This window comes from Citrobacter sp. Igbk 17 (genome assembly GCF_028069775.1).
Lineage (GTDB): Bacteria > Pseudomonadota > Gammaproteobacteria > Enterobacterales > Enterobacteriaceae > Citrobacter.
In genome coordinates, this window is record NZ_JANEWI010000020.1 from 1 (window position 1) to 57,671 (window position 57,671).

The following is a 57,671-nucleotide window of genomic DNA, read 5'->3' on the forward strand; positions in this document are numbered from 1 at the left end:
TTTGCCTGGCGGCTGTAGCGCGGTGGTCCCACCTGACCCCATGCCGAACTCAGAAGTGAAACGCCGTAGCGCCGATGGTAGTGTGGGGTCTCCCCATGCGAGAGTAGGGAACTGCCAGGCATCAAATTGCAGTAAACCGGGATGAATAATCCGGGTGGTGACAAAGAAATTCGGTGGAGCGGTAGTTCAGTTGGTTAGAATACCTGCCTGTCACGCAGGGGGTCGCGGGTTCGAGTCCCGTCCGTTCCGCCACTTATTAGAAAATTAAGCCTGCTACTAAGCAGGCTTAATGATAAGAAAATTTAGGGGCGTAGCTCAGTTGGTAGAGCACCGGTCTCCAAAACCGGGTGTCGCGAGTTCGAGTCTCTCCGCCCCTGCCAGAAACAATCCTTAGCATTTTTGCTAAGGATTTTTTTTACCTGAACATTTTGTTCGAGATCTTCCTGTTCATTGTTTCCCGGCATCCTTGCCAGCGTTTTCATTAATCTTCCAAAATATTTGTTTTCAGCAAATCACGAATTAGCGCATGTTTGTCGCTATTTTGCAGCCAAACCGCATATAGCGGACGTGAAAGCGTCGTACTGTCAGTAACCGTGTGAAGATCGCTTTTGGTTCTGGCCCAGTTGACGGGAAGCCAACTAAACCCCTTAATTACAGAAAGTTGCTGTCTTGCCAGTTCTGCAGAACTGGTGGTAAGTACCGGTACTTCATCTCCTGCAATCAATCCCGCTTCGTGCTGCTGAAAATCCGGTCCCCATTCCAGACGCAGATAATTCAGTTCATCTTTGGTTTGCGAAGGGGCACTACAATAAAGCGCCAGCGTGAAATATCCCAACAGTTGGCTGCTAAATTCGTCCATTTTTGGGGTTTCTGTCGTAATTAACAGATCCAGTTGTCTTTCATGGAGCTGCTTTACTAACGACTGGCGCTGAGCGATTCGCGCTTCAAACTGCAGGCTGGATTGTGGCTCCTGAGATTGGTACAAACGCCGCAACCAGTCATTGAGCATGCATTCCCAAAGGGATGCACTGGCACCGATCGAAAACTCGTTGTGCCGTGAGGTATTCGCGACCTCCTTACGTGCTGCTTGCCACGTATTCATCAGAGTTTCTGCGTAAGGCAATAATTTTTCACCTGCAGCGGTCAAACGAATATTGTTTCTGTGTCGGGTGAACAGGTTCACACCCAGTTGATTTTCCAGTTGTCTGATCCGAAAACTCACTGCCGACTGGGTCAGGTAGAGCGCTTCAGCTGCCCGACCAAAGTGGCGTGTCCGGCTAACTTCCAGGAAAGTTTTTAACAATTCCGTATCCACAACGCGCTCCATAAAATTATTTGTCGTGATGATTTAAATCTTTTGTTTGACGCTCTGTCAAGCGTAACTAATACTCCGCGCCATAAATAGCTCGGCCAAAGAATTAGGAGCGTGCAGGATGGCGGAAAGCTTTACGACGACTAATCGATATTTCGACAATAAATATTACCCCCGCGGATTCTCCCGTCATGGTGATTTCACCATTAAAGAGGCACAGCTGCTCGAGCGTCATGGCTATGCCTTCAACGAGCTGGATCTGGGCAAACGTGAGCCAGTAACTGAAGAAGAAAAATTGTTTGTTGCGGTATGCCGCGGTGAACGTGAACCGGTTACTGAAGCTGAACGTGTGTGGTCCAAGTACATGACGCGTATTAAGCGTCCGAAACGCTTCCACACTCTGTCTGGCGGGAAACCTCAGGTAGAAGGTGCAGAAGATTACACCGAATCTGATGATTGATAAAAAAGGGCGTAAGCCCTTTTTTTATGCCTGTAATTTCTGCAGGTGAATTAATAACCGATCTATCGCCCGATAAGCAACGGCCTCCTGTAAGTGCAGGCGGGTGATATGGTCGCACTGTTCAATATCCGCAATTGTACGTGCGACTTTTATCAGACGTAACCAGGCGCGGATGGACAATCCAAGACGAGCTAACGTGTCCTCAAGCCAGTGCGCATCATCTCTACGAAGCATGCAAAATTTATGTATATCCTGACTGTCCAGATACGCATTTAACTTATTTTGCCGCTGGTACTGACGTTCCCGTGCAGCCAGAACGCGTTGTTTTACCGTAGCGCTGTCTTCTCCTTTCACCGCGCACTGGCTGAGTATGCCTGGGGGTGGCAAGGGGATTTCGAGGGAGAGATCAAAGCGGTCAAGAAAAGGCCCTGATAGTCGATTGAGATAACGCAGCGTCTGTTCTGAACTGCTGCGGTTATGGTTCCCCTGATAATGGCCCGTTGGGCTGGGATTCATAGCAGCAATCAGTTGAAAACGCGCTGGGTAGGTTATTTTAGCCCGCGTGCGGGACAAATGGATCTGTCCAGACTCAATAGGCTCGCGTAGTGCATCCAGCGTGCGTCGCTCAAACTCAGGTAATTCATCCAGAAATAATATACCGTTATGCGCCAGGGAGATCTCTCCCGGGGCGGGAATAGAACCACCCCCCACCATTGCGGTTAATGAAGCACTGTGATGGGGAGAACGAAAAGGGCGTTGCTTCCACTGTTTTTGTATTGTATCGGAATTGACCAGACTGAGGATCGCTGCACTTTCCAGCGCCTCATCGTTGCTAAGTGGAGGAAGCAATCCTCTGAGGCGGCTGGCCAGCATGGTCTTGCCCGTACCCGGAGGGCCGATAAGCAGGAGGTTGTGACCACCAGCGGCGGTGATCTCCAGCCCCCGTTTGCCCTGTTCCTGACCGATGACATCACTGAGATCCTCTGGCGAAGGTTCGGCGGTAAAGTCTGCAGATTGCGGTTTATCTAAATCATGCTTTCCTTCCAGAAATGCGCATACCGCCTGAAGGTGATCGGCAATCAAGCACCCTTCACCGTGTATTAGGCCAACTTCTGCGGCATTCTCTTTAGCGACAATGATTCGCCGGCCTGCACGAATCGCTTCGGTTGCACTTGATATAGCGCCTGGAACGCCGCGTAAAGCGCCTGTAAGCGCTAATTCGCCTACCAGCTCATAGGTATCGAGATTATGGGTTGTAAGCTGCTCAGAGGCGACCAGAAGCGCAACGGCGATAGGTAAATCATATCGCCCCCCTTCTTTGGGGAGGTCAGCCGGAGCCAGGTTGATGGTTATCTTCCTGGCGGGGAATTCATACCCGCTATTAATAATTGCACTGCGTACCCGATCGCGAGCCTCTTTCACTGTCGTTTCAGGTAACCCCACCATGGTTAAACCAGGCAGGCCATTACTAATATGTACTTCGATGGTAATGGCTGGTGCATTCACGCCGAGGGCGGCGCGTGTGTGAACAATCGATAGTGACATAACCCCTCCTGATAGGAATATTATGTCTCAATAGATATTGGCAAGATTCTGCATAATTGGTGTTTTTAGATGCTTATTCCTGTGTTTTTGTGCACTCAGGTATTGTTTGCACTATGTCTGGAATCTCGCTCGCAAATGCGTATGAGTGTGCTGAGAGAAGGGATCGCAGGTTGTGCTGATGCGCTGAAACGTGAAATATTTTCATTTTATATTTTTTGTATAAAAAACAACGGTATTTATCTAAACCGTTAACGGCGTCAGAAAAATGAAAACAAAAATATCTTGTGCTATTCGCAAATTCTATGGTAACTCTTTAGGTATTCCTTCGAACAAGATGCAAGAACATACAAAAATGACAGCCCTTCTACGAGTGATTAGCCTGGTCGTGATTAGCGTGGTGGTGATTATTATCCCACCGTGCGGGGCTGCACTTGGACGAGGAAAGGCTTAGAAAACAAGCCTTAACGAACTAAGACCCCCGCACCGAAAGGTTCGGGGGTTTTTTTTGACCTTAAAAACAGACATGAGGAGCAGAAAGTGAACGGTAGCATAAAATTCTGTTTCTCAAGATTTACGGCGGGGATGTAACTATGAATGGGGCTCAGTGGGTGGTACATGCGTTGCGTGCACAAGGGGTTAAAACCGTTTTCGGTTATCCCGGTGGCGCAATTATGCCGGTTTACGATGCGTTGTATGACGGCGGCGTAGAACACCTGTTGTGCCGTCATGAGCAGGGGGCGGCGATGGCGGCTATTGGCTATGCCCGTTCTACAGGTAAAACCGGTGTATGTATTGCCACTTCCGGTCCGGGTGCGACCAACCTGATTACGGGTCTTGCTGATGCGCTGTTAGATTCCGTTCCTGTTGTGGCCATCACCGGCCAGGTTGCTGCACCATTCATCGGAACCGATGCGTTTCAGGAAGTAGACGTGCTGGGTATGTCACTGTCCTGCACCAAACATAGCTTCCTGGTCCAGTCACTGGATGAGTTGCCGCGCATTATGGCGGAAGCTTTCAACGTGGCTAACTCCGGCCGTCCGGGGCCTGTTCTGGTTGATATCCCGAAAGATATCCAGTTAGCCAGCGGTATGCTGGAACCGTATTTCACGACCGTAGAAGATTCGGCCGCATTCCCTCATGCTGACGTTGAGCTGGCGCGTAACATGCTGGCGCAGGCGCAAAAACCAATCCTGTACGTAGGGGGGGGCGTTGGTATGGCGCAGGCGGTTCCTGCCCTGCGTGAATTTATCGCGCTGACCCAATTACCGGTCGCTTGTACGCTGAAAGGTCTGGGCGCCGTTGACGCTGATTATCCGTATTACCTGGGAATGCTGGGGATGCACGGAACCAAGGCCGCGAATTTTGCGGTGCAGGAATGCGACTTACTGATCGCTGTCGGGGCTCGTTTTGATGACCGGGTGACTGGCAAGCTGAACACCTTCGCTCCGAACGCCAGCGTGATCCACATGGATATCGATCCGGCTGAGATGAACAAACTGCGTCAGGCGCACGTAGCGTTACAGGGCGATTTAAATACGCTGTTACCGGCATTACAACAACCTCTGAACGTTGACGCCTGGCGTCAGCACAGTGCAGAACTGCGCGCAGAGCATACCTGGCGCTACGACCATCCGGGTGAGGCCATCTATGCGCCGTTGTTGTTAAAACAACTGTCGGACCGTAAACCTGCGGATAGCGTTGTTACAACGGATGTTGGCCAGCATCAGATGTGGTCGGCACAGCATATGACCTATACCCGCCCGGAAAATTTCATTACTTCCAGCGGGCTGGGAACGATGGGCTTTGGTTTACCTGCTGCGGTTGGCGCGCAGGTAGCTCGCCCGAACGATACGGTAATCTGTATCTCCGGTGACGGTTCCTTCATGATGAATGTACAGGAGCTGGGCACCGTAAAACGTAAGCAATTGCCGTTGAAGATCGTCTTACTCGACAACCAACGGTTAGGCATGGTTCGACAATGGCAGCAGCTGTTTTTCCAGGAACGTTATAGCGAAACCACCCTTACCGATAACCCCGATTTCCTCATGTTGGCCAGTGCCTTCGGCATCCCAGGTCAACACATCACCCGTAAAGACCAGGTTGAAGCGGCTCTCGACACTATGCTGAACAGTGAGGGGCCATACCTGCTTCATGTCTCAATCGACGAACTTGAGAATGTCTGGCCTCTGGTACCACCAGGTGCCAGCAACTCAGAAATGCTGGAGAAATTATCATGATGCAACATCAGGTCGCCGTTGAGGCTCGTTTCAATCCGGAAACGTTAGAACGTGTTTTACGCGTGGTACGCCATCGTGGTTTTCAGGTGTGCTCCATGAATATGGAAGCCGCCAGCGATGCGCAGAATATAAATATCGAATTGACCGTTGCCAGCCCCCGGTCGGTCGACTTACTGTTTAGTCAGTTAAGTAAACTGGTAGATGTTGCGCACGTTGCTATCTGCCAGAGCACAACCACATCACAACAAATCCGCGCCTGAGCGCAAAAGGAAGAAAAATGACGACGAAAAAAGCTGATTACATTTGGTCTAATGGCGAGATGATTCGTTGGGAAGACGCGAAGGTTCACGTGATGTCCCACGCGTTGCATTACGGTACTTCGGTATTTGAAGGCATCCGTTGCTACGACTCTCACAAAGGGCCGGTGGTGTTCCGTCATCGCGAGCACATGCAGCGTCTGCGTGATTCAGCCAAGATCTATCGTTTTCCGGTCTCTCAGAGCGTTGATGAACTGATGGAAGCATGCCGCGCGGTGATCCGCAAAAACAATCTGACCAGCGCCTATATCCGTCCGCTGGTTTTTGTTGGCGATGTAGGTATGGGCGTTAACCCGCCTGCGGGATACACCACCGATGTAATTATTGCTGCGTTCCCATGGGGGGCTTACCTTGGTGCAGATGCTCTGGATCAGGGGATTGATGCCATGGTTTCTTCCTGGAACCGTGTTGCACCAAACACTATCCCTACTGCGGCTAAAGCGGGTGGTAACTATTTGTCTTCGTTGCTGGTGGGTAGCGAAGCGCGTCGTCATGGTTATCAGGAAGGTATTGCGCTGGACGTGAATGGCTACATCTCCGAAGGTGCCGGTGAAAACCTGTTTGAAGTTAAAGACGGCATTCTGTTCACCCCGCCATTTACCTCTTCTGCGCTGCCAGGCATCACGCGTGACGCGATCATTAAGCTGGCGAAAGATCTCGATATCGAAGTGCGTGAGCAGGTACTTTCCCGTGAATCGCTGTATCTGGCCGACGAAGTGTTCATGTCCGGCACCGCAGCGGAAATCACACCAGTACGCAGCGTTGATGGTATTCAGGTCGGTGAAGGCCGCTGCGGTCCAGTCACCAAACGCATCCAGCAAGCCTTCTTTGGCCTCTTCACCGGTGAAACGGAAGATAAATACGGCTGGTTGGATCAGGTTAATCAATAAACATAAATTTGGGACGGCACGCACCGTCCCAATTATTAGACAGACGGGAGTTAATCAAGCATGCCTAAGTATCGTTCTGCCACCACCACCCATGGCCGTAATATGGCGGGTGCCCGCGCATTGTGGCGCGCCACCGGGATGACCGATGACGACTTCGGGAAACCGATTATCGCTGTGGTGAACTCCTTTACCCAGTTCGTGCCAGGGCACGTGCATCTGCGCGATCTCGGTAAGCTGGTTGCCGAACAAATTGAAGCTTCAGGCGGCGTAGCAAAAGAGTTCAACACCATTGCTGTGGATGACGGAATTGCCATGGGCCACGGGGGCATGCTGTATTCACTGCCGTCGCGCGAGCTGATTGCCGATTCGGTCGAGTACATGGTTAACGCCCACTGTGCCGATGCGATGGTCTGCATCTCCAACTGCGACAAAATCACCCCCGGGATGTTAATGGCCTCTTTGCGCCTGAATATTCCGGTGATCTTTGTTTCCGGTGGCCCAATGGAAGCCGGGAAAACCAAGCTTTCTGACCAAATCATCAAGCTCGACCTGGTTGATGCGATGATTCAGGGCGCGGACCCGAAAGTCTCTGACTCACAAAGCGAACAGGTTGAGCGTTCCGCCTGTCCGACTTGCGGCTCCTGCTCGGGGATGTTCACCGCCAACTCGATGAACTGTCTGACCGAAGCGCTGGGTCTGTCGCAGCCAGGTAATGGTTCGTTGCTGGCGACCCACGCTGACCGTAAGCAACTGTTCCTCAATGCCGGTTCGCGTATCGTCGAGCTGACCAAACGCTATTATGAGCAGGATGACGCTTCCGCTCTGCCGCGCAACATTGCCAGCAAGGCGGCGTTTGAAAATGCCATGACACTGGATATCGCGATGGGCGGCTCCACCAACACCGTTCTGCACCTGCTGGCGGCAGCGCAGGAAGCGGAAATCGACTTCACTATGAGTGACATCGACAAGCTGTCTCGTAAAGTGCCGCAGCTGTGTAAAGTGGCGCCAAGTACGCAGAAATACCATATGGAAGACGTGCACCGCGCGGGCGGCGTACTGGGCATTTTAGGTGAACTGGACAGAGCAGGCCTGCTGAACCGTGACGTGAAAAACGTGCTGGGTCTGACGCTGCCGCAAACGCTCGATCGGTATGACGTGATGCTGACCAAAGATGACGCGGTGAAAAAGATGTTCCGCGCAGGCCCGGCCGGCATCCGTACCACCCAGGCGTTCTCGCAGGACTGCCGTTGGGATACGCTGGATGACGATCGCGCCGAAGGTTGTATCCGCTCGCTGGAACACGCCTACAGCAAAGACGGCGGCCTGGCTGTGTTGTACGGTAACTTCGCGGAAAACGGCTGCATCGTGAAAACCGCAGGCGTGGATGACAGCATCCTGAAATTCACCGGCCCGGCAAAAGTGTATGAAAGCCAGGACGATGCGGTTGAGGCTATTCTTGGCGGCAAAGTGGTTGCCGGCGACGTGGTAGTTATTCGCTATGAAGGGCCGAAAGGCGGACCAGGGATGCAGGAAATGCTTTACCCAACCACCTTCCTGAAATCGATGGGTCTGGGCAAGGCCTGTGCCCTGATAACAGATGGCCGTTTCTCTGGCGGTACTTCGGGCCTCTCTATCGGTCACGTTTCACCGGAAGCGGCCAGCGGCGGTAATATCGCGATTATCGAAGATGGCGACATGATTGCTATCGATATCCCGAATCGTGGCATTCAACTGCAACTGAGTGATGCGGAAATCGCTGCGCGCCGTGAAGCGCAGGAAGCACGCGGTGACAAAGCCTGGACACCAAAAGATCGTCAGCGTCAGGTCTCTTTTGCCCTGCGCGCCTATGCCAGCCTGGCAACCAGCGCCGACAAAGGTGCGGTGCGCGATAAATCGAAACTGGGGGGTTAAGACGATGGCGGATTCACAACCCCTGTCCGGCACACCGGAAGGTGCTGAATATCTCAGAGCGGTACTGCGTGCGCCGGTGTACGAAGCGGCGCAGGTCACACCGTTACAAAAAATGGACAAGCTCTCTTCGCGCCTCGATAACGTCATTCTGGTGAAACGCGAAGACCGACAGCCCGTGCACAGTTTCAAGCTGCGCGGAGCCTATGCCATGATGGCGGGACTGACTGAAGCGCAGAAAGCGCATGGCGTGATCACTGCATCAGCAGGAAACCATGCCCAGGGCGTGGCGTTCTCCTCTGCGCGTTTAGGTGTGAAAGCGCTGATTGTCATGCCGACGGCTACCGCTGATATCAAAGTCGATGCCGTGCGCGGTTTCGGTGGCGAAGTATTGCTGCACGGCGCGAACTTTGATGAAGCCAAAGCCAAAGCAATTGAGCTGTCGCAACAGCAAGGCTTTACCTGGGTCCCGCCGTTCGATCACCCGATGGTGATTGCCGGGCAAGGTACGCTGGCGCTGGAATTACTGCAGCAGGATGCCCATCTTGATCGCGTTTTTGTACCGGTCGGTGGCGGTGGTCTGGCCGCCGGTGTCGCCGTACTGATTAAACAGTTGATGCCACAAATTAAAGTGATTGCCGTGGAAGCTGAAGATTCTGCCTGCCTGAAAGCGGCGCTGGAGGCCGGTCATCCGGTGGATCTCCCACGCGTCGGTCTTTTTGCTGAAGGCGTAGCGGTCAAACGCATTGGTGATGAAACCTTCCGTCTGTGCCAGGAGTATCTCGATGACATTATCACCGTCGATAGCGATGCTATTTGCGCGGCGATGAAAGACCTGTTTGAAGATGTGCGAGCCGTGGCTGAGCCATCGGGCGCGCTGGCGCTGGCGGGAATGAAAAAATACATCGCCCAGCACAATATTCGCGGCGAGCGTCTGGCGCATGTGCTTTCCGGCGCTAACGTTAATTTCCACGGCCTGCGCTACGTTTCTGAACGCTGCGAGTTGGGGGAACAACGTGAAGCATTGCTGGCAGTGACCATCCCGGAAGAGAAGGGCAGCTTCCTGAAATTCTGCCAATTGCTGGGTGGGCGCTCGGTTACCGAGTTTAACTATCGTTTTGCCGATGCCAAAGACGCTTGTATTTTTGTCGGGGTACGTCTGAGTCGCGGTCTGGAAGAGCGTAAGGAAATCCTCCAGTTGCTCAACGAGGGGGGCTACAGTGTGGTGGACCTTTCCGACGATGAAATGGCAAAACTGCACGTGCGCTATATGGTCGGTGGACGTCCGTCAAAACCCTTGCAGGAGCGGCTGTTCAGCTTCGAATTCCCGGAATCGCCGGGGGCGCTGCTGAAGTTTCTGCATACGCTGGGGACGCACTGGAATATTTCATTGTTCCACTACCGCAGTCATGGAACTGACTACGGCCGTGTTCTGGCGGCGTTTGAACTGGGCGATCATGAGCCGGATTTTGAAACGCGACTAAATGAGCTGGGCTACGACTGCCATGATGAGAGTCATAACCCTGCGTTCAGGTTCTTTCTGGCAGGGTAGGCCGGATAAGGCGCTTCCGGCATTAGTGCCCAGGTAGCAAGCTCCAGAACGCATCAATCAGCGGCTCATGCAGCCGCTTTTTTTGTGCGCAAACGCCCAGCTCAAACGGCGTTTTCTCGTCGCTACGTTCTAAAATCATCACGCGGTTGCGCACCGGTTCAGGGCTATTTTCCAGCACCACTTCCGGCAGCAGCGCCACACCGCAGCCCAGTGCCACCATGGAGACCATCGCTTCATGACCGCCGACCGTGGCGTAAATTGAGGGATTGCTGATTTTATGACGGCGGAACCACAGCTCAATGCGGCGGCGAACCGGCCCCTGGTCAGCCATGATAAAGGGTACCGTGGACCAATCAGGTTCCTCTACGGAAATCTGATTGCGTACCGGGCAAGGCAGTGCCGGGGCAATCAGCACCACCGCCAGGTTCTCCAACATGGAAAAGGCCACCGCGCCAGGCAGCGTTTCTGGCTTCCCGGCAATCGCCAGGTCAGCCTCGCCAGTGACCACTTTATCCATCGCATCGGCGGCATCACCGGTAGTGAGTTTGATTTCCACCGACGGGTGTTCGGCACGGAAGCGATCAAGGATCGGTGGTAAATGGCTGTAGGCGGCGGTCACCGAACAAAAGATATGCAGCTCACCTGACAGCGACGGTCCTTGCTGATCAATGGTATGGCGTAATTGCTGATACTGCAGCAGCGTCTGCTGGGCAAAAACGCGCAGCTCTTCGCCCGCTTCGGTGAGTGTGACCGTGCGGTTATCACGGACAAATAGCGCCTGACCAAGATCCTCTTCCAGGCGTTGAATCTGCCGGGAAAGCGTAGAAGGACTGACGTGCATGGCCCGTGCACTTCGGCCAAAGTGGCGACTTTCCGCCAGGTGCAGGAAGGTTTTTAGATCGCGTAAATCCACAGACGAGCCCCCGGGTTTCTACGTTGCATAAATTGCAATGTGATGTTGTGAATATATCAATTTCCGCAATAAATTTCCTGTTGTAATGTGGGTTCATTCTCGCTGAAACGCGAACCGAACAATAAGACACACAACATCACGGAGTACACCATCATGGCTAACTACTTTAATACACTGAATCTGCGTCAGCAGCTGGCTCAGCTGGGCAAATGTCGCTTCATGGGCCGCGAAGAATTCGCCGACGGCGCAAGCTACCTTCAGGGTAAAAAAGTGGTCATCGTCGGCTGTGGCGCGCAGGGTCTGAACCAGGGCCTGAACATGCGTGACTCCGGTCTGGATATCTCCTACGCCCTGCGTAAAGAAGCGATCGCTGAGAAACGTGCTTCCTGGCGTAAAGCGACTGAAAACGGCTTCAAAGTGGGTACCTACGAAGAGCTGATCCCGCAGGCGGATCTGGTGGTTAACCTGACGCCAGACAAACAGCACTCCGACGTTGTGCGTTCCGTACAGCCGCTGATGAAAGACGGCGCGGCGCTGGGTTACTCCCATGGCTTCAACATCGTTGAAGTGGGCGAGCAGATCCGTAAAGACATCACCGTAGTGATGGTGGCACCGAAGTGTCCGGGTACCGAAGTGCGTGAAGAGTACAAACGTGGTTTCGGTGTACCAACGCTGATCGCGGTTCACCCGGAAAACGATCCGAAAGGCGAGGGCATGGCCATCGCTAAAGCCTGGGCTGCGGCAACAGGTGGTCACCGTGCGGGCGTGCTGGAATCCTCCTTTGTGGCAGAAGTGAAATCTGATCTGATGGGCGAGCAGACTATCCTGTGCGGTATGCTGCAGGCGGGCTCTCTGCTGTGCTTCGACAAGCTGGTGGAAGAAGGTACCGACCCGGCTTACGCAGAAAAACTGATTCAGTTCGGTTGGGAAACCATCACCGAAGCGCTGAAGCAGGGCGGCATCACTTTGATGATGGACCGTCTGTCTAACCCGGCAAAACTGCGTGCTTATGCGCTGTCAGAACAACTGAAAGCGATCATGGTGCCGCTGTTCCAGAAACACATGGACGACATCATCTCCGGTGAATTCTCTGCCGGCATGATGGCTGACTGGGCTAACGACGATAAGAAACTGCTGACCTGGCGTGAAGAGACCGGTAAAACCGCGTTTGAAACCGCACCGCAGTTTGAAGGTAAAATCGGCGAGCAGGAATACTTCGATAAAGGCGTTCTGATGATTGCGATGGTGAAAGCGGGCGTTGAGCTGGCGTTCGAAACCATGGTGGATTCCGGCATCATCGAAGAGTCTGCTTACTACGAATCACTGCACGAACTGCCGCTGATCGCGAACACCATCGCCCGTAAGCGTCTGTACGAAATGAACGTGGTTATCTCCGATACCGCAGAATACGGTAACTACCTGTTCTCTTACGCTTGCGTACCGCTGCTGAAAGAGTTTATGACTACCCTGCAGACCGGCGACCTGGGCAAAGCGATTGCTGAAGGCGCGGTAGACAACGCCCAGCTGCGCGACGTGAACGAAGCGGTTCGCGGCCACGCTATCGAGCAGGTTGGTAAGAAACTGCGCGGCTACATGACCGATATGAAGCGTATCGCAGTAGCAGGCTAATAAAAGCTCGTTATCATCCGGCCCGGTCAGCGCCTCGCTACCGGGCCGTTTTTTTATCTGCGTTTGACGGGATCGCTCGCTCCGCTCTTATCATCTAAATTCATCTTTTTATCATGTAGATAGCTTTTATTTGTACAGATGATCATTTCTGGGATTGCTCATATCTATCTTATGTAATATTGTAAGTTACATGAAAACAAACAACTCATTCTCAGCAACGCTGCACATCCTGCTTCACCTGGAGCAGATGGACAAACCTCTGACATCCGAACAGATGGCTGCCTTTATCGACGGCAATCCGGCATTCATCCGCAAGCTGCTTGCCGGGCTCAGGGAAAACAACATTGTCTGTGCCACTAAGGGGCACCACGGCGGCTGGCGGCTGTGTCGGCCGGTTAGCGACATCACGCTTTACGATATCTACATGGCGCTCGGCGAACCGGCGCTGTTTGCGTTGGGCAACCGCAGCGAAAACCCGCAGTGCCTGGTAGAACAGGGGGTAAACCGGGTGATGTCAGAGACGCTCGCCGATGCGCAGACGCTGATCCTCGATCGTTTTAAACGCCTGACGCTACAGGATATCGGCTGCGAATTTATTAGCTACTTCAACGACAAAGGTCACGACCATGATTGAAAATTTAACCACCTGCCTGATGATTGCGATGGCGGCGAGCAGTATTTCGATGACGGTGACGCAGACGGAGCTGTTTGCCGCGTTTCGCGAATGGACGACGGAAAAGAACGCGCTGATGGGGCACTTATTCCACTGCTTCTATTGCTTAAGCCACTGGGTGGTATTTGGCGGGATGGCGGTATATCGCCCGGCGCTGTTGAACAGCGGGTTTGCGCTGATTGACTGGGTGATGACGGCGTTTATCGTGATTACTATCACTACGCTGATTAACGGCCTGATGTTTAAGGTGTTCCAGGCGGCGGTTAGCACCCACGTGATGAAGCATAACGCCCAGCAGACGCTGCAATCGCAGAAATAAAAATCCGGCGTTGCCTCGTCCGGGCTACGAACGACCGGTAGCCCGGACGAGGCAACGCCGATGCCGGGGATACACCTTAGTTACGGTACAACACCTTAATGATGTGGTAACCGAACTGAGTGTGCAGCGGGCCGGTTGGCTCCAGCACTGGGCAGGAGAAGACCACTTTATCGAACGCCGGAACCATCTGGCCCTGGCGGAATTCACCTAAGTCACCGCCGCGTTTGCCCGATGGGCAGATGGAGTGCTTCTTCGCCAGCTTGCCGAAATCTGCGCCGTTTTTAATCTGTTCCAGAAGATCCAGTGCCAGTTTCTCTTCTTTCACCAGGATATGCACTGCTGCTGCTGTTTTTGCCATGATCGAGCCTTTCTATAAGCGAGTCTGTAAGGCTGGCGATTTTAGCATGGCTTATCGCCGATACAGCACCTTGATGATGTGATAGCCAAATTTGGTTTTGACCGGCCCGAAAGGCTTAAGTAGCGGGCAGCTAAAAACGGCGGCGTCGAATGGCCCCACCATCATTCCCTGCTTGAACTCGCCAAGATCGCCGCCGTTGCGCCCGGAAGGGCAGCGGGAATAGCGTTTTGCCAGATGATCGAAGCTGATTCCTCGCTCCAGTTTGCTGAGGATCTCCAGCGCCAGTTTTTCTTCTTTTACCAGGATGTGCAGGGCTGCCGCGCTCTTTGCCATAAGGTCACTCTTATCGTTGATTTGCTACCCAACACTTTACCATTCGGCGGGTAAATCTCAGCCTGACTTTCTGCTACAATCCACACCCCCGTGTTTACAGATTGAGCAATGCCCCTATGCGTTTAAACCCCGGACAACAACAAGCCGTCGAATTCGTCACTGGCCCTTGCCTGGTGCTGGCGGGAGCGGGTTCCGGTAAGACGCGCGTTATCACCAATAAAATTGCGCACCTGATTCGCGTTTGTGGCTATCAGGCGCGGCATATCGCGGCGGTGACGTTTACCAATAAGGCCGCCCGTGAAATGAAAGAGCGTGTAGCGCAGACGCTCGGTCGTAAAGAGGCACGTGGATTGATGATCTCCACCTTCCACACTCTGGGGCTGGATATCATCAAGCGTGAATTTGCGGCGTTGGGGATGAAGTCGAACTTCTCGCTGTTTGACGATACCGATCAGGTCGCCCTGCTTAAGGAACTGACCGAAGGGTTAATTGAGGACGATAAACTGATCCTCCAACAGCTGATCTCCACGATCTCCAACTGGAAAAACGATCTGATGACCCCGGCGCAGGCAGCGGCCAGCGCTAAAGGCGAACGCGATCGTATTTTTGCGCACTGCTATGGTCTGTACGACGCGCATATGAAGGCGTGTAACGTTCTTGACTTTGACGATCTGATCTTACTCCCGACGCTTCTGCTTCAACGTAATGAAGAGGTTCGTGAGCGCTGGCAAAACAAGATTCGCTACCTGCTGGTGGATGAATATCAGGATACCAACACCAGCCAGTACGAGTTGGTGAAGTTATTGGTGGGCAGCCGTGCACGCTTCACCGTCGTGGGTGATGACGATCAGTCGATTTACTCGTGGCGTGGTGCGCGTCCACAAAACCTGGTGCTGCTGAGCAAAGATTTTCCGGCGCTGCAGGTGGTTAAGCTGGAGCAGAACTATCGTTCTTCCGGGCGTATCCTGAAGGCCGCGAACATCCTCATTGCCAATAACCCGCATGTATTTGAAAAGCGGTTGTTCTCTGAGCTGGGCTACGGACCTGAGCTGAAAGTACTGAGTGCCAACAACGAAGAGCATGAAGCGGAACGTGTGACCGGGGAGTTGATTGCTCATCACTTCGTGAATAAGACGCAGTATAAGGACTATGCGATCCTGTATCGTGGCAACCACCAGTCACGAGTGTTCGAAAAATTCCTGATGCAGAACCGCATCCCGTACAAAATTTCCGGGGGGACATCGTTTTTCTCGCGTCCGGAAATCAAAGATCTGCTCGCCTATCTGCGCGTGCTGAGCAACCCGGATGACGACAGCGCGTTTCTGCGTATTGTTAATACACCGAAGCGTGAGATCGGCCCAGCGACACTGCAAAAGTTGGGTGAGTGGGCCATGACGCGTAATAAAAGCCTGTTTACCGCCAGTTTTGATATGGGGCTTAGCCAGACGCTGACCGGCCGCGGTTATGATTCTCTGACCCGCTTTACGCACTGGCTAGGGGAAATCCAGCGCCTCGCGGAGCGTGAACCGATTGCCGCCGTGCGTGACCTGATCCATGGCATTGATTACGAATCCTGGCTGTATGAGACTTCGCCGAGCCCAAAAGCGGCGGAAATGCGTATGAAGAACGTCAACACGCTGTTCAGTTGGATGACGGAGATGCTGGAAGGCAGCGATCTGGAAGAGCCGATGACCCTGACTCAGGTTGTTACCCGTTTTACCCTGCGCGATATGATGGAGCGTGGAGAAAGCGAAGAAGAGTTGGATCAGGTGCAGCTGATGACGCTACATGCTTCAAAAGGGCTGGAGTTCCCCTATGTGTTTATGGTGGGAATGGAAGAGGGCTTTTTACCTCATCAGAGCAGCATTGATGAAGACAACATTGATGAAGAGCGTCGTCTGGCCTACGTCGGCATTACCCGTGCACAGAAAGAGCTTATCTTCACGTTGTGCAAAGAACGCCGTCAATACGGGGAGCTGGTGCGTCCGGAGCCGAGCCGCTTCCTGCTGGAACTGCCACAGGATGACGTAATCTGGGAACAGGAGCGTAAAGTGGTGAGCGCTGAGGAGCGGATGCAAAAGGGGCAAGCCAGTATCGCGAATATTCGGGCTATGATGGCCAAAGCAAAAGAGAAGTAGGTTTTTGTAGGCCGGATAAGCGTAGCGCCATCCGGCAATACTTGAAGTTTAGTGCACTTCTAAAGGCCAGTGAACATAGCTTTGCCACTGGCTTTCTTGATCGATGAGCTCTTTACCCAGTGGGTGATGCGCCAGCCATCCAGCAGGTAGCGTTACCGTAAGGTGTTCATCTCTTGCATCTAAATGAACTTCGGGCACTAAATCGTCACGGCGACGACTTGCGAAGATGATCGCAAGCCGTAACAAGCGACAAAGATGCTCAGCGATACGCGGAGGCACGGCGTTTTGCTGGTGGAGCGAAGAGAGATCGACTGGGTTGGTCTGATTTAATAACAGCGTGGCTAACAGTTTTTTTTGCGCGGGGGTAAATCCCGGGAGATCGAGGTTGCGTACCAGATACGCCGCATGCTGTGGTGCCTGCTTAAAATCGACGCTCAGCCCAATTTCATGTAACTGGCAGGCGCTAATCAGTAGTTCACGACTTATCGCTTCAAGATGCCACTTTTTTTCTACCTGATCGAGGAATTTAGTCGCCAGATTGGCAACCCGATGCGCTTGCTCAGTATCGACCATAAATCGACGCTGAATATTACGCAACGTACGGCTGCGAATATCCTGATCCACTGCCAGATGTAACATGCCGTAGACCAGACCTTCGCGTAATGCGCCACCTGCGAGGGTCATGCACTGAATGTTCAGTTCCGTGAAAATAGCGATCAGAATGGCCAGTCCGCTGGGGAACACCAATGCGCGTTCCAGCGTTAGGCCCTCTATTTCCAGCTCTTCCAGGCGTCCACAATGAATGGCGCGCTGTTTTAACTGCTGGAGTTTCGCCAGCGTAATACGCTCATCCATTCCCTGCGCCATCATGATTTCCTGTAGTGCCTGCACGGTACCAGAGGCACCAACACAGACTTTCCAGCCATGAAAGCGCAGTTTATCTGCTACCGGGCGTAGAACCTCACGCGCCGCCTTCTCTGCTTCGTCAAAATTTTCCTGCGCCAGATTACGATCGGTGAAGTACCGTTCGAGCCAGGTAACGCAGCCCATTGACAGACTAAACAAGGAGGTGGTTTGTGCGCCGGAACCGGTGACCAGTTCAGTACTGGCACCACCAATATCAACGACCAGGCGCTGATCGGCTCCGCCGGTAGTATGGGCGACACCCTGATAAATCAGTCGGGCTTCTTCTTCGCCGCTAATCACCTGGACAGGACAGCCGAGGATCTCTTGTGCTTTAGCGATAAACGCGTTGGCGTTTACGGCAATACGTAGTGTCGCGGTGGCGACGACGCGGATTTGCGGGTGTGGGATATCCTGCAGACGTTCTGCAAACAGGCGCAGACATTGCCAGCCGCGTTCCATGGCTTCAGCGGAGAGAACGTTGTCGTTGTTCAGGCCGGCAGCCAGACGCACCTTGCGTTTGATACGCGTGAGCGTCTGGATGCTTCCCGCCACCTCGCGTACAACCAGCATATGAAAACTATTAGAGCCGAGATCTATTGCCGCATACAGCGAAGTAGAATTCATACACTTCATCCTTCAACCTGTATCTGTGTTGGCTGCGTTCTCTCACCCGAATCACTGACTAAAGTAAGCTCATCGGGATTCGTTTTCTTGCCGCCTTGATACAGGCTGAATGATTTTGTGTATGGCATAACTTTTCTTAACCTGAACGACGACGATTACGTGGGGCACCGCCGGTACGACGCGGGCCATTGCCTGGGCGTGGGCGCGTCAGGCGCAGCGGCTTCGGCAGGTCGGTCATCAGCGCGTCCGGGTTGTACTTACTGACCGGAATCGAGTGGCCAATGTAGGTCTCGATTGCAGGTAAATTCAGCGCGTACTCTTCACAAGCCAGGCTAATAGAATGACCACTTGCGCCTGCACGACCTGTACGACCAATGCGGTGGACGTAATCTTCACAATCATCCGGCAGGTCATAGTTAAACACGTGCGTTACGGCTGGAATGTGCAGGCCACGTGCCGCGACATCGGTCGCGACGAGAATATCGAGATCGCCACGGGTGAACTCATCAAGGATACGCAGGCGTTTTTTCTGCGCCACATCACCGGTAAGCAGGCCTACGCGATGTCCGTCAGCAGCAAGACTGCCCCAGATCTCTTCACAGCGATGTTTGGTGTTCGCAAAAACAATGGCGCGATCTGGCCACTCTTCTTCAATCAGCGTTTGCAGCAAACGCATTTTCTCTTCGTTTGAAGGATAGAAGAGTTCTTCTTTAATACGGTGGCCCGTCTTCTGTTCCGGTTCAACTTCAACGTACTCGGCGTTGTTCATCTGTTCAAACGCCAGTTCACGGACGCGGTAAGAGAGGGTTGCGGAAAACAGCATGTTCAGGCGTTGAGTGGTTGGCGGCATACGGCGGAACAGCCAACGAATATCTTTAATAAAGCCAAGATCGTACATACGATCGGCTTCATCCAGTACCACGACCTGAATCGCGCCCAGGTTGATATGGTTCTGCTTTGCGTAGTCAATGAGACGACCGGTAGTGCCGATAAGAATATCGACGCCGCTTTCCAGCACTTTCAGCTGTTTGTCATAGCCATCACCGCCATAAGCCAGGCCTAATTTCAGACCAGTGGTCTGTGCCAGCGGCTCAGCGTCGGCGTGGATCTGCACGGCTAACTCACGCGTTGGCGCCATAATTAACGCACGCGGTTGGTTCACCTTGCGATCGGCAATCGCGGGATGAGAGAGAAGATAATGAAACGTTGACGTCAGGAACGCCATCGTTTTTCCGGTACCGGTTTGCGCCTGCCCTGCAACATCACGGCCTGCCAGCGTTAGCGGCAGCGCGAGGGCCTGAATGGGCGTGCAGTTATGAAACCCTTTATTTTCAAGGGCTTCTATCACCTTTGGGTGCAGGGCGAAGTCGGAAAACTTCTGTTCTGTTAAATGTGTTTTGCTCATAGTGTGGTAGAATATCAGCTTACTATTGCTTTACGAAAGCGTATCCGGTGAAATAAAGTCAACCTTTAGTTGGTTAATACTGTACACAATTCATTCATGATGCGTCGAGATGGCAAGTGAATGGGTCCACAGAAGCGTACTGAGTACGTAACTGGGACACAGCGCACAGCCAACAAAAAGGCGGCTTGAAGGATGATGTGTAAACACCAACACACCAGGCTTATTCCTGTGGAGTTATTATGAGCGATAAAATTATTCACCTGACTGACGACAGTTTTGACACGGATGTACTCAAAGCGGACGGAGCGATCCTCGTTGATTTCTGGGCAGAGTGGTGCGGTCCGTGCAAAATGATCGCTCCGATTCTGGATGAAATCGCTGACGAATATCAGGGCAAATTGACGGTTGCTAAACTGAACATTGACCAAAACCCAGGCACCGCGCCGAAGTATGGTATTCGTGGCATCCCGACCCTTCTGCTGTTTAAAAACGGTGAAGTTGCGGCGACTAAAGTTGGCGCACTGTCCAAAGGTCAGTTGAAAGAGTTCCTCGACGCTAACTTAGCGTAAGGAAGTATCATGATCGGGCGGCCATACTTCGAAATGATTCGGATGACTGGACGCCCGACTTGAGTCGTGCTAAGTTAGTGTTGACTTCGTATTAAACATACCTTATTAAGTTTGAATCTAGCTTTATCCAATACTTCCCGTTGTTTCTCGTGCGAGAAGTTGACAGATTCAGGGCCTTGTCACTCAATCCGTCTTGTCGTTTCAGTTCTGCGTACTTTCCTGTGACCAGACAGCGAACAGACATGAGTCGATGGCCGTAAACAGGCATGGATGACCCTGCCATACCATTCACAACATTAAGTTCGAGATTTACCCCAAGTTTAAGAACTCACACCATTATGAATCTTACCGAATTAAAGAATACGCCGGTTTCTGAGCTGATCACTCTCGGCGAAAATATGGGCCTTGAAAACCTGGCTCGTATGCGCAAGCAGGACATTATTTTTGCCATCCTGAAGCAGCACGCAAAGAGTGGCGAAGATATCTTTGGTGACGGTGTGCTGGAGATATTGCAGGATGGATTTGGTTTCCTCCGCTCTGCAGACAGCTCCTACCTCGCCGGTCCTGATGACATCTACGTTTCCCCAAGCCAAATCCGCCGTTTCAACCTCCGCACTGGTGATACCATTTCTGGTAAGATTCGCCCGCCGAAAGAAGGTGAACGCTATTTTGCGCTGTTGAAAGTTAACGAAGTTAACTACGACAAACCGGAAAACGCCCGTAACAAAATCCTCTTCGAAAACTTAACGCCGCTGCACGCAAACTCCCGTCTGCGTATGGAGCGTGGTAATGGTTCTACCGAGGACTTAACGGCGCGCGTACTGGATCTGGCATCGCCGATCGGTCGTGGTCAACGTGGTCTGATTGTAGCACCGCCGAAAGCGGGTAAAACAATGCTGCTGCAGAACATTGCGCAGAGCATTGCCTACAACCACCCGGACTGCGTGCTGATGGTTCTGCTGATTGACGAACGTCCGGAAGAAGTGACCGAGATGCAGCGTCTGGTTAAAGGTGAAGTTGTGGCTTCTACCTTTGACGAACCCGCATCTCGCCACGTTCAGGTTGCGGAAATGGTAATCGAGAAGGCGAAACGTCTGGTTGAACACAAGAAAGACGTTATCATCCTGCTCGACTCCATCACGCGTCTGGCGCGTGCTTACAACACCGTGGTCCCGGCTTCCGGGAAAGTACTGACTGGTGGTGTGGATGCTAACGCCCTGCATCGTCCGAAGCGTTTCTTCGGTGCGGCGCGTAACGTGGAAGAGGGCGGCAGTCTGACCATCATCGCGACTGCGCTTATCGATACCGGCTCTAAAATGGATGAAGTTATCTACGAAGAGTTTAAAGGTACCGGCAACATGGAACTGCATCTCTCTCGTAAGATTGCTGAAAAACGCGTCTTCCCGGCTATCGACTACAATCGTTCCGGTACCCGTAAAGAAGAGCTGCTTACCACCCAGGAAGAGCTGCAGAAAATGTGGATCCTGCGCAAAATCATCCATCCGATGGGTGAAATTGATGCGATGGAGTTCCTCATTAATAAGCTGGCGATGACGAAGACCAATGATGACTTCTTCGATATGATGAAGCGCTCATAATTCAGACATCATCCGAAAACGCCACGTTTTTACGTGGCGTTTTGCTTTTATAGCTGTAATCTTAACGACACAATAACAATAATACGGTATGACATACCGCCAGGTTGAAAAAGATTCGTAATTTGTATCTTGTGGTTGATAATTATACAGAACCATCGGATATGGAGGCGGGTTTCCCTTCTGAATAAAGGTCTTCGTGGTTATACTTCTGCTATTAATTTTCTCTGAGAGCATGCATTGTGAATTTACTGACAGTAAGCACTGATCTCATCAGTATTTTTTTATTCACAACACTGTTTCTTTTCTTTGCGCGTAAGGTCGCAAAAAAGATTGGTTTAGTGGATAAACCCAACTTTCGCAAACGGCATCAAGGATTGATCCCGTTGGTTGGGGGGATTTCGGCTTACGCAGGTATTTGCTTTACGTTTGTGATTGCTGATTATTACATCCCGCATGCATCTCTCTATCTGGCCTGTGCCGGCGTGCTGGTTTTGGTTGGCGCGCTGGACGATCGTTTTGATATCAGTGTAAAAATTCGCGCAACTATCCAGGCCGCGATCGGCATCATCATGATGTCGGTTGGCAAACTCTATCTTCTTAGCCTTGGGTATATTTTTGGCCCCTGGGAGATGATTCTTGGTCCGTTTGGCTATTTACTGACGCTGTTTGCCGTCTGGGCGGCAATTAATGCTTTCAATATGGTGGACGGCATTGACGGCCTGCTAGGTGGGCTGTCCAGCGTTTCATTCGCGGCGATGGGGTTTATCCTGTGGTTCGATGGGCAGACGAGTCTGGCCGTATGGTGTTTTGCGATGATCGCCGCCATTCTGCCTTATATTCTGCTGAACCTGGGCGTTCTTGGGCGCCGTTATAAAGTCTTCATGGGTGATGCCGGCAGTACGCTGATTGGTTTTACCATCATCTGGATCCTGCTGGAAACCACGCAGGGCAAAACGCATCCTATAAGCCCAGTTACCGCACTGTGGATTATCGCCATCCCATTGATGGATATGGTGGCAATCATGTACCGGCGTTTGCGTAAGGGCATGAGCCCGTTCTCAGCCGATCGCCAGCACATTCATCATTTGGTGATGCGGGCTGGGTTTACTTCCCGCCAGGCATTTGTTCTGATTACGCTGGCTGCGGCCGTGTTGGCATCGATCGGTGTGCTGGCTGAATATTTCCGTTTGGTTCCGGAATGGGCCATGCTGGTGCTGTTTTTAATGGCATTTGGCCTCTACGGATACTGTATCAAGCGTGCCTGGAAAGTGGCGAGATTTATCAAGCGAGTGAAGCGCAGACTGCGAAGAATTCGTGAAGGCAAACCAAACTTAACCAAGTGAATTGAGGATGCGATGACACAACCATTACCGGGGGAAGACGCCGTGAGCGCTGAAAATGAACTGGATATCCGTGGGTTGTTTCGTACCTTATGGGCAGGGAAGGTGTGGATTGTCGGTATGGCGCTCGCATTTGCACTTGTTGCTCTCGCCTATACTTTTTTCGCCCGTCAGGAGTGGAGCGCAACGGCTATTTCAGACAAGCCTACGGTCAATATGTTGGGGGGGTATTATTCTCAACAACAGTTCCTGCGCAACCTGGATATTAAGGCCAGCCTCGCGTCAACGGACCAGCCGTCGGTGATGGATGAAGCCTATAAAGAATTTATCATGCAGCTTGCCTCCTGGGATACGCGTCGTGAATTCTGGCAGCAGACTGATTACTATAAGCAGCGTATGGTTGGAAACAGTAAAGCCGATGCCGCGCTGCTGGATGAACTGATCAATAACATTCAGTTTATGCCTGGTGATGCGTTGCGGAACACCAATGACAGCGTGAAGCTGATTGCGGAAACGGCACCTGATGCCAACAATCTGCTGCGCCAGTACGTGGCCTTTGCCAGTCAGCGTGCAGCACGTCATCTGAACGATGAGCTGAAAGGCGCATGGGCTGCGCGGACGGTGCAAATGAAAGCGCAGGTCAAACGGCAGGAAGAGGTAGCAAAATCGATTTTCTCTCGCCGTGTTCATAACATTGAACAAGCGCTCAAAATTGCTGAGCAGCATAATATTTCGCGTACTTCTACTGATGTCCCTGCTGAAGAGTTACCTGATTCTGAGTTGTTTTTACTCGGACGTCCTATGCTACAGGCGCGACTCGAAAACCTGCAGTCTGTTGGCCCAGATTTTGATATGGACTATTTTCAAAACAGGGCCATGCTGAACACGCTGAACGTAGGCCCGACCCTGGATCCGCGTTTTCAGACCTATCGTTATTTGCGGACGCCGGAAGAACCGGTAAAACGTGATAGCCCACGTCGTGCCTTCCTGATGATTATGTGGGGCATCGTTGGGGCCCTGATCGGTGCTGGTGTCGCGTTAACCCGTCGCCGTTCGATTTAGCAATATCGTTGCAGTGAGGGGCTGGGCTCTCACTGCCAATCCGAAGAGAATCGATGTGAAAGTACTGACTGTATTTGGTACGCGACCGGAGGCCATTAAGATGGCTCCTCTGGTTCATGCGCTGGCTAAAGATCCTGATTTCGACGCGAAAGTTTGCGTCACCGCACAGCATCGGGAGATGCTCGATCAGGTATTGCACCTCTTTTCCATCGTACCTGACTACGATCTCAATATTATGCAGCCAGGTCAGGGACTGACAGAAATTACCTGTCGAATTCTGGAAGGATTAAAGCCAATCCTCGCTGAGTTCAAACCTGATGTGGTGCTAGTCCACGGTGATACAACAACAACGCTTGCTACCAGTCTGGCCGCGTTTTATCAGCGTATTCCGGTGGGACATGTTGAGGCTGGGTTGCGAACGGGCGATCTCTATTCTCCCTGGCCGGAAGAGGCAAACCGTACACTGACCGGGCGCCTGGCAATGTATCACTTTTCCCCAACTGAAAATTCACGCCAAAACCTGCTGCGTGAAACCATTCCGGATGATCGTATTTTTGTCACGGGGAATACGGTTATTGATGCGTTGATCTGGGTTCGCGATCGTGTACTGGGAAATGAAGCGCTGCGTGCTGAACTGGCTGAGCGCTATCCTTTCCTGGATGCTGATAAAAAGATGATCCTGGTGACCGGTCATCGTCGGGAAAGCTTTGGTCGCGGTTTTGAGCAAATCTGCCATGCTCTGGCGGAAATTGCCGCGGCTAATCAGGATGTACAGATTGTCTATCCGGTACACCTGAACCCCAACGTTAGCGAGCCGGTGAATCGTATTTTGGGTCACGTTGATAACGTGATGCTAATTGAACCGCAGGACTATCTGCCATTCGTCTGGCTGATGAATCATGCCTGGCTTATCCTTACCGATTCTGGCGGGATTCAGGAGGAAGCCCCTTCTCTGGGCAAACCTGTGTTGGTGATGCGCGAAACAACGGAACGGCCAGAAGCTATTACCGCAGGCACAGTACGTCTGGTTGGGACTGACCCTCAGCGGATTGTGGCAGAAGTCACGCGCTTGCTGCATGACGAAAATGAATATCAGACCATGAGCCGCGCCCATAATCCGTATGGTGATGGGCAGGCGTGTGGCCGAATTTTACACGCGTTAAAAAATAATCGGATATCGCTATGAGTTTTACGACCATTTCTGTCATTGGGCTGGGTTATATCGGACTGCCAACGGCGGCCGCTTTTGCTTCCCGTCAAAAACATGTTATTGGCGTAGATGTAAATCAACATGCGGTGGATACCATTAACCGCGGTGAAATCCACATCGTCGAACCCGATTTGGGTGCTGTGGTGAAAACGGCTGTCGAAAATGGCTTTCTGCGTGCGGTTACGGCACCCGTCGAAGCAGACGCTTATCTGATTGCTGTGCCGACCCCCTTCAAGGGGGAGCATGAACCCGATATGGTCTATGTTGAAGCCGCAGCGAAGTCGCTTGCACCGGTGTTGAAAAAAGGGGCGTTGGTGATCCTTGAATCGACGTCACCCGTCGGGGCAACGGAACAGATGGCAGCATGGCTTGCAGAAATGCGCCCTGACCTGACTTTCCCGCAGCAGGCGGGGGAACAGGCTGACGTGAACATTGCTTATTGTCCGGAGCGCGTGCTGCCAGGCCAGGTGATGGTTGAACTGATTAAAAATGACCGTGTGATTGGCGGAATGACCCCCGTCTGTTCTACGCGTGCCAGCGAACTGTACAACATCTTCCTCGAAGGTGAATGCGTGGTGACTAACGCCCGCACCGCAGAAATGTGTAAGTTGACCGAAAACAGCTTCCGTGACGTCAATATCGCCTTTGCTAATGAACTGTCGCTGATTTGCGCCGATCAGGGGATTAACGTTTGGGAACTGATCCGTCTGGCAAACCGCCACCCGCGGGTTAATATTTTGCAGCCTGGACCTGGCGTTGGCGGACACTGTATCGCGGTCGACCCGTGGTTTATTGTGGCGCAGAACCCGCAGCAGGCGAGATTGATCCGCACCGCGCGCGAGGTAAATGATAGTAAGCCTCATTGGGTTGTCGATCGGGTAAAAGCCGCTGTAGCAGATTGTCTGGCGGAGACCAATAAACGTGCCAGCGAAGTAAAAATTGCCTGTTTTGGTCTGGCGTTCAAACCGAATATTGATGATTTACGTGAAAGCCCGGCAATGGGGGTGGCGCAAAGTATCGCACGCTGGCACAGCGGCGAGACGTGGGTGGTTGAACCGAATATCCATCAGTTACCGAAAAAACTTGATGGCCTGTGTCAACTGGCGAAACTGGATGCTGCGTTGGCAAGTGCCGATGTGCTGGTGATGCTGGTTGACCATAATGAATTTAAAGCGATTAAAGGCGATGCGGTTCACCAGCAATATGTGGTTGATACCAAAGGAGTCTGGCGCTAATGAAACGAATTCTGGTTACCGGTGGTGCAGGATTTATTGGCTCAGCGGTTGTGCGTCACATCATTAATGAGACTCGGGATGCCGTGGTAGTGGTTGATAAGTTAACCTATGCCGGAAACCTGATGTCGCTGACGCCGGTTGCACAGAATGCCCGTTTTGCCTTTGAACACGTGGATATCTGCGATCGCGTAGCGCTCGACAACGTGTTTCAACAGTATCAGCCGGATTGCGTGATGCATCTGGCGGCAGAAAGTCATGTTGATCGTTCTATCGATGGCCCCGCCGCATTTATTGAAACCAATATTGTCGGGACCTACACGTTGCTGGAAGCCGCTCGCGCATACTGGAATGTGTTAACCGATGATAAAAAGCAGGCGTTTCGTTTCCACCATATATCAACCGACGAGGTGTATGGCGACCTGCATTCTACGGATGATTTCTTTACCGAAACGACGCCGTATGCACCGAGTAGTCCTTATTCCGCGTCAAAGGCCAGTAGCGATCATCTGGTGCGTGCCTGGTTGCGCACCTACGGGCTGCCAACGTTAATAACTAACTGCTCCAACAATTATGGCCCCTACCATTTCCCGGAAAAACTGATCCCGCTGATGATACTCAATGCACTGGCGGGAAAACCTCTACCGGTGTACGGCAACGGACAGCAGATTCGTGACTGGCTGTATGTGGAAGATCATGCCCGGGCGCTCTATTGCGTCGCGACAACAGGTGCAGTTGGCGAGACCTATAATATTGGTGGTCATAATGAGCGTAAAAACCTGGACGTGGTCGAAACGATTTGCAGCTTGTTGGAAGAACTGGCGCCGCAAAAACCACGAGGTGTCATGCGGTATCGTGAATTGATCACTTATGTTGACGATCGCCCCGGTCATGATTTGCGCTATGCCATTGATGCGTCAAAAATTGCGCGTGAACTTGGCTGGGTGCCGCAGGAAACGTTTGAAAGTGGGATGCGCAAAACCGTGCAATGGTATCTGGCAAATGAGGCCTGGTGGAAACCCGTGCAGGATGGCAGTTACCAGGGTGAGCGTTTGGGTCTGAAGGGCTAACAGCCTGGTTTTGGCGCCCGGAGGAGGGATCATATGAAAGGTATCATTCTGGCTGGTGGCTCAGGTACTCGCCTGTACCCCATTACGCGCGGCGTATCGAAGCAGTTATTGCCTATTTACGATAAGCCTATGATCTATTACCCGCTATCGGTACTGATGCTGGCGGGAATTCGCGAGATCCTAATTATTACCACACCGGAAGATAAAGGGTATTTCCAGCGTTTGCTGGGGGATGGCTCTGAGTTCGGTATTGAATTGCACTATGCGGAGCAGCCCAGTCCGGATGGTTTAGCACAGGCGTTCATTATTGGTGAAACGTTCCTTAACGGCGAACCGTCATGTCTGGTGCTTGGGGACAATATCTTCTTTGGCCAGGGATTTAGTCCAAAATTACGCCACGTTGCCGCCCGCACGGCAGGTGCGACAGTATTTGGCTATCAGGTGATGGATCCTGAGCGTTTCGGTGTGGTGGAGTTCGATGACAATTTTCGGGCAGTCTCGCTGGAAGAGAAGCCGAAAGAACCAAAATCAAACTGGGCGGTGACAGGACTCTATTTCTACGACAGCAAGGTAGTGGAATACGCAAAGCGTGTGAAACCTTCTGAGCGTGGGGAACTGGAAATTACCTCCATTAACCAGATGTACCTTGACGATGGCAATCTGACCGTTGAATTGCTTGGCCGTGGCTTTGCCTGGCTGGATACCGGTACGCACGACAGTCTGATTGAAGCGAGCACTTTTGTGCAGACGGTAGAGAAACGTCAGGGCTTTAAAATCGCCTGTCTGGAAGAGATCGCATGGCGTAATGGCTGGCTGGATGATGAAGGCGTAAGACGTGCCGCCAGCTCGCTGGCTAAAACAGGCTACGGCCAATATTTGCTGGAGCTTCTCCGTGCCCGTCCGCGCCAGTATTGAGTCTCTGGATTGGGAAAATACGTTCTTTGGTGTGAATAGCGCCATCGTACGGTTTGACCCGCATGCACCGATCCTGACCGCAGAAGTCTTACAGCGCTGGGACCGGGTGCAGGCAAAAATTCATGCTGCAAATACGAATGAAATAGATGCTTTACAGCAGCTGGGTTTTTCACTGGTAGAAGGTGAAATGGACTTTGTTCTGCCGGTTACGTGTGCCCGTGAAAATCCCGGTGCTCAGGTGGCACAAGCTGCGGATATTCCGCTGCTGCGTCAACTGGCGGGAGAGGCGTTCGCCCAAAGTCGTTTCCGCGCACCGTGGTATCCCGTGGAGGCCAGTGCGCGTTTTTATGCACAGTGGATAGAAAACGCTGTGCTGGGCACATTCGATCATCAGTGCCTCATTTTTCGCACACAGACTGGTGGGATTCGCGGTTATGTCTCACTACGTGAAGTCAATGATACTGATGCACGTATTGGCCTGCTGGCTGGTCGTGGTGCGGGTGCAGAACTCATGCAGGCTGCGCTTTGCTGGGCGCAGGCTCGCGGTAAAACAACATTGCGGGTGGCGACCCAGATGGGCAACACCGCCGCGCTTAAACGTTATATACAGAGTGGTGCAAATGTGGAAAGCACCGCGTACTGGTTATACAGGTGACAAAATGATTCCATTTAACGCGCCGCCGGTGGTGGGAACCGAGCTTGAATACATGCAGTCAGCGATGAGCAGCGGTAAGCTGTGTGGCGATGGTGGTTTTACCCGTCGTTGCCAGCAATGGCTGGAGCAGCATTTTGGCAGTGAGAAAGTGCTGCTGACGCCTTCCTGTACCGCATCACTGGAGATGGCGGCATTATTGCTGGACATCCAGCCCGGCGATGAAGTCATCATGCCCAGTTATACATTCGTTTCTACCGCGAACGCATTCGTGCTGCGTGGCGCAAAAATCGTCTTTGTCGATATCCACCCGGATACCATGAACATTGATGAAACGCTGATTGAAGCGGCGATTACCGAGAAAACCCGCGCTATTGTGCCGGTGCACTACGCCGGGGTTGCCTGTGAAATGGATACCATTATGGCGTTGGCGTCACAGTACAACCTGTTCGTGGTGGAAGATGCTGCTCAGGGCGTAATGTCGACCTACAAAGGCCGTGCGCTGGGGACCATTGGGCATATTGGCTGCTTTAGCTTCCATGAGACCAAAAACTATACCGCAGGCGGTGAAGGCGGGGCGACGCTGATCAACGACCGTAAATTAGTTGAACGTGCAGAAATCATCCGTGAAAAGGGGACGAATCGCAGTCAATTTTTCCGCGGTCAGGTTGATAAATATACCTGGCGTGATATTGGCTCCAGTTATTTGATGTCCGATCTCCAGGCTGCCTATCTGTGGGCGCAACTGGAAGCGGCAGAGCGTATTAATCATCAGCGACTGGTACTGTGGCAGAATTATTATGATGCCCTCGAACCGCTGGCGCGCGCCGGGCGCATTGATTTACCCGTCATCCCGGAAGGTTGTGCGCAGAATGCCCATATGTTTTATATCAAGCTGCGTGATATTGATGATCGCACGGCGTTGATTAACTTCCTGAAAGAAGCCGAAATTATGGCGGTATTCCATTATATTCCGCTGCATGATTGTCCGGCTGGCGATAAATTTGGTGTGTTTTCCGGAGTCGATCGTTATACCACCAAAGAAAGTGAACGTCTGTTGCGTCTGCCGCTGTTTTACAACCTGTCGCCGGTTAACCAGCGCACAGTGATTACGACCTTACTCAACTACTTTTCCTGATATGTCGCTGGCTAAAGCGTCCTTGTGGACGGCTACCAGTACGCTGGTAAAAATTGGTGCGGGTTTGTTGGTGGTAAAACTGCTGGCGGTCTCTTTCGGCCCTGCGGGTGTGGGCCAGGCGGGAAACTTCCGCCAGATGGTCACCGTGCTTGGCGTGTTGGCGGGCGCTGGGATTTTCAACGGCGTCACGAAATACGTTGCGCAGCACCATGATGATCCGGCGCGGTTGCGTAAGGTGGTGGGGACATCATCCGCAATGGTGCTGGGATTCTCTACGCTGATGGCGGCGATTTTTCTGCTGGCGGCCGCGCCTATCAGTCAGGGATTGTTTGGTCATACCCATTTTCAGGGGTTGGTACGGCTGGTTGCGCTGGTACAGATGGGGATTGCCTGGGCAAACCTGTTGCTGGCGTTGATGAAGGGCTTTCGCGATGCGGCGGGAAACGCGCTGTCGCTGATTGTGGGTAGCCTGGTCGGCGTCGTGGCCTACTACGGCTGCTATCGGTTGGGCGGATACGAAGGTGCCTTGCTGGGCCTGGCGCTGGTACCTGCGTTGGTCGTTATCCCTGCCGCTATTATGCTGATTAAGCGCGGGGTGATCCCCCTGCATTACCTGAAGCCCTCGTGGGACAACGGCCTGGCAGGGCAACTCAGCAAGTTTACGTTGATGGCGCTCATTACCTCTGTGACGCTACCAGTGGCGTATGTGATGATGCGAAACCTATTGGCGGCGCAATACAGCTGGGATGACGTGGGGATCTGGCAGGGGGTGAGCAGTATCTCTGATGCGTACCTGCAATTTATTACTGCTTCATTCAGTGTGTATCTACTGCCAACACTGTCTCGCCTGACTGAAAAGCGCGACATCGCGCGTGAAGTTATCAAGTCGCTGAAATTTGTATTGCCGGCGGTTGCCGCCGCGAGTTTTACCGTCTGGCTGTTACGTGATTTTGCTATCTGGCTGCTTTTCTCCGCTAAATTCACCGCTATGCGTGATTTATTTGCCTGGCAATTGGTGGGGGATGTTCTGAAAGTGGGTGCCTACGTATTTGGCTATCTGGTGATCGCGAAGGCCTCGCTGCGTTTTTATATTCTGGCCGAAATTAGCCAGTTCATTTTGTTGACGGCATTTGCCCACTGGTTGATCCCCGCGCACGGTGCTCTCGGCGCGGCACAGGCCTATATGGCAACGTACATCGTCTATTTTTCTCTTTGTTGTTGCGTGTTTTTACTCTGGCGTAGGCGGGTATGACTGTACTGATTCACGTTCTGGGATCGGATATCCCTCACCATAACCAAACCGTGCTGCGGTTCTTCAACGACGCGTTGGCTGTAACAAGTGAGCACGCGCGCGTGTTTATGGTTGCTGGTCAGGATACGGGATTAAGCGAGAGCTACCCGGCGTTATCACTGAGTTTCTACGGCGGAAAAAAGGCGCTGGCAGAGGCCGTTATCGCCAAAGCTAAGATGGATCGCCAGCAGCGTTTCTTCTTTCATGGGCAGTTCAATACTAGCCTGTGGCTGGCATTGCTGAGCGGGGGCATTAAACCTGAGCAGTTTTACTGGCATATTTGGGGTGCCGATCTGTATGAAGTCTCCAGTGGGCTGAAATTCCGTCTGTTTTACCCAATTCGTCGAATAGCGCAAAACCGCGTGGGATGTGTCTTTGCCACGCGAGGCGATCTGAGCTATTTCGCTGAGCAGCATCCGCGTGTACGTGGGGAATTGCTCTATTTCCCAACGCGTATGGATCCATCGCTGAACAATATGAGTAATGAGCGCCTGCGACGCGGGAAAATGACGATCCTGGTCGGAAACTCTGGCGATCGCAGTAATGAGCATGTAGCCGCGCTACGCGCTGTTCATCAGCAGTTTGGTGATACGGTGAATGTGATTGTGCCAATGGGTTACCCGGCAAATAATGCAGGCTATATTGATGAAGTACGCCAGGCAGGCCTGGCGTTATTTAGCGCCGATAATCTGCAAATTCTCAGCGAAAAGCTGGAATTTGATGACTATCTGGCGCTACTGCGTCAGTGCGATCTGGGTTACTTTATTTTTGCCCGTCAACAGGGGATTGGTACATTGTGTCTGCTGATTCAGGCGGGGATTCCGTGCGTGCTCAACCGTGAAAACCCATTCTGGCAGGATATGGCAGAGCAAAATATCCCGGTTCTGTTTACGACAGATGTACTCAATGAAGGTATTGTACGCGAAGCGCAGCGCCAGCTGGCATCGGTTGATAAAAGTGCAATTACTTTCTTTAGCCCGAATTATCTGCAACCGTGGCATAACGCGCTGCGCATTGCCTCAGGAGAAACCGTATGAGTCTGATGCAATTCAGCGGTCTGCTGGTGGTGTGGCTACTCTCTACTTTGTTTATCGCCACGCTGACCTGGTTTGAATTCCGACGCGTGCGGTTTAACTTCAATGTCTTCTTTTCATTGCTGTTTTTATTGACGTTTTTCTTTGGTTTTCCGTTAACCAGCGTGCTGGTCTTTCGCTTTGATGTGGCGGTGGCCCCGCCGGAAATTCTGCTGCAGGCGTTGCTGTCTGCTGCCTGTTTCTACGCGGTGTACTATGTGACCTATAAAACACGCCTGCGTAAACGGAGCCTGGAGAGAACGCGCAAACCGCTGTTTACCATCAATCGCGTTGAAGCTCATTTGACCTGGATTATCCTGATGGCGATTGCGCTGGTGAGCGTGGGCATTTTCTTTATGCACAACGGTTTCCTGCTATTCAGGCTGCAATCCTATAGCCAGATTTTCTCCAGTGAAGTATCCGGAGTGGCTCTGAAACGCTTCTTCTACTTCTTCATTCCGGCGATGCTGGTGGTCTACTTCCTGCGTCAGGACAGCAAAGCGTGGCTGTTCTTCCTGGTCAGTACCGTTGCATTTGGGTTGCTGACGTACATGATTGTTGGCGGAACCCGCGCCAATATTATTATCGCGTTTGCCATTTTCCTGTTTATCGGCATTATTCGTGGCTGGATTTCACTATGGATGCTGGCCGCCGCGGGTGTACTGGGTATTGTCGGGATGTTCTGGCTGGCGCTGAAGCGCTACGGGATGAACGTCAGCGGTGATGAGGCGTTCTATACTTTCCTGTACCTCACGCGCGATACCTTCTCGCCGTGGGAGAATTTGGCGCTATTGCTGCAAAATTACCACAATATTGAGTTTCAGGGGCTGGCGCCTATCGTCCGTGATTTCTACGTCTTTATACCGTCCTGGCTGTGGCCGGGCCGACCGAGCATTGTGCTCAATTCCGCGAACTATTTTACCTGGGAAGTGCTGAACAACCACTCGGGCCTGGCTATCTCCCCGACGCTGATTGGTTCGCTGGTGGTGATGGGCGGTGCCTTGTTTATACCGTTAGGTGCGATTGTGGTCGGCCTAATTATTAAATGGTTCGACTGGTTGTATGAATTAGGTAACCGGGAGACTAATCGCTATAAGTCAGCGATTTTTCACAGTTTCTGTTTCGGCGCCATTTTTAATATGATCGTTTTGGCACGTGAAGGGTTAGATTCGTTTGTCTCGCGAGTTGTCTTTTTCCTCGTGATTTTCGGCGTCTGTCTGTTGGTGGCAAAATTGTTGTACTGGCTGTTTGATAGTGCGGGACTCATCCATAAACGAATAAAGTCGGTGCCCCGGACACAGGTTGAAGGATCGTAATGACAGATAACACAACTGCGCCGCTGTATTCACTGCGCGGATTAGAACTGATTGGCTGGCGCGATATGCAGCATGCGCTGAATTACCTGTTTGCTGAGGGACGCCTCAGGCAGGGGACGCTGGTAGCAATTAACGCCGAGAAAATGCTGACAGCGGAGGATAACCCAGAGGTTCGGACGTTGATCGAGGCCGCTGAGTTTAAATATGCGGATGGGATCAGCGTGGTGCGTTCCGTGTGCAAAAAATTCCCACAGGCGCAGGTATCACGTGTGGCCGGGGCCGATCTCTGGGAAGCGCTGATGGCACGCGCCGGGAAGGAAGGAACGCCCGTATTCCTGGTTGGCGGTAAGCCTGATGTTCTGACACAAACAGAGGCAAAACTGCGCGCACAATGGCACGTCAATATTGTTGGCAGTCAGGACGGCTATTTTACCGCCGATCAGCGTCAGGCGCTGTTTGAGCGTATTCATGCCAGCGGCGCACAGCTTGTTACCGTGGCGATGGGATCGCCGAAACAAGAAATTTTTATGCGTGATTGCCGCCAGGTCCATCCGAATGCGCTGTATATGGGCGTGGGCGGCACCTACGATGTGTTTACCGGGCATGTAAAGCGCGCGCCCAAATTCTGGCAGAGCCTGGGATTGGAGTGGCTGTATCGCTTGCTGCTGCAACCGAGTCGTATCACCCGCCAACTTCGTTTATTACGTTATCTCCGCTGGCACTATACCGGCAATCTCTGACATCACCTCTGCGTTGTTCAGTAGCGCGTTATGCTAAACGCGCTACTTATTCACAACATAATCGCTGCTTTCTCGCACAATCTATTCATTTTTTGAATGCTTTAATTGCCATTTAGATGATTTTAAGAAACCATTCGCAACAATCATTGCAGTGCCGTGGTGTTTTTGGTGCCAACCGTAAGCGGTCGGTGCTGAATGGCCTGTTATGGCAAAAAAACGATGTACCCATAACGATAACCGGAAATACCGGAAACAATGCAATCACAACAAGAGGATCTATGGCAGAGAATAAATCTGAGCTACAGCGTGGGCTGGAGGCTCGTCATATCGAATTGATAGCCCTTGGGGGGACCATTGGTGTCGGACTGTTTATGGGGGCTGCCAGTACCCTGAAATGGGCTGGACCATCGGTTCTGCTGGCGTATATCGTCGCTGGGCTGTTCGTCTTCTTCATCATGCGTTCCATGGGGGAGATGTTGTTCCTGGAGCCGGTCACTGGCTCATTCGCCGTTTACGCTCACCGTTATATGAGTCCCTTCTTTGGCTATCTTACCGCATGGTCATATTGGTTTATGTGGATGGCGGTGGGGATCTCGGAGATTACCGCCATTGGGGTCTACGTGCAGTTCTGGTTCCCGGAAATGGCGCAATGGATACCCGCGTTGATTGCGGTGGGTCTGGTAGCGCTGGCAAACCTGGCAGCAGTTCGCTTGTATGGTGAAATCGAATTCTGGTTTGCCATGATTAAAGTGACCACCATCATTGTGATGATTGTCATTGGCGTAGGGGTTATTTTCTTCGGTTTTGGTAATGGTGGTCAGGCGATTGGCTTTGGCAATTTGACCGAGCATGGCGGCTTCTTCGCGGGGGGCTGGAAAGGGTTCCTGACAGCACTGTGTATTGTTGTTGCTTCCTATCAGGGCGTGGAGCTTATCGGCATCACGGCAGGTGAGGCTAAAAACCCGCAGGTCACGCTACGTAGCGCCGTGGGTAAGGTTCTGTGGCGTATTCTGATTTTCTACGTAGGTGCGATTTTTGTTATCGTCACTATCTTCCCGTGGAATGAGATTGGTAGTAACGGCAGCCCGTTCGTTCTCACTTTTGCCAAGATTGGTATTACGGCAGCCGCTGGGATTATCAACTTTGTGGTCCTGACGGCCGCGCTATCTGGCTGTAACAGCGGGATGTACAGCTGTGGCCGTATGCTCTATGCGCTGGCAAAGAACCGCCAATTACCTGCCGCCGTCGGAAAAGTCTCTCGTCACGGAGTGCCAGTCGCTGGTGTGGCGATTTCTATCGTGATCCTGCTGATTGGCTCGTGCCTGAACTACATCATTCCCAATCCGCAGCGGGTGTTCGTTTATGTCTATAGCGCCAGCGTGTTGCCGGGCATGGTTCCGTGGTTTGTGATCCTGATAAGCCAGTTGCGTTTCCGTCAGGCACATAAGGAAGCGATAGCCAGCCATCCGTTCCGTTCCATTCTGTTCCCGTGGGCGAATTATTTGACGATGGCATTCCTGATTTGCGTATTAATTGGGATGTACTTTAATGAAGATACCCGAATGTCGCTTTTTGTTGGCATTGGCTTCCTGTTGGCAGTAACGCTCATTTATAAGGTTTTTGGCCTGAATCGCCATGGTGTAGCCCAAAAACTGGAGGAATAAGCGACAAAACGCACAAAGCGTGACCAAACGATAATTTATTTTAAAAAAGCACTAGACAGCAGACCGAGACCTCCGTAATATCCAGCCCCGCAACGGCGCTAAGCGCCCGTAGCTCAGCTGGATAGAGCGCTGCCCTCCGGAGGCAGAGGTCTCAGGTTCGAATCCTGTCGGGCGCACCATTTAGTAGGGTGCCAGAGCTGCGGTGGTTTTAATACCGCGTAAAAGATTTGCAGTGGTGGCTATAGCTCAGTTGGTAGAGCCCTGGATTGTGATTCCAGTTGTCGTGGGTTCGAATCCCATTAGCCACCCCATTAATTTAAAGTTGTGAAATGCGAAGGTGGCGGAATTGGTAGACGCGCTAGCTTCAGGTGTTAGTGTTCTTACGGACGTGGGGGTTCAAGTCCCCCCCCTCGCACCACGACTTAAAGAATTGAACTAAAAATTCAAAAAGCAGTAAAACGGCGAGTAGCGCAGCTTGGTAGCGCAACTGGTTTGGGACCAGTGGGTCGGAGGTTCGAATCCTCTCTCGCCGACCAATTTTGAACCCCGCTTCGGCGGGGTTTTTTGTTTTCTGTTCCTCACTTTTGTACCTCTTCTCCCCCAAATGTCATGAAGTCTTAAAAAGCCGCAATCCCTGGTTTTTACAGTGCAATCACCACATACGCTGTGTAATAATATGCGTGTAGATGCTCATTCCATCTCTTATGTTCGCCATCAGGCCTCATAAACTCAGGAATGATGCAGAGCCGTTTACGGTGCTTATCGTCCACTGACAGATGTCGCTTTAGCTTCATCAAACACCATGGACATAACGTTGAGTGAAGCACCCATTTATGTTGTCATACAGACCTGTTTAGCGCCTGCTCCAAAAGAGCGGGCGTTTTTTTATGCATATCCGTCCGGAATGATTTTGTGTATGCGGTAGGCCCGGTAAGCGAAGCGCTACCGGGCAAGGGAGAATTACTGCGGGGGATTGTTGTTCTGCAGCGTCAACATCAGGCCATCACGACGCATTGTTGCGGCCTCTTCCGGCTGATGTAGTCTGTCCAGCGCGTCAGCAAGCCAGGCGTAGTCGTATGCATCCGGGCGTTGTTTAAGCGCGGCACGGAAGGCGAGCGTAGCTTCCTGCCATTCACCGTGCTTCATCAATGACTGACCAAGCGTACTCCACAGCAGTGGGCGGTCGCCCACCACTTTAATTTGCTGGCGCAGCACTTTTTCTATCTGTTCCGGGTTGTTGGTTTTCAGACGTGGGATCGGCAGCACCAGGCGGTCGTCATACTGACGTTTCAGACCATCGATGATGATTTGCTGTGCCGTATCGTGATCGTCACACTCAATCAGATGTTCTGCCATCGCCACCTGTAGGGCAACCTGCTGACGAGTCTTACGGCTCTGATTTTTCCACCATGCGCGTAATCCCTCGCTGCCCTGATCGGCGCGAACCTGATCCATCAGACCCACCCATGCCTGCTGTTCCAGCATCGCACGGTGTTCTTCATCACCCACATGCGCTTTCGCCATTGATGGAATGATATCCAGCAAAGAACTCCACGCACCGGTGCGAATGTAAGCCTGTTCAGCCAGGCGCAAGACTTCCGGATGGCGTGGCGTCACTTCCAGCAGTTTGTCTACACTGTGGCGCGCGGCATGGTTTTCATTACGGGCCAGCTGCAAACGAACACGGGCGATTTCGACCGGGATCGTATCATTTCCGGCGAGTTCGGCTGCGCGTTCAAGGTGTTGATTAGCGCGAGCTTCATCACCACGCTGCTGAGCCGCTTCTGCCGCCAGAAGGTAATTCACCACCGGTTGTTCTGCGTGATCGGCATTTTTTGACATCAGCTTTTCAACCTGCTGATAGTCGCCTTCTGCCAGTTTAAGCAGCGCCTGCTCGGTCTGCTTGCGCGCACGACGGCGTTTACGCCCCACAAACCAGCCGCGGGTATGCGCACCAGTACGGAATATACGGCGCAGCAGCCACTCAATCGCAAAAAGAATAACCATTGCGACGATCAGAATGATCACCAGACCTGTCACGCTGGTTTCGATGTTGTAGTTATCCGTCTGGATCAGAACATAACCCTGATGACCAGCAATCATCGGACCAACGACGATCCCGGCGATCAACAGCACAAAGAGTAATAATACTTTTAGCATCATTATTCTCCCTGCGGCGCGGTTGCCGGAGCATCTGCCTGAGGTACTGGTGCAGGTGCGGCTTCAGCCGGTGATGTGGATGGCTGGGCCAGCAAATTACGCACGCGAGTCTGCATTAGCTTCTCAAGAACAGCCTGGCTCTGAAGTGTTTCCGGTACGTCCATGCTGATGCTTTGCTGGCTCAGTTGATCGACCTCTTCAAGGAACGCTTTTGTCGCTGCATCGTCAGTGTCGTAATAGGCGCGAACCCACGTGGAGACATTTTCCAGCGCCTGGCGGTATGTTTCTTCCTGATGGCGAGGTACGGCTTGCGCCGCTACGAGCAGGCGTGAGCGGATGTTCTCACGTAAGTAAACATCCTGGTTTGGCGCCAGTAGCGGGACGGCGGTTTCATCACGACGGCGAATGGTGATAAAGCTGTCCATAAAGTTCTGCCAGCTTTTTTGTAGATTGACGCGCCATTCGCTAATGGAGCTGGAAAGCTCGCTGCTGTCCGAATCCATCGGTGAATCATCGGTATCGTTATCAGCCAGACGCAGGTTATCAATTTGGTTAGCGAGCTGGTTTACCTTGAGGATAATGCCGTCATAGTCGACCTGAGTTACCGCAGAGAGGCTGGCGATATCGTCGGTAATCGCGCGACGAGCGGCAATTAAACTGGGGTCATTCATGTCAGCCAGGCTGGCGTCGGCGCTTTTCAGTAACGCTGCGGCGGTGGTAACGTCCTGATCGCTCCATAATTTACGCCCCGCCAGTTTCACCAGAAAATCGGCCTGCGCCAGCAGCCAGGTTTTGGCATCGCTTCCGGATATAGTGGCGATTTTTTGCTGAACCTCATCAAGCTGTTTGGCCAGCGCAGTCTGCTGGCGATTGGCTTCATCCAGCTGTGTTGCCTGCTGCTTAATAATTCCTTCCAGCTCAGTCTTTTGGGTTTCTTGCGCTTTTTGCAGCGCCATGAGCTGGTTTGCCAGCGCATCACTGGTTGCTGTCTGCGTAGTGGCCTGCTGCTTCCCCCAGCCATACAGCCCCACGCCTGCCGCCAGCGCAATAGCAATCGCCACAGCGCTCAGAATTAGTGCGGTACTGTTCTTACTCTTTTTTTCAGTGTTGTTGACTGGCTGTGATGTGGTGTCCACGGCCTCCCTGGTCTCTTCAACCACGGCGGAGGTTTTTTCTTGTTCCGTCATTATGGCATCCCATTATGAGAGTTATTGTAATGCGCGTAGTAGCGCATCGTTGTCGGCGTTATCAGCGACCTTAATATCTTGCCAGCCCAGTTCCCGGGCGAGGTTCGCCAGACGCTCACTGACGACCAGCAGCCGACAGCGTAGTAACCAGTGCTCACGATACCACTGCGGAATAAGCGCCCAGAGCTGCTGTAGCATCTCTCCGCTGGTGACAACCACTGTTTTCACACCGCGTGATTGCCAGCGCATCGCTTCCTCTGCGCCATCGTAATGTTTTGCACTGCGTTGATAACATTCACAAAAATCAACATCGGCTCCGCGCGTTATCAGGGTTTCACCGATCAACTCCCGACCGCCGTTGCCACGTAAAATCAGCACGCGTTTTCCCGCAATATTTTGTAATTCAGGTAATTGTAGCAAGACTTCGCTAATTTCCCGATCCAACGGATAGTGAATATTGCATCCGCTCACGGTGTGCAACGCCAGCGCCGTTGTACGGCCGATGGCAAAATAGCGCGGGAGAGTGGACCAACTTACCCCTTGCCGCTGAAGTTGAGCATCGGCAAAGGTCACGGCGTGCTGTGAGAGAGCAAAAACCAGATCGTTTTCGGTGAGCGCCGAAAGACGGGGAGCCAGCGTTGGCAGTTCCCGGCCCGGCGCGAACTCAATAAGCGGAAAACTCCAGGCCACCTGCCCCAGTGTGCGCAGACGGCTCACTAACTCTTCCCCAGCGGGAGATGGGCGGGTGACCAGAATACTCATGCGGGGGCATCTCCGTTATAAACTTCCGCCAGAATGGCGCGTGCACCGTTTTCCAGCAGCTCTTCTGCCAGAGATATACCCATTTTTTCCGCATCCTGCGCTGCGCCACGACGTTCTCCACATACCATCTGTGAACCATCTGGCGCACCGACTAACGCGCGTAGCCAAATCTCACCGTTGATGAGTTCCGCATAGCTGCCGATAGGAACCTGGCATCCCCCTTCCAGGCGGGTGTTCATGGCACGTTCTGCTTTTACGCGCAGGGCTGTTTCTTCATGGTTGAGTGGCGCTAACAGTGCCTGAGTGCGCTGATCGTCGAGTCGACATTCGATACCCACAGCGCCTTGTCCGACCGCAGGCAGAGACACTTCTGGTGCCAGTGCTGCGCGGATTCGTGACTCCAGCCCTAAGCGTTTTAATCCAGCGACGGCCAGAATAATGGCGTCGTAGTCACCGTTGTCCAGTTTGCTCAGGCGAGTACCTACGTTGCCGCGCAGCGAGCGGATGATGAGATCCGGGCGCTGTTTTGCCAATTGGCACTGGCGACGTAAGCTGGACGTTCCAACGATGCTCCCTGCTGGCAGCTCATCCAGCGTGTTGTATTTATTTGAGACGAAAGCATCACGCGGATCTTCACGCTCGCAAATAGTGACCAGCCCAAGACCTTCAGGAAATTCGACCGGCACATCCTTCATGGAATGCACGGCGATATCTGCGCGTTTTTCCAGTAGCGCGACTTCCAACTCTTTAACAAACAAGCCCTTACCCCCGACTTTTGCCAGTGGGGTATCCAGAATCACGTCGCCACGGGTCACCATGGGAACCAGTTCAACGACCAGACCGGGGTGGTTTGCCATTAAGGCGTCTTTGACATAATGTGCCTGCCAGAGCGCAAGGGGGCTTTGGCGTGTGGCAATTCTCAAAACATTGTCTAACATGCTTGTTACCGTCATTATCAATCATTGACCATCCTAACATCCTTATCAAAGGGATGTCAGCGTTACGCTCAAACGTAAGTGAGAGGAAAAGGCGCTGCATCATCACTGGCAGTGATTAATGACGAGAAACCTCCCGACCGTATGAAGGAATTTACACGTAACGAACGGTGCTACACTTGTATGTAGCGCATCTTTCTTTACGGTCAATGAGCAAGGTGTTAAATTGATCACGTTTTAGACCATTTTTTCGGCTGCACTCCCTAAAAAAATAGGGGTGAAAAAACGGTAACGGTTATTTTTGACATACGGTTTATCCGAATTGCTGAAGATTGTTGATGAGCGCTTGCGCCGCAGCAATCGACAACATGATGGATAGCAACATCAGGCGATACGTCTTGTACCTCTATATTGAGACTCTGAAACAGAGACTGGATGCCATAAATCAACTGCGTGTGGATCGCGCGCTTGCTGCCATGGGACCTGCCTTCCAGCAGGTATACAGTCTGCTGCCGACATTATTGCACTACCACCACCCACTGATGCCGGGTTACCTCGATGGTAACGTTCCCAAAGGCATATGCTTTTACACGCCTGATGAAACCCAACGCCACTACCTGAATGAGCTGGAACTGTACCGCGGTATGTCACCGCAGGACCCTCCAAAGGGCGAACTGCCGATCACCGGCGTTTACTCTATGGGCAGCACCTCTTCCGTAGGGCAAAGCTGTTCCTCTGACCTCGATATTTGGGTCTGCCATCAATCCTGGCTGGATAGCGAAGAGCGGCAGTTGCTGCAACGTAAATGCAGCCTGCTGGAAAGTTGGGCCGCCTCGCTGGGTGTGGAAGTCAGTTTCTTCCTGATTGATGAAAACCGTTTCCGCCATAATGAAAGCGGCAGTCTGGGTGGTGAAGACTGTGGCTCGACGCAGCATATCCTGCTGCTTGATGAATTCTATCGCACCGCTGTGCGCCTCGCAGGTAAGCGTATTCTGTGGAATATGGTGCCTGGTGATGAAGAAGAGCATTACGACGATTACGTCATGACGCTCTACGCGCAGGGGGTGTTAACGCCAAACGAATGGCTGGATCTGGGTGGACTCAGTTCGCTTTCCGCCGAAGAGTACTTTGGTGCCAGCCTCTGGCAGTTGTACAAGAGTATCGATTCCCCGTACAAAGCGGTGCTGAAAACGCTGCTGCTGGAAGCCTATTCCTGGGAATACCCCAATCCACGCCTGTTGGCGAAAGACATTAAACAGCGCTTGCACGACGGCGAGATTGTCTCTTTTGGTCTCGACCCATACTGCATGATGTTGGAACGTGTAACCGAGTACCTCACTGCGATTGAGGACCCAACACGTCTTGATTTAGTGCGTCGATGTTTCTACTTAAAAGTCTGTGAGAAACTGAGCCGTGAACGCGCCTGCGTGGGCTGGCGTCGTGAAGTGTTAAGTCAGTTAGTACAAGAGTGGGGTTGGGATGAAGCCCGCCTGACAATGCTGGATAACCGCGCTAACTGGAAAATTGACCAGGTACGCGAAGCGCACAACGAACTGCTCGATGCAATGATGCAGAGCTATCGTAATTTGATTCGTTTTGCGCGCCGCAACAATCTTAGCGTCAGCGCCAGTCCGCAGGATATTGGCGTGCTGACCCGTAAGCTGTATGCCGCATTTGAAGCCTTGCCCGGCAAAGTGACGCTGGTGAACCCGCAGATCTCACCGGATCTCTCAGAACCCAATCTGACCTTTATCCACGTGCCGCCAGGTCGCGCCAACCGTTCGGGTTGGTATCTCTACAACCGCGCACCTAACATGGATTCGATCATCAGCCATCAGCCGCTGGAATATAACCGCTATCTCAATAAGCTGGTGGCGTGGGCATGGTTTAACGGCCTGCTGACATCGCGTACGCATTTGTTTATTAAGGGTAACGGTATTGTCGACTTGCCGAAGCTGCAGGAGATGGTCGCCGATGTCTCGCACCACTTCCCGCTGCGTCTGCCGGCACCAACGCCGAAAGCGCTGTACAGCCCGTGCGAAATTCGCCATCTGGCAATTATCGTCAACCTCGAATATGACCCGACGGCGGCGTTCCGCAATCAGGTCGTGCATTTTGATTTCCGTAAGCTGGATGTCTTTAGCTTTGGCGAAGAGCAAAATTGTCTGGTGGGTAGCGTAGATCTGCTGTATCGCAACTCGTGGAATGAAGTGCGAACCCTGCACTTCAACGGCGAGCAGGCGATGATTGAAGCGTTAAAAACGATTCTGGGCAAAATGCATCAGGATGCCGCGCCACCGGATAGCGTTGACGTGTTCTGTTACAGCCAGCATTTGCGTGGTTTAATCCGCACGCGTGTCCAGCAACTGGTGTCTGAGTGCATCGAACTGCGCCTGTCCAGTACGCGCCAGGAAACTGGGCGCTTCAAAGCGCTGCGTGTTTCCGGTCAGACGTGGGGCCTGTTCTTCGAACGTCTGAACGTCTCGGTGCAGAAACTGGAAAACGCCATTGAATTCTATGGCGCGATTTCGCACAACAAATTGCACGGTCTTTCCGTTCAGGTTGAGACCAACCATGTGAAATTGCCGTCGGTGGTGGACGGTTTTGCCAGCGAAGGGATCATTCAGTTCTTTTTTGAAGAGACGGGTGATGAGCAGGGCTTTAACATCTACATTCTGGACGAGAGTAACCGTGTCGAGGTGTATCACCACTGTGAAGGCAGTAAAGAAGAGCTGGTGCGGGATGTCAGCCGCTTCTATTCATCGTCGCACGATCGCTTCACTTACGGCTCCAGTTTTATCAACTTTAACCTGCCGCAGTTTTATCAGATTGTGAAAACTGACGGGCGCGCGCAGGTGATCCCGTTCCGCACCCAGCCGATTAGTCCAGTCCCACAAACCAGTCAGGATAACGACACGCCGCTGTTGCAGCAGTATTTCTCGTGAGTTAACTTTCCCGGATGCATGACGCTTATCGGGCCAGAGTAGGCCGGATAAGCGAAGCGCATCCGGCACTAAAACTTAACGGAAGCTCACCTCTTCACCCGCCTGCAGCGTAGCAGCCTGTTCCAGCAGATCCCAGAACGTTTCGCCGCTGCGGTCGCAAATCCACGCGTCGCCTTTCAGGTCAAAATGGTAACCGCCCTGTTTAGTGGCCAACCATACCTGGTGCAGCGGTTCCTGACGGTTAATGATAATTTTGCTGCCATTTTCGAAGCTGATAGTCAGTACGCCACCGTTAATCTCACAATCGATATCGCTGTCGCCGTCCCAGTCGTCCAGACGCTCTTCAATGGTCATCCACAGGGTGTCGGCAAGGCGATGAAATTCACTGTCGTTCATTTTTTTATCCTGTTTTTCGTGATGGTCGCAGTATAACGCGGAATAAATCACGTTGCAGTTTTTAGCCAAACTCTTGCTTTTACGCCTTCTCCTGCGATGATAGAAAACAGAAAGCATGAACTTACAGGCAATCCATAATGAAAAACGTGTTTCAGGCACTCGCTGTACTTTTTACACTGTTCAGCCTGACGGGCTGTGGTCTGAAGGGACCTCTCTATTTCCCGCCAGCAGACAAAAACGCGCCGCCTCCGACGAAGAGCATTCAGTCGCCAGCACAATCTACGACGCCGGATAAAAACGATCGTGGAATCAGTGATGGACCTTCTCAGGTGAATTACTGACGGTAAGTTTCTGTACCCGCGTGAACGGAGTAAACAATGCAATTCTCTAAAATGCATGGCCTTGGCAACGATTTTATGGTCGTCGACGCGGTAACGCAGAATGTCTTTTTCTCACCCGAGCTGATCCGTCGTTTGTCTGACAGGCATCTGGGTGTTGGGTTCGATCAATTACTGGTCGTCGAGCCGCCTTACGATCCGGAGCTGGATTTCCATTACCGCATTTTCAATGCTGATGGCAGTGAAGTCTCGCAGTGTGGAAATGGCGCTCGTTGCTTTGCCCGTTTTGTGCGCCTGAAAGGGTTGACGAATAAGCGTGATATTCGTGTCAGTACCGCGAATGGCCGCATGGTATTAAGCGTAACGGACGATGAGCTGGTGCGGGTCAACATGGGAGAACCCAACTTTGAACCCTCGCAGGTCCCTTTTCGTGCCAATAAAGCAGAGAAGACCTATATTATGCGAGTGGCTGAGCAGACAGTATTGTGCGGCGTGGTTTCAATGGGGAATCCGCATTGCGTGATTCAGGTTGATGATGTTGATACGGCCACGGTGGAAACTCTGGGACCGGTTCTGGAAAGCCATGAACGCTTCCCTGAGCGCGCCAATATCGGCTTTATGCAAGTGGTCAAACGTGAGCATATCCGACTGCGTGTTTATGAGCGTGGCGCAGGTGAAACGCAGGCTTGTGGCAGCGGCGCGTGTGCGGCTGTCGCTGTCGGTATTCAGCAGGGCCTGCTGGCAGATGAAGTGAGGGTGGAATTACCGGGCGGTCGACTTGATATCGCCTGGAAAGGTCCGGGTCATCCGTTATATATGACTGGCCCGGCGGCACATGTCTACGACGGATTTATTCACTTATGAAGCAACCAGGGGAAGAACTACAGGAAACGCTCATGGAACTGGACGACCGGGCGGTCGTCGATTATCTGCAACGTAATCCTGAGTTTTTTATCCGTAATGCTCAAGCGGTTGAAGCGATGCGCGTCCCGCACCCGGTGCGGGGCACGGTCTCTTTAGTTGAATGGCATATGGCTCGGGCACGTAATCATATCAACGTGCTGGAAGAGAACATGGCGTTGTTGATGGAACAAGCGAATGCCAACGAAAGCCTGTTCTATCGACTATTAAATCTGCAAGGACGACTGGTGTCCGCGAACAGTCTCGATGACATGCTGATGCGACTTCATCGCTGGGCGCGTGAGTTAGGGCTAGCGGGAGCGACGGTTCGTCTGTTTCCGGATCGCTGGCGACTTGGTGCTCCCTCGAAATTTACCCATCTGGCATTAAGCCGTCAGGCTTTTGAACCGCTGCGCATTCAGCGTCTTGGTCAGTCACAGCACTACCTTGGACCACTCCACGGCCCGGAACTGTTAATCATGATGCCGGAAGCGAAAGCCATCGGCTCGGTGGCAATGTCGATGTTGGGGCAAGATGGCTCACTTGGTGTCATGTTGTTCAGTAGCCGTGATGCCAATCATTACCAGCAGGGGCAGGGCACGCAGTTATTGCAGGAAATTTCGCTGATGTTGCCGGAACTGCTGGAGCGTTGGATTGAACGCGTATGACCGATTCACCTCTTTCTCAGGATGTGACGCGCTTTTTACGTTATCTGGGCGTTGAGCGCCAGCTTAGCCCGATCACATTGCTAAATTATCAGCGTCAGCTTGATGCCATCATTGCGTTAGCCGGAGAAACCGGTCTGCAAAGCTGGCAGCAGTGTGATGCGCTCATGGTTCGTAGTTTTGCCGTACGTAGTCGCCGTAAAGGGCTGGGACCTGCCAGTCTGGCGTTGCGCCTGTCTGCACTGCGCAGTTTCTTCGACTGGATGGTTAATCAGGGCGAGCTGAACGCTAATCCGGCAAAAAGTGTTTCCGCGCCGAAAGCGCCGCGCCATTTACCTAAAAATATTGATGTTGATGATGTTAATCGCCTGCTGGATATCGATCTCAACGATCCCCTCGCAGTGCGCGACCGGGCAATGTTAGAAGTGATGTACGGCGCAGGGCTGCGTCTGTCTGAACTGGTTGGGCTGGATATTAAACATCTCGATCTTGATACTGGCGAAGTGTGGGTGATGGGCAAGGGCAGTAAAGAACGCCGTCTGCCGATTGGCCGCAATGCGGTGACGTGGATTGAGCACTGGTTGGATCTGCGCGGACTGTTTGGCAGCGATGAAGATGCGCTGTTCCTGTCAAAACTGGGCAAACGCATCTCTGCGCGGAACGTGCAGAAACGCTTTGCTGAATGGGGTATCAAGCAGGGGCTGAACAGCCACGTACATCCCCACAAATTGCGCCACTCTTTTGCGACACATATGCTGGAGTCGAGCGGCGATCTTCGCGGTGTGCAGGAGTTATTGGGACATGCCAACCTCTCAACGACCCAAATCTATACCCATCTTGATTTTCAACACCTGGCTTCAGTGTACGATGCGGCGCATCCACGCGCCAAACGGGGGAAATAATGCGTTTTTACCGGCCTTTGGGGCACATTTCTGCGCTCACCTTTGACCTTGATGACACCCTTTACGATAACCGTCCCGTTATCACACGCACCGAGCAGGAAGCGCTCGCTTTTGTCCAAAATTACCATCCCGCGCTGCGCGCGTTACAAAATAGCGATCTCCAGCGCTTACGCCAGGTTGTGCGCGACGCTGAGCCGGAAATCTACCACGATGTTACCCGTTGGCGTCATCGTGCCGTCGAGCGCGCTATGCTGGAAGCTGGGCTGTCGACAGCAGAGGCGCTGATGGGGGCGAACGCGGCGATGATGAATTTCGCCAAATGGCGTAGCCGTATTGACGTCCCGCAGACAACGCATGACACGTTAAAGGCCCTGGCTCGCAAATGGCCGCTGGTGGCGATCACCAACGGTAATGCGCAACCAGAGCTGTTTGGTCTGGGGGATTACTTTGAGTTTGTGCTGCGTGCGGGCCCGGATGGGCGATCAAAACCGTTCAGCGATATGTACTCGCTGGCCGCGGAAAAACTGAATCTGCCTGTGGGGGAAATCCTGCATGTTGGTGATGATCTGACGACAGACGTCGCCGGTGCCATTCGTTGCGGTATGCAGGCTTGCTGGATCAAACCGGAAAATACCGACCTGATGCAGACTGCAGATAGCCGTTTGCTGCCGCATATCGAAATTTCACAGTTGGCATCTCTGACCTCGCTGATATAATCACCAACAGAACTCTGTATATATACCCAGCTTTTTGGCGGATGGCGCTACGCTTATCCGCCCTACCTACTTTTACGTGGCGGTGCCAATGGACGTTTCTTACCTGCTCGACAGCCTTAATGACAAACAGCGTGAAGCGGTGGCCGCGCCACGCAGCAACATGCTGGTTCTGGCGGGCGCGGGGAGTGGTAAAACGCGTGTGCTGGTGCACCGTATCGCCTGGTTACTGACGGTTGAGAACAACTCGCCGTACTCCATTATGGCGGTGACGTTTACCAACAAAGCGGCGGCGGAAATGCGTCACCGTATTGGTCAGATCATGGGAACCAGCCAGGGCGGTATGTGGGTGGGGACGTTCCATGGCCTGGCACACCGTCTGCTGCGTGCGCACCATATGGATGCGAATCTGCCGCAGGATTTCCAGATCCTCGACAGCGAAGACCAGTTGCGTCTGCTCAAGCGCCTTATCAAAGCAATGAATCTGGATGAGAAGCAGTGGCCACCGCGTCAGGCGATGTGGTTCATCAACAGCCAGAAAGACGAAGGGCTGCGCCCGCACCATTTACAGAGCTATGGCAACCCAGTTGAGCAAACCTGGCAGAAAGTCTATCAGGCGTACCAGGAGGCGTGTGACCGCGCGGGGCTGGTGGATTTCGCCGAGCTGCTGCTGCGCGCCCATGAACTGTGGCTCAACAAGCCGCATATCCTGCAGCACTACCGCGAACGCTTTACCAATATCCTGGTGGACGAATTCCAGGATACCAACAACATTCAGTACGCGTGGATCCGTCTGCTGGCGGGCGATACCGGCAAAGTGATGATCGTGGGTGATGACGACCAGTCAATTTACGGCTGGCGCGGCGCGCAGGTGGAGAACATCCAACGCTTTCTCACGGATTTCCCCGGCGCAGAGACCATTCGTCTGGAGCAGAACTACCGTTCGACCAACAACATCCTCAGCGCGGCCAACGCGCTGATTGAAAACAACAACGGGCGTCTGGGTAAAAAGCTGTGGACTGATGGCGTCGACGGTGAACCGATTTCGCTTTACTGCGCGTTCAATGAACTCGACGAAGCGCGCTTTGTGGTCAACCGTATCAAGACCTGGCAGGACAACGGCGGTCAGCTTGCACAGTGCGCGATTCTCTACCGTAGCAACGCCCAGTCGCGTGTGCTGGAAGAGGCATTGTTACAAGCCAGCATGCCGTACCGTATTTACGGCGGTATGCGCTTCTTCGAACGCCAGGAAATCAAAGATGCGCTCTCTTACCTGCGTTTGATCGCTAACCGCAACGATGATGCCGCATTTGAACGTGTGGTTAATACACCGACGCGCGGTATTGGAGATCGTACACTGGATGTGGTGCGCCAGACCTCGCGTGACCGCCAGCTGACGCTGTGGCAGGCATGTCGTGAGTTGCTACAGGAAAAAGCCCTTGCCGGTCGTGCTGCCAGCGCGCTACAGCGTTTTATGGAGCTTATTGATGCCCTGGCGCAGGAAACGGCCGATATGCCACTGCATGTGCAAACAGACCGGGTGGTGAAAGACTCTGGCCTGCGCATGATGTACGAGCAGGAAAAGGGCGAGAAAGGCCAGACACGTATCGAAAACTTAGACGAACTGGTCACGGCAACGCGCCAGTTCAGCTACAACGAAGAAGACGAAGATTTAATGCCGCTGCAGGCGTTTCTCTCCCACGCCGCGCTGGAAGCGGGCGAAGGGCAGGCGGATACCTGGCAGGACGCGGTCCAACTGATGACCCTGCACTCGGCGAAAGGTCTGGAGTTCCCGCAGGTCTTTATTGTCGGGATGGAAGAAGGCATGTTCCCCAGCCAGATGTCGCTGGACGAAGGCGGTCGTCTGGAAGAAGAACGTCGTCTGGCCTATGTCGGCGTCACCCGTGCTATGCAGAAGCTGACACTAACCTATGCCGAAACGCGCCGTCTGTACGGCAAAGAGGTTTACCATCGCCCATCGCGCTTTATCGGCGAACTGCCGGAAGCGTGCGTGGAAGAGGTTCGCCTGCGTGCCACCGTCAGCCGCCCGGTCAGCCATCAACGGATGGGAACGCCAATGGCGGAGAACGATACTGGTTATAAGCTCGGCCAGCGCGTGCGCCACGCCAAGTTTGGTGAAGGCACCATCGTCAACCTCGAAGGCAGCGGCGAGCACAGTCGCCTGCAGGTGGCGTTCCAGGGGCAGGGCATTAAATGGTTGGTGGCGGCCTACGCCAGACTGGAAACGGTGTGATCGGTTCTGCTTTGCCGGATGGCGACGCTGTAGCGCCTTATCCGGCCTACAGACCGGGTACATTTTTATTTGTAGGCCGGATAAGGCGAAGCCGCCATCCGGCTATCTGTCGGTTAATATTCTGAAATCATAGATAAATAATTCCCCTCTGCTAACCTTTCTGTATAAGGGGAAATTATTACTTTTTCGCCATCCGTTGCGTGTTGACGTCAAAATTTTGCTGGCGTAACATGCGCGCACGATTACGCTAAGAGGACATTCGCCTTGGACACACCCAGTAGATACTGGCTCATTATCCTGTCATCCAGGATCAACTCCTAAGGCTATCCCTTTTTGCTGATAGCCTTCGCGGTTGTCAGCGACCTTCTGTTTTTTCCCGTCGCGCTGAGTCAGGCTGTTTAATGGTCTGAAACCCAATTTGTTTCTGTGTGCCCACCGAACTGTCCGATAATTTTTTGCATTGGGAGTCCCGGTCATGCTGAGCGCATTTCAACTGGAAAACAATCGTTTAACTCGCCTTGAGGCAGACGAGATCGAGCACCTGGCCAGTTCGGTTTGGGTCGATTTAGTCGAGCCGGATGACGAAGAACGAAACCGTGTGCAAAAGGACTTGGGCCAGAATCTGGCTACGCGCCCTGAACTGGAAGACATCGAAGCATCCGCACGTTTTTTTGAAGACGAAGACGGTCTGCACATCCACTCCTTCTTCTTTTATGAAGACGCCGACGATCACGCGGGCAACTCAACCGTCGCATTTACCATTCGCGAAGGTCGCCTGTTTACTCTGCGCGAGCGCGAACTGCCGGCTTTCCGCCTGTACCGCATGCGTGCGCGTAATCAGGCGATGGTGGATGGCAACGCCTACGAGCTGCTGCTCGATCTGTTCGAAACCAAAATTGAACAGCTGGCGGATGAAATAGAAAACATCTATAGCGATCTGGAAAAACTCAGCCGTGTGATCATGGAAGGGCGTCAGGGTGATGAGTACGACGAAGCGCTGTCCACGCTGGCGGAGCTGGAAGATATCGGCTGGAAGGTACGTCTGTGTCTGATGGATACCCAGCGCGCACTGAACTTCCTGGTGCGCAAAGCGCGTCTGCCGGGTAGTCAGCTGGAGCAGGCGCGTGAGATCCTGCGCGATATCGAGTCCCTGTTGCCGCACAACGAATCACTGTTCCAGAAAGTTAACTTCCTGATGCAGGCGGCGATGGGCTTTATCAACATCGAGCAGAACCGCATCATCAAGATCTTCTCGGTGGTTTCTGTCGTGTTCCTGCCGCCGACGCTGGTCGCTTCCAGCTATGGCATGAACTTTGAGTTTATGCCTGAGCTGCACTGGAGCTTCGGTTATCCTGGCGCGATTGTCTTTATGATGCTCGCAGGTCTGGCGCCGTATCTGTACTTTAAGCGCAAGAACTGGCTGTAATGATATGCCGGATGGCGCTTCGCTTATCCGGCCTACAAAAGTGATTCTCCGTAGGCCGGATAAGGCATAGCCGCCATCCGGTATTTCTTCAGCTCCGACGTACCCGTCTTTGCGTATAAATTGCATCCATCACGAAAATTGCCAGCGCCACCCAGATAAAGGCGAAAGTGACCATTTTATCCGCTCCCGGCACTTCACCGTAGAACGTTACCGCCAGCAGGAACATCAGCGTTGGCCCGATATACTGGAAAAAGCCCAGCGTGGACAGACGTAAACGGGTTGCCGCACCGGTAAAGCACAGCAGTGGGATAGTGGTCACGACACCCGCAGCAATCAGTAGCAGATTCAGTGACATGGGGTTCTGACCCATATGGCTGGTCGGGCTGTCTGCGATACCAAACAGATAGATGGCCGCAATGGGCAAGAGCCACAGAGTTTCGATCAGCATGCCGGTTTGTGCTTCGACAGCGATTTTCTTGCGTACCAGACCATAAAAAGCAAAGCTGAACGCCAGTCCCAAGGCGATTATTGGCAGCGATCCAAAGGTCCACAGCTGTACCAGTACGCCGCAGGCGGCTAACAGTACTGCCAGCCACTGCATACGGCGGAAGCGTTCTCCGAGGAAAATCATCCCCAACACGATATTTACCAGTGGGTTAATAAAGTAACCGAGGCTGGCTTCCAGCATATGGTGGTTATTGACCGCCCAGATAAAGAGCAGCCAGTTTCCGCCGATTAGGACCGCCGAGAGCGCCAGCAGAAAAATCTTCTTTGGCGTTTGCAGCAGCGTTTTGACACCTGACCATTGGCGACTAACGCTCATCAGCGCCACCATAAAGAAAAATGACCAGATGACGCGGTGCGTCAGGATCTCATCCGCTGGGACGTAGTAAATCAGTTTGAAGTAGGCGGGAGCGATACCCCAAATAAAATAGGCAGCAAGAGCGAGTAACACGCCCTGCCGCGTTTGTTTAGCATCCATTGGGAGAACTCATTGCAGAAAAGTAACCGTAGTTTACCTTTTTTCAGGCGCTTACCCCACCATATAAGTGGCAGTTGCACTGGCGATATAAAGCTGTTCTTCGTTGTGCAGTTCCACCCTCGCGACTGCCACTTTATTGCCTGCTCGCAGCAGACTGCTGGTGGCCGTAAAGCGATTTCCTCTGCCTGGTCGCAGGTAATCAACGCGCAGATCGATGGTGCCCATTCGTGACATGCGCTGGCGTAGCTCGTCCTCGCTGATGGTTTCGTGGCGGGTTAGCGTACTGCCAACGCACACCAGCCCGGCGGCAACGTCCAGCGCTGAGGCGATCACCCCGCCGTGCAGGATGCTTTGTGCCCAGTTACCCACCATCATCGGTTGGTTTTTAAACGCTAATTGCGCAAATTCTTTTTCATAACGTTCCAGTTCCAGCCCCAATGCCCGATTAAACGGCATATGATAGACAAACATTTCACCCACTAATTTAAGGGCTTGCTCAGCAGTAAGAACAGCAGACATACGATCCCGATACCTTATTGGTTAATGAAATGTTGATATTATGCTTATTATTTGTTGTTTTCTACTTTAGGACGGGATAACTAACGAGGAACTAGCTAAGTATGTAGAATACTTGGCAGATAATTATACAATTCATCAATATTTTGGTTCAGGAGAACACTACCGATGCGGGCGATTCTGGGTTGGTTACTACCAGCAGTCATGCTGCCGTTGACCGCGTATGCGCAGGAAGCGACAGTGAAAGAGATTCATGATGCACCAGCAGTGAGAGGCAGTATTATCGCCAATATGCTGCAAGAACACGATAATCCTTTCACGCTGTACCCCTATGACACCAACTATCTCATCTACACCAATACCAGCGACATGAACAAAGAGGCGATCAGCAGCTATAACTGGTCGGATAATGCGCGCAAAGATGAGGTTAAGTTTCAGCTAAGCCTGGCATTTCCGCTTTGGCGCGGGATTTTGGGTCCGAATTCAGTGCTCGGTGGTTCATATACTCAGAAATCCTGGTGGCAGCTTTCTAATAGTGAAGAGTCTTCTCCGTTTCGTGAAACTAACTACGAGCCGCAGCTGTTTCTGGGTTTCGCCACGGATTATCGCTTTGCTGGCTGGACGCTACGTGATGTCGAAATGGGCTATAACCATGATTCAAATGGGCGATCCGATCCCACCTCGCGCAGCTGGAACCGTCTGTACACTCGTCTGATGGCTGAAAATGGCAACTGGCTGGTGGAGGTTAAACCGTGGTACGTCATCGGTAGCACCGACGATAACCCCGACATCACCAAATACATGGGCTACTACCAGCTTAAAATGGGTTATCACCTCGGTGATGCCGTCATCAGCGTGAAAGGCCAGTACAACTGGAATACCGGTTACGGTGGTGCTGAAATCGGTGCGAGTTACCCAATCACTAAGCATGTTCGCTTTTACACCCAGGTCTATAGCGGCTACGGCGAATCGCTGATCGACTACAATTTCAATCAGACGCGTGTGGGTGTGGGTGTGATGCTTAACGATATCTTCTGATAGGTTTGATAGCATTTTAATCATTGCAGTTTCTCTCTCAGGCGCTGAAAATAGCGCCTGTTTTTCTTTAAGGCTAATGGGGTTAATGTGGCGCAGGCGGAAGTGTTGAATCTGGAAATGGGCGCTAAACAGGTTTTGCAGGAAACCTTTGGCTACCAACAGTTTCGCCCTGGTCAGGAAGAAATCATCGATACTGTGCTCTCTGGTCGCGACTGCCTGGTCGTCATGCCGACCGGTGGTGGTAAATCCCTGTGCTATCAAATCCCCGCATTATTGCTGAACGGACTCACCGTTGTTGTCTCGCCGCTTATTTCCCTGATGAAAGATCAGGTCGACCAATTATTAGCAAACGGTGTGGCGGCGGCGTGTCTGAACTCTACCCAAAGTCGTGAACAGCAGCTTGAGGTCATGGCTGGCTGTCGCAGCGGGCAAATTCGGTTGCTGTACATTGCGCCCGAACGTTTGATGCTGGATAACTTCCTCGAACATCTGGCGCACTGGAATCCGGTATTGCTGGCCGTTGATGAAGCACACTGCATCTCACAATGGGGGCACGATTTCCGCCCTGAATACGCCGCGTTGGGTCAATTGCGTCAGCGTTTCCCGACGCTGCCGTTCGTGGCGCTGACCGCGACTGCTGATGACACCACTCGCCTGGATATTGTGCGCTTGCTAGGGTTGAACGATCCGCTCATTCAGATCAGCAGTTTTGACCGACCGAACATCCGCTACATGTTGATGGAGAAGTTTAAGCCGCTCGATCAACTGATGCGCTATGTACAAGAACAGCGCGGCAAGTCCGGCATTATTTACTGTAACAGCCGCGCGAAGGTCGAAGACACCGCAGCGCGTCTGCAAAGTCGTGGCATCAGCGCGGGTGCCTATCATGCTGGACTGGAAAACAGTGTACGTGCCGAGGTGCAGGAAAAATTCCAACGCGATGACCTGCAAATCGTGGTGGCGACCGTAGCGTTCGGGATGGGAATCAACAAACCTAACGTACGCTTTGTGGTGCATTTTGATATCCCGCGTAACATCGAATCCTATTACCAGGAAACCGGTCGTGCCGGGCGCGATGGCCTGCCTGCGGAAGCGATGCTGTTTTACGATCCCGCTGATATGGCATGGTTACGGCGTTGCCTGGAAGAGAAACCAGCCGGGCAGTTACTGGATATTGAACGGCATAAACTCAATGCGATGGGAGCGTTTGCCGAGGCGCAAACCTGTCGTCGTCTGGTATTGCTGAATTATTTTGGTGAAGGACGTCAGGAGCCGTGCGGCAACTGCGATATTTGTCTCGATCCGCCAAAACAGTACGATGGTTTAATGGATGCGCGTAAGGCGCTGTCGACAATCTACCGCGTCAACCAACGCTTTGGTATGGGGTATGTCGTGGAAGTCTTACGCGGAGCCAATAACCAACGTATTCGCGAGCTGGCTCATGACAAGCTGCCGGTCTATGGCATTGGTCGTGAACAGAGCCATGAACATTGGGTGAGTGTGATCCGCCAATTGATTCACCTTGGTCTGGTGACGCAGAATATTGCCCATCACTCTGCGTTACAGTTAACCGAAGCCGCACGACCGGTTCTGCGTGGCGAAATCTCGTTACAGCTTGCCGTGCCGCGTATCGTGGCGCTGAAACCGCGTGCGATGCAGAAATCCTTCGGCGGCAACTACGACCGCAAGCTCTTCGCCAAATTGCGTAAGCTGCGTAAAGCGATTGCCGATGAAGAAAATATCCCGCCGTACGTGGTTTTCAATGATGCGACGCTGATAGAAATGGCCGAGCAGATGCCGGTTTCTCCGAGCGAAATGTTAAGCGTCAACGGCGTGGGCATGCGTAAACTTGAGCGTTTCGGCAAAGAGTTTATGGCGCTTATTCGTGCGCACGTTGATGGCGACGACGAAGAGTAGTCAGCCGGGCAAAAAAGTGCCAGGATGGTGACTCACTGAACTATTCCCCCGCGAGTCATTTTTATGTTAACGCTATTTTTCACCGTTGCGTTGGTGCATATCGTTGCACTGATGAGTCCCGGTCCCGATTTTTTCTTTGTCTCTCAAACGGCTGTGAGCCGTTCGCGTAAAGAAGCGATGATGGGTGTGCTGGGTATTACCTGTGGCGTCATGGTATGGGCTGGCGTGGCACTGCTCGGTTTACACCTGATTATCGAAAAAATGGCCTGGCTGCATACCATTATTATGGTCGGCGGGGGGCTGTATCTGTGTTGGATGGGCTACCAGATGCTGCGCGGCGCGTTTAAAAAACAGGACGTTGCTGCTCCCACTCCGCAAGTTGAGCTGGCGCAGAGCGGACGCAGCTTTTTAAAAGGTCTGCTCACCAACCTGGCGAACCCTAAAGCCATTATCTACTTTGGCTCCGTGTTCTCATTGTTCGTTGGCGATAACGTAGGAACGGGCGCGCGCTGGGGGATCTTTGCCCTGATCATCGTGGAAACGCTGGCGTGGTTTACCGTGGTCGCCAGCCTGTTTGCACTGCCGAAAATGCGTCGTGGTTATCAGCGTCTGGCGAAGTGGATCGATGGTTTTGCCGGTGCGCTGTTCGCAGGCTTCGGTATTCACCTGATTATTTCGCGTTAATTTACCTGCAGGCCGGATAAGCGGTAGCGTCATCCGGCACTGATCTCAGGCATGCCGTGCTGACGCCAGCAGGGCACCTATCAGCATAAACAGTGAACCAAACACTTTGTTCAGCGCCTTCATTTGCTTTGGCCCCTTAATCCAGCCTGCAATGCGGGTGGCCAGCGTCGCGTAACCGATCATCACAATGATATCGACAACAATGGTGGTGATACCAAGCACCACATACTGCATGACCTGAGGTTCTTGCGGCATGATGAACTGTGGGAACAGGGCGGCAAGAAAAACAATGCTTTTAGGGTTGGTCAGGTTAACGAAAACCGCCCTTTTGAACAGGCGGCTGCGTGTTTGCGTGTTCGCCATGGTGTTCAGAACGATAGCGCCCGCTGCCCGCCATTGCTGAATACCCAACCAAATCAAATAGGCCGCTCCCGCCCACTTCAGTACTTCAAACGCGATGACTGAACGTGAGAACAGTGTCCCCAGCCCAACACCAACCAGTACGATATGAATGCCAAGCCCGGTCTGCAAACCGGCAATAGAGGCGCTGGCGCCACGATAG

General features: G+C 52.6%; 54 protein-coding genes, 6 tRNA genes and 1 rRNA gene (1 of these 61 running past the window's edge). 46 read left to right on the top strand and 15 right to left on the bottom strand.

Annotated features, from left to right (window positions below):
* The first annotated feature begins 4 nt into the window (after positions 1-4).
* From rrf to NNO08_RS13170, 3 genes are all read left to right on the top strand, one after another.
* A 5S ribosomal RNA gene (gene rrf, locus NNO08_RS13160) occupies positions 5-120 on the top strand.
* Between the two features lie 55 nt (positions 121-175).
* A tRNA-Asp gene (locus tag NNO08_RS13165) sits at positions 176-252 on the top strand.
* Between the two features lie 52 nt (positions 253-304).
* A tRNA-Trp gene (locus NNO08_RS13170) sits at positions 305-380 on the top strand.
* A gap of 101 nt (positions 381-481) precedes the next feature.
* Here the strand turns inward: NNO08_RS13170 and hdfR are convergent.
* Positions 482-1,327 (bottom strand): HTH-type transcriptional regulator HdfR, encoded by an 846-nt coding sequence (hdfR, locus tag NNO08_RS13175; protein WP_271440986.1) that lies wholly within the window; start codon positions 1,325-1,327, stop codon positions 482-484.
* Between the two features lie 106 nt (positions 1,328-1,433).
* Here hdfR and maoP point away from each other — a divergent pair, with 106 nt between their 5' ends.
* On the top strand, positions 1,434-1,772 hold the full coding sequence (gene maoP / locus NNO08_RS13180; protein ID WP_003018025.1) for a macrodomain Ori organization protein MaoP: 339 nt from the start codon (positions 1,434-1,436) through the stop codon (positions 1,770-1,772).
* A 24-nt stretch (positions 1,773-1,796) separates the two neighbouring features.
* Here maoP and NNO08_RS13185 read toward each other — a convergent pair whose 3' ends face one another.
* Positions 1,797-3,317 (bottom strand): YifB family Mg chelatase-like AAA ATPase, encoded by a 1,521-nt coding sequence (locus NNO08_RS13185; RefSeq protein ID WP_271456886.1) that lies wholly within the window; start codon positions 3,315-3,317, stop codon positions 1,797-1,799.
* Positions 3,318-3,669: 352 nt separating this feature from the next.
* On the opposite strand from NNO08_RS13185, the gene ilvL reads away from it, so the two are divergent.
* The 6 genes from ilvL (at position 3,670) to ilvA (ending at position 10,221) form a co-directional block, all read left to right on the top strand.
* Positions 3,670-3,768: an ilv operon leader peptide gene (gene ilvL, locus NNO08_RS13190; protein WP_001311244.1), complete on the top strand. Its 99-nt coding sequence runs from the start codon at positions 3,670-3,672 to the stop codon at positions 3,766-3,768.
* A gap of 139 nt (positions 3,769-3,907) precedes the next feature.
* Complete coding sequence (gene ilvG / locus NNO08_RS13195; RefSeq protein WP_271456887.1) at positions 3,908-5,554, top strand: acetolactate synthase 2 catalytic subunit; 1,647 nt, start codon at positions 3,908-3,910, stop codon at positions 5,552-5,554.
* Complete coding sequence (gene ilvM, locus NNO08_RS13200; RefSeq protein WP_003018017.1) at positions 5,551-5,814, top strand: acetolactate synthase 2 small subunit; 264 nt, start codon at positions 5,551-5,553, stop codon at positions 5,812-5,814. Before ilvG ends, ilvM begins: the two co-directional genes overlap by 4 nt.
* Before the next feature lie 17 nt (positions 5,815-5,831).
* Positions 5,832-6,761: a branched-chain amino acid transaminase gene (locus tag NNO08_RS13205; protein ID WP_271440989.1), complete on the top strand. Its 930-nt coding sequence runs from the start codon at positions 5,832-5,834 to the stop codon at positions 6,759-6,761.
* Positions 6,762-6,821: 60 nt separating this feature from the next.
* Positions 6,822-8,672, top strand: a complete 1,851-nt coding sequence (gene ilvD, locus NNO08_RS13210; protein WP_271440990.1) for a dihydroxy-acid dehydratase — start codon at positions 6,822-6,824, stop codon at positions 8,670-8,672.
* 4 nt (positions 8,673-8,676) lie between these two features.
* Positions 8,677-10,221 carry a threonine ammonia-lyase, biosynthetic gene (gene ilvA, locus NNO08_RS13215; RefSeq protein ID WP_271456888.1) on the top strand — a complete coding sequence of 515 codons (1,545 nt, stop codon included), beginning with the start codon at positions 8,677-8,679 and terminating at the stop codon, positions 10,219-10,221.
* A gap of 22 nt (positions 10,222-10,243) precedes the next feature.
* Here ilvA and ilvY read toward each other — a convergent pair whose 3' ends face one another.
* Positions 10,244-11,134: an HTH-type transcriptional activator IlvY gene (gene ilvY, locus NNO08_RS13220; protein WP_271456889.1), complete on the bottom strand. Its 891-nt coding sequence runs from the start codon at positions 11,132-11,134 to the stop codon at positions 10,244-10,246.
* Positions 11,135-11,287: 153 nt separating this feature from the next.
* Between ilvY and ilvC the strand changes: the two genes are divergently transcribed.
* From ilvC to NNO08_RS13235, 3 genes are all read left to right on the top strand, one after another.
* The gene (gene ilvC, locus NNO08_RS13225) at positions 11,288-12,763 is read left to right on the top strand and encodes a ketol-acid reductoisomerase (protein WP_271456890.1); all 1,476 of its coding nucleotides are present in this window, start codon (positions 11,288-11,290) and stop codon (positions 12,761-12,763) included.
* 190 nt (positions 12,764-12,953) lie between these two features.
* The gene (locus NNO08_RS13230; RefSeq protein WP_271456891.1) at positions 12,954-13,397 is read left to right on the top strand and encodes an Rrf2 family transcriptional regulator; all 444 of its coding nucleotides are present in this window, start codon (positions 12,954-12,956) and stop codon (positions 13,395-13,397) included.
* Complete coding sequence (locus NNO08_RS13235) at positions 13,390-13,755, top strand: DUF1360 domain-containing protein (RefSeq protein WP_137383186.1); 366 nt, start codon at positions 13,390-13,392, stop codon at positions 13,753-13,755. Before NNO08_RS13230 ends, NNO08_RS13235 begins: the two co-directional genes overlap by 8 nt.
* A 76-nt stretch (positions 13,756-13,831) precedes the next feature.
* Here NNO08_RS13235 and ppiC (NNO08_RS13240) read toward each other — a convergent pair whose 3' ends face one another.
* Positions 13,832-14,113 (bottom strand): peptidylprolyl isomerase PpiC, encoded by a 282-nt coding sequence (gene ppiC, locus NNO08_RS13240; protein ID WP_003017999.1) that lies wholly within the window; start codon positions 14,111-14,113, stop codon positions 13,832-13,834.
* A 51-nt stretch (positions 14,114-14,164) separates the two neighbouring features.
* Positions 14,165-14,446: a peptidylprolyl isomerase PpiC gene (ppiC, locus tag NNO08_RS13245; protein WP_035896545.1), complete on the bottom strand. Its 282-nt coding sequence runs from the start codon at positions 14,444-14,446 to the stop codon at positions 14,165-14,167.
* Between the two features lie 116 nt (positions 14,447-14,562).
* On the opposite strand from ppiC (NNO08_RS13245), the gene rep reads away from it, so the two are divergent.
* Positions 14,563-16,584 carry a DNA helicase Rep gene (gene rep / locus NNO08_RS13250; RefSeq protein WP_271449835.1) on the top strand — a complete coding sequence of 674 codons (2,022 nt, stop codon included), beginning with the start codon at positions 14,563-14,565 and terminating at the stop codon, positions 16,582-16,584.
* A 48-nt stretch (positions 16,585-16,632) separates the two neighbouring features.
* On the opposite strand, the gene gppA is transcribed toward rep, so the two are convergent.
* Positions 16,633-18,114: a guanosine-5'-triphosphate,3'-diphosphate diphosphatase gene (gene gppA, locus NNO08_RS13255; protein ID WP_271440995.1), complete on the bottom strand. Its 1,482-nt coding sequence runs from the start codon at positions 18,112-18,114 to the stop codon at positions 16,633-16,635.
* Positions 18,115-18,250: 136 nt separating this feature from the next.
* Positions 18,251-19,519, bottom strand: a complete 1,269-nt coding sequence (gene rhlB / locus NNO08_RS13260) for an ATP-dependent RNA helicase RhlB (RefSeq protein WP_137383183.1) — start codon at positions 19,517-19,519, stop codon at positions 18,251-18,253.
* Positions 19,520-19,758: 239 nt separating this feature from the next.
* Here rhlB and trxA point away from each other — a divergent pair, with 239 nt between their 5' ends.
* The 20 genes from trxA (at position 19,759) to NNO08_RS13360 (ending at position 36,925) form a co-directional block, all read left to right on the top strand.
* The gene (gene trxA, locus NNO08_RS13265) at positions 19,759-20,088 is read left to right on the top strand and encodes a thioredoxin TrxA (protein WP_001280776.1); all 330 of its coding nucleotides are present in this window, start codon (positions 19,759-19,761) and stop codon (positions 20,086-20,088) included.
* Positions 20,089-20,264: 176 nt separating this feature from the next.
* Positions 20,265-20,348, top strand: a complete 84-nt coding sequence (locus NNO08_RS13270) for a rho operon leader peptide (RefSeq protein WP_101743114.1) — start codon at positions 20,265-20,267, stop codon at positions 20,346-20,348.
* A 78-nt stretch (positions 20,349-20,426) separates the two neighbouring features.
* Positions 20,427-21,686 carry a transcription termination factor Rho gene (rho, locus tag NNO08_RS13275; RefSeq protein ID WP_002437993.1) on the top strand — a complete coding sequence of 420 codons (1,260 nt, stop codon included), beginning with the start codon at positions 20,427-20,429 and terminating at the stop codon, positions 21,684-21,686.
* A gap of 239 nt (positions 21,687-21,925) precedes the next feature.
* Complete coding sequence (gene wecA, locus NNO08_RS13280) at positions 21,926-23,029, top strand: UDP-N-acetylglucosamine--undecaprenyl-phosphate N-acetylglucosaminephosphotransferase (RefSeq protein ID WP_005133353.1); 1,104 nt, start codon at positions 21,926-21,928, stop codon at positions 23,027-23,029.
* 12 nt (positions 23,030-23,041) lie between these two features.
* Positions 23,042-24,088 carry an ECA polysaccharide chain length modulation protein gene (gene wzzE, locus NNO08_RS13285; protein WP_137383182.1) on the top strand — a complete coding sequence of 349 codons (1,047 nt, stop codon included), beginning with the start codon at positions 23,042-23,044 and terminating at the stop codon, positions 24,086-24,088.
* Between the two features lie 55 nt (positions 24,089-24,143).
* Positions 24,144-25,274: a non-hydrolyzing UDP-N-acetylglucosamine 2-epimerase gene (wecB, locus tag NNO08_RS13290; RefSeq protein WP_271440996.1), complete on the top strand. Its 1,131-nt coding sequence runs from the start codon at positions 24,144-24,146 to the stop codon at positions 25,272-25,274.
* Positions 25,271-26,533: a UDP-N-acetyl-D-mannosamine dehydrogenase gene (gene wecC, locus NNO08_RS13295; protein WP_271456892.1), complete on the top strand. Its 1,263-nt coding sequence runs from the start codon at positions 25,271-25,273 to the stop codon at positions 26,531-26,533. Before wecB ends, wecC begins: the two co-directional genes overlap by 4 nt.
* On the top strand, positions 26,533-27,600 hold the full coding sequence (rffG, locus tag NNO08_RS13300) for a dTDP-glucose 4,6-dehydratase (RefSeq protein ID WP_271440998.1): 1,068 nt from the start codon (positions 26,533-26,535) through the stop codon (positions 27,598-27,600). Before wecC ends, rffG begins: the two co-directional genes overlap by 1 nt.
* A gap of 33 nt (positions 27,601-27,633) precedes the next feature.
* A complete protein-coding gene (gene rfbA / locus NNO08_RS13305) occupies positions 27,634-28,515 on the top strand; it encodes a glucose-1-phosphate thymidylyltransferase RfbA (protein WP_271449832.1) in 882 nt (293 codons plus the stop codon).
* Positions 28,493-29,170: a dTDP-4-amino-4,6-dideoxy-D-galactose acyltransferase gene (rffC, locus tag NNO08_RS13310; protein ID WP_271456893.1), complete on the top strand. Its 678-nt coding sequence runs from the start codon at positions 28,493-28,495 to the stop codon at positions 29,168-29,170. The genes rfbA and rffC overlap by 23 nt, the downstream gene beginning before the upstream one ends.
* A gap of 4 nt (positions 29,171-29,174) precedes the next feature.
* On the top strand, positions 29,175-30,305 hold the full coding sequence (rffA, locus tag NNO08_RS13315) for a dTDP-4-amino-4,6-dideoxygalactose transaminase (RefSeq protein ID WP_040230067.1): 1,131 nt from the start codon (positions 29,175-29,177) through the stop codon (positions 30,303-30,305).
* Position 30,306: 1 nt separating this feature from the next.
* Positions 30,307-31,557 (top strand): lipid III flippase WzxE, encoded by a 1,251-nt coding sequence (gene wzxE / locus NNO08_RS13320; protein WP_271456894.1) that lies wholly within the window; start codon positions 30,307-30,309, stop codon positions 31,555-31,557.
* Entirely contained in the window at positions 31,554-32,633 is a 1,080-nt protein-coding gene (locus NNO08_RS13325) for a TDP-N-acetylfucosamine:lipid II N-acetylfucosaminyltransferase (protein WP_271449829.1), read from the top strand. Before wzxE ends, NNO08_RS13325 begins: the two co-directional genes overlap by 4 nt.
* On the top strand, positions 32,630-33,985 hold the full coding sequence (gene wzyE, locus NNO08_RS13330; protein ID WP_271456895.1) for an ECA oligosaccharide polymerase: 1,356 nt from the start codon (positions 32,630-32,632) through the stop codon (positions 33,983-33,985). The genes NNO08_RS13325 and wzyE overlap by 4 nt, the downstream gene beginning before the upstream one ends.
* Positions 33,985-34,725, top strand: a complete 741-nt coding sequence (wecG, locus tag NNO08_RS13335) for a lipopolysaccharide N-acetylmannosaminouronosyltransferase (RefSeq protein WP_271456896.1) — start codon at positions 33,985-33,987, stop codon at positions 34,723-34,725. Before wzyE ends, wecG begins: the two co-directional genes overlap by 1 nt.
* Positions 34,726-35,003: 278 nt before the next feature.
* Positions 35,004-36,389: a bifunctional threonine/serine APC transporter ThrP gene (gene thrP / locus NNO08_RS13340; RefSeq protein ID WP_271449827.1), complete on the top strand. Its 1,386-nt coding sequence runs from the start codon at positions 35,004-35,006 to the stop codon at positions 36,387-36,389.
* A 102-nt stretch (positions 36,390-36,491) separates the two neighbouring features.
* Positions 36,492-36,568, top strand: a tRNA-Arg gene (locus NNO08_RS13345).
* A gap of 56 nt (positions 36,569-36,624) precedes the next feature.
* Positions 36,625-36,700 (top strand) — tRNA-His (locus tag NNO08_RS13350).
* Positions 36,701-36,720: 20 nt separating this feature from the next.
* Positions 36,721-36,807, top strand: a tRNA-Leu gene (locus NNO08_RS13355).
* Between the two features lie 41 nt (positions 36,808-36,848).
* Positions 36,849-36,925: transfer RNA gene (locus NNO08_RS13360), tRNA-Pro, on the top strand.
* 424 nt (positions 36,926-37,349) lie between these two features.
* On the opposite strand, the gene hemY is transcribed toward NNO08_RS13360, so the two are convergent.
* Genes hemY through hemC form a run of 4 tightly spaced genes read right to left on the bottom strand, consistent with a single transcriptional unit; the run spans position 37,350 to position 41,436 of the window.
* Entirely contained in the window at positions 37,350-38,549 is a 1,200-nt protein-coding gene (hemY, locus tag NNO08_RS13365; protein WP_271441037.1) for a protoheme IX biogenesis protein HemY, read from the bottom strand.
* 2 nt (positions 38,550-38,551) lie between these two features.
* Positions 38,552-39,736, bottom strand: coding sequence for a uroporphyrinogen-III C-methyltransferase (hemX, locus tag NNO08_RS13370; protein WP_271441005.1), 1,185 nt, complete (start codon positions 39,734-39,736; stop codon positions 38,552-38,554).
* A 21-nt stretch (positions 39,737-39,757) separates the two neighbouring features.
* Positions 39,758-40,498, bottom strand: a complete 741-nt coding sequence (gene hemD, locus NNO08_RS13375; protein WP_271456897.1) for a uroporphyrinogen-III synthase — start codon at positions 40,496-40,498, stop codon at positions 39,758-39,760.
* Positions 40,495-41,436: a hydroxymethylbilane synthase gene (gene hemC, locus NNO08_RS13380; RefSeq protein WP_271441007.1), complete on the bottom strand. Its 942-nt coding sequence runs from the start codon at positions 41,434-41,436 to the stop codon at positions 40,495-40,497. The genes hemD and hemC overlap by 4 nt, the downstream gene beginning before the upstream one ends.
* 395 nt (positions 41,437-41,831) lie before the next feature.
* Between hemC and cyaA the strand changes: the two genes are divergently transcribed.
* A complete protein-coding gene (gene cyaA / locus NNO08_RS13385) occupies positions 41,832-44,378 on the top strand; it encodes a class I adenylate cyclase (protein WP_202039645.1) in 2,547 nt (848 codons plus the stop codon).
* 75 nt (positions 44,379-44,453) lie between these two features.
* Here the strand turns inward: cyaA and cyaY are convergent, their stop codons facing one another.
* Positions 44,454-44,774 (bottom strand): iron donor protein CyaY, encoded by a 321-nt coding sequence (cyaY, locus tag NNO08_RS13390; protein ID WP_271456898.1) that lies wholly within the window; start codon positions 44,772-44,774, stop codon positions 44,454-44,456.
* Positions 44,775-44,911: 137 nt separating this feature from the next.
* Here cyaY and lptM point away from each other — a divergent pair, with 137 nt between their 5' ends.
* The 8 genes from lptM to corA all read left to right on the top strand — a co-directional run bounded on the left by lptM (position 44,912) and on the right by corA (position 51,972).
* On the top strand, positions 44,912-45,115 hold the full coding sequence (gene lptM, locus NNO08_RS13395; protein ID WP_005133315.1) for an LPS translocon maturation chaperone LptM: 204 nt from the start codon (positions 44,912-44,914) through the stop codon (positions 45,113-45,115).
* Positions 45,116-45,151: 36 nt separating this feature from the next.
* On the top strand, positions 45,152-45,976 hold the full coding sequence (gene dapF / locus NNO08_RS13400) for a diaminopimelate epimerase (protein WP_040230073.1): 825 nt from the start codon (positions 45,152-45,154) through the stop codon (positions 45,974-45,976).
* Positions 45,973-46,680 carry a DUF484 domain-containing protein gene (locus NNO08_RS13405; protein ID WP_271441009.1) on the top strand — a complete coding sequence of 236 codons (708 nt, stop codon included), beginning with the start codon at positions 45,973-45,975 and terminating at the stop codon, positions 46,678-46,680. The genes dapF and NNO08_RS13405 overlap by 4 nt, the downstream gene beginning before the upstream one ends.
* Complete coding sequence (gene xerC / locus NNO08_RS13410; RefSeq protein WP_271441010.1) at positions 46,677-47,579, top strand: tyrosine recombinase XerC; 903 nt, start codon at positions 46,677-46,679, stop codon at positions 47,577-47,579. The genes NNO08_RS13405 and xerC overlap by 4 nt, the downstream gene beginning before the upstream one ends.
* Positions 47,579-48,295 (top strand): 5-amino-6-(5-phospho-D-ribitylamino)uracil phosphatase YigB, encoded by a 717-nt coding sequence (yigB, locus tag NNO08_RS13415; protein ID WP_271456899.1) that lies wholly within the window; start codon positions 47,579-47,581, stop codon positions 48,293-48,295. Before xerC ends, yigB begins: the two co-directional genes overlap by 1 nt.
* Before the next feature lie 88 nt (positions 48,296-48,383).
* Complete coding sequence (uvrD, locus tag NNO08_RS13420) at positions 48,384-50,546, top strand: DNA helicase II (RefSeq protein WP_271456900.1); 2,163 nt, start codon at positions 48,384-48,386, stop codon at positions 50,544-50,546.
* Positions 50,547-50,810: 264 nt separating this feature from the next.
* Positions 50,811-50,867 carry a YsgD/CorL family protein gene (ysgD, locus tag NNO08_RS13425; RefSeq protein WP_212723238.1) on the top strand — a complete coding sequence of 19 codons (57 nt, stop codon included), beginning with the start codon at positions 50,811-50,813 and terminating at the stop codon, positions 50,865-50,867.
* Between the two features lie 154 nt (positions 50,868-51,021).
* A complete protein-coding gene (gene corA, locus NNO08_RS13430) occupies positions 51,022-51,972 on the top strand; it encodes a magnesium/cobalt transporter CorA (RefSeq protein ID WP_003017920.1) in 951 nt (316 codons plus the stop codon).
* An 88-nt stretch (positions 51,973-52,060) separates the two neighbouring features.
* Here the strand turns inward: corA and rarD are convergent, their stop codons facing one another.
* Together rarD and yigI are read right to left on the bottom strand one after the other, a co-directional pair.
* Complete coding sequence (gene rarD / locus NNO08_RS13435) at positions 52,061-52,954, bottom strand: EamA family transporter RarD (protein ID WP_271456901.1); 894 nt, start codon at positions 52,952-52,954, stop codon at positions 52,061-52,063.
* Between the two features lie 51 nt (positions 52,955-53,005).
* On the bottom strand, positions 53,006-53,473 hold the full coding sequence (yigI, locus tag NNO08_RS13440; RefSeq protein WP_271441014.1) for an acyl-CoA thioesterase YigI: 468 nt from the start codon (positions 53,471-53,473) through the stop codon (positions 53,006-53,008).
* 165 nt (positions 53,474-53,638) lie between these two features.
* On the opposite strand from yigI, the gene pldA reads away from it, so the two are divergent.
* The 3 genes from pldA to rhtC all read left to right on the top strand — a co-directional run bounded on the left by pldA (position 53,639) and on the right by rhtC (position 57,109).
* Complete coding sequence (pldA, locus tag NNO08_RS13445; protein ID WP_137383162.1) at positions 53,639-54,508, top strand: phospholipase A; 870 nt, start codon at positions 53,639-53,641, stop codon at positions 54,506-54,508.
* Positions 54,509-54,595: 87 nt separating this feature from the next.
* Complete coding sequence (gene recQ, locus NNO08_RS13450) at positions 54,596-56,425, top strand: ATP-dependent DNA helicase RecQ (RefSeq protein WP_271441016.1); 1,830 nt, start codon at positions 54,596-54,598, stop codon at positions 56,423-56,425.
* A gap of 63 nt (positions 56,426-56,488) precedes the next feature.
* Positions 56,489-57,109 carry a threonine export protein RhtC gene (gene rhtC, locus NNO08_RS13455; RefSeq protein WP_003828942.1) on the top strand — a complete coding sequence of 207 codons (621 nt, stop codon included), beginning with the start codon at positions 56,489-56,491 and terminating at the stop codon, positions 57,107-57,109.
* A 45-nt stretch (positions 57,110-57,154) separates the two neighbouring features.
* On the opposite strand, the gene rhtB is transcribed toward rhtC, so the two are convergent.
* On the bottom strand, positions 57,155-57,671 hold the 3' portion of the coding sequence (gene rhtB, locus NNO08_RS13460; protein WP_271456902.1) for a homoserine/homoserine lactone efflux protein. It continues 104 nt past the right edge of the window; the window shows 517 of its 621 coding nt (coding positions 105-621); its start codon lies beyond the right edge, outside the window — the gene reads right to left on this strand; the stop codon is at positions 57,155-57,157.

Bases quoted from the DNA above. Each gene is read 5' to 3' on its own strand.
- hdfR (WP_271440986.1), bottom strand. From the start codon at position 1,327: ATGGAGCGCGTTGTGGATACGGAATTGTTAAAAACTTTCCTGGAAGTT.
- maoP (WP_003018025.1), top strand. From the start codon at position 1,434: ATGGCGGAAAGCTTTACGACGACTAATCGATATTTCGACAATAAATAT.
- NNO08_RS13185 (WP_271456886.1), bottom strand. From the start codon at position 3,317: ATGTCACTATCGATTGTTCACACACGCGCCGCCCTCGGCGTGAATGCA.
- ilvL (WP_001311244.1), top strand. From the start codon at position 3,670: ATGACAGCCCTTCTACGAGTGATTAGCCTGGTCGTGATTAGCGTGGTG.
- ilvG (WP_271456887.1), top strand. From the start codon at position 3,908: ATGAATGGGGCTCAGTGGGTGGTACATGCGTTGCGTGCACAAGGGGTT.
- ilvM (WP_003018017.1), top strand. From the start codon at position 5,551: ATGATGCAACATCAGGTCGCCGTTGAGGCTCGTTTCAATCCGGAAACG.
- NNO08_RS13205 (WP_271440989.1), top strand. From the start codon at position 5,832: ATGACGACGAAAAAAGCTGATTACATTTGGTCTAATGGCGAGATGATT.
- ilvD (WP_271440990.1), top strand. From the start codon at position 6,822: ATGCCTAAGTATCGTTCTGCCACCACCACCCATGGCCGTAATATGGCG.
- ilvA (WP_271456888.1), top strand. From the start codon at position 8,677: ATGGCGGATTCACAACCCCTGTCCGGCACACCGGAAGGTGCTGAATAT.
- ilvC (WP_271456890.1), top strand. From the start codon at position 11,288: ATGGCTAACTACTTTAATACACTGAATCTGCGTCAGCAGCTGGCTCAG.
- NNO08_RS13230 (WP_271456891.1), top strand. From the start codon at position 12,954: ATGAAAACAAACAACTCATTCTCAGCAACGCTGCACATCCTGCTTCAC.
- NNO08_RS13235 (WP_137383186.1), top strand. From the start codon at position 13,390: ATGATTGAAAATTTAACCACCTGCCTGATGATTGCGATGGCGGCGAGC.
- ppiC (WP_003017999.1), bottom strand. From the start codon at position 14,113: ATGGCAAAAACAGCAGCAGCAGTGCATATCCTGGTGAAAGAAGAGAAA.
- ppiC (WP_035896545.1), bottom strand. From the start codon at position 14,446: ATGGCAAAGAGCGCGGCAGCCCTGCACATCCTGGTAAAAGAAGAAAAA.
- rep (WP_271449835.1), top strand. From the start codon at position 14,563: ATGCGTTTAAACCCCGGACAACAACAAGCCGTCGAATTCGTCACTGGC.
- gppA (WP_271440995.1), bottom strand. From the start codon at position 18,114: ATGAATTCTACTTCGCTGTATGCGGCAATAGATCTCGGCTCTAATAGT.
- rhlB (WP_137383183.1), bottom strand. From the start codon at position 19,519: ATGAGCAAAACACATTTAACAGAACAGAAGTTTTCCGACTTCGCCCTG.
- trxA (WP_001280776.1), top strand. From the start codon at position 19,759: ATGAGCGATAAAATTATTCACCTGACTGACGACAGTTTTGACACGGAT.
- rho (WP_002437993.1), top strand. From the start codon at position 20,427: ATGAATCTTACCGAATTAAAGAATACGCCGGTTTCTGAGCTGATCACT.
- wzzE (WP_137383182.1), top strand. From the start codon at position 23,042: ATGACACAACCATTACCGGGGGAAGACGCCGTGAGCGCTGAAAATGAA.
- wecC (WP_271456892.1), top strand. From the start codon at position 25,271: ATGAGTTTTACGACCATTTCTGTCATTGGGCTGGGTTATATCGGACTG.
- rffG (WP_271440998.1), top strand. From the start codon at position 26,533: ATGAAACGAATTCTGGTTACCGGTGGTGCAGGATTTATTGGCTCAGCG.
- rfbA (WP_271449832.1), top strand. From the start codon at position 27,634: ATGAAAGGTATCATTCTGGCTGGTGGCTCAGGTACTCGCCTGTACCCC.
- rffA (WP_040230067.1), top strand. From the start codon at position 29,175: ATGATTCCATTTAACGCGCCGCCGGTGGTGGGAACCGAGCTTGAATAC.
- wzxE (WP_271456894.1), top strand. From the start codon at position 30,307: ATGTCGCTGGCTAAAGCGTCCTTGTGGACGGCTACCAGTACGCTGGTA.
- NNO08_RS13325 (WP_271449829.1), top strand. From the start codon at position 31,554: ATGACTGTACTGATTCACGTTCTGGGATCGGATATCCCTCACCATAAC.
- wzyE (WP_271456895.1), top strand. From the start codon at position 32,630: ATGAGTCTGATGCAATTCAGCGGTCTGCTGGTGGTGTGGCTACTCTCT.
- wecG (WP_271456896.1), top strand. From the start codon at position 33,985: ATGACAGATAACACAACTGCGCCGCTGTATTCACTGCGCGGATTAGAA.
- thrP (WP_271449827.1), top strand. From the start codon at position 35,004: ATGGCAGAGAATAAATCTGAGCTACAGCGTGGGCTGGAGGCTCGTCAT.
- hemY (WP_271441037.1), bottom strand. From the start codon at position 38,549: ATGCTAAAAGTATTATTACTCTTTGTGCTGTTGATCGCCGGGATCGTC.
- hemX (WP_271441005.1), bottom strand. From the start codon at position 39,736: ATGACGGAACAAGAAAAAACCTCCGCCGTGGTTGAAGAGACCAGGGAG.
- hemD (WP_271456897.1), bottom strand. From the start codon at position 40,498: ATGAGTATTCTGGTCACCCGCCCATCTCCCGCTGGGGAAGAGTTAGTG.
- hemC (WP_271441007.1), bottom strand. From the start codon at position 41,436: ATGTTAGACAATGTTTTGAGAATTGCCACACGCCAAAGCCCCCTTGCG.
- cyaY (WP_271456898.1), bottom strand. From the start codon at position 44,774: ATGAACGACAGTGAATTTCATCGCCTTGCCGACACCCTGTGGATGACC.
- lptM (WP_005133315.1), top strand. From the start codon at position 44,912: ATGAAAAACGTGTTTCAGGCACTCGCTGTACTTTTTACACTGTTCAGC.
- dapF (WP_040230073.1), top strand. From the start codon at position 45,152: ATGCAATTCTCTAAAATGCATGGCCTTGGCAACGATTTTATGGTCGTC.
- NNO08_RS13405 (WP_271441009.1), top strand. From the start codon at position 45,973: ATGAAGCAACCAGGGGAAGAACTACAGGAAACGCTCATGGAACTGGAC.
- xerC (WP_271441010.1), top strand. From the start codon at position 46,677: ATGACCGATTCACCTCTTTCTCAGGATGTGACGCGCTTTTTACGTTAT.
- yigB (WP_271456899.1), top strand. From the start codon at position 47,579: ATGCGTTTTTACCGGCCTTTGGGGCACATTTCTGCGCTCACCTTTGAC.
- uvrD (WP_271456900.1), top strand. From the start codon at position 48,384: ATGGACGTTTCTTACCTGCTCGACAGCCTTAATGACAAACAGCGTGAA.
- corA (WP_003017920.1), top strand. From the start codon at position 51,022: ATGCTGAGCGCATTTCAACTGGAAAACAATCGTTTAACTCGCCTTGAG.
- rarD (WP_271456901.1), bottom strand. From the start codon at position 52,954: ATGGATGCTAAACAAACGCGGCAGGGCGTGTTACTCGCTCTTGCTGCC.
- yigI (WP_271441014.1), bottom strand. From the start codon at position 53,473: ATGTCTGCTGTTCTTACTGCTGAGCAAGCCCTTAAATTAGTGGGTGAA.
- pldA (WP_137383162.1), top strand. From the start codon at position 53,639: ATGCGGGCGATTCTGGGTTGGTTACTACCAGCAGTCATGCTGCCGTTG.
- rhtC (WP_003828942.1), top strand. From the start codon at position 56,489: ATGTTAACGCTATTTTTCACCGTTGCGTTGGTGCATATCGTTGCACTG.